The sequence below is a fragment of the Burkholderia guangdongensis genome, assembly GCF_013403875.1.
Classification (GTDB): Bacteria; Pseudomonadota; Gammaproteobacteria; order Burkholderiales; family Burkholderiaceae; genus Burkholderia; species Burkholderia guangdongensis.
Genome location: NZ_JACBNX010000009.1, coordinates 1 through 55028, shown reverse-complemented (window position 1 = coordinate 55028; position 55028 = coordinate 1). Strand labels below are relative to the sequence as shown.

Sequence of the window (55028 nt, the reverse complement as noted above, 5' to 3'; positions counted from 1 at the left end):
GAAAGGGTGCGCACTGCGCGAATCGGAACGGTTCGCATCATAAGGCACCGCGGCCGGCGTTGCGAGCGGGCGCTTACATGGCATGCACGGCGGCCGTCAACCGGCGCCGCGCGTAAGAGTGTCAAATACTGTGAGCTATTTGTCAGCAATTGAAACGGTACGTAACAGTCCGCGAGATTCGAGAACCCTGAACGCGAACGCCCGGTCTCTAGCCGTACCTGCCGCATATCGCGGCGGGAAATGCGACGGGCCGCGCCGATGCGGTCCGCGTCAACAACTTCCCTGAGGAGAATAGCCATGTCCAAGATTCGTACGATGCTGATCGGTGCCGCGATGACCGCGTTTGCAACGGCCGCCTTCGCGCAGACGAGCGCACAGGGTTCGGCCGGCGTCGGTGCGCAGGTGCAGACGCCGCTGCTCGGCGTGGGCGCGGGTGCGCAGGCCGGCGCCGGCGCGAACGCCGCCGGTTCGGGCGGCCTCGTCGGCGGCGCGGTGAGCGGTGTCGGCAATGCGGTCGGCGGTGTCGGCGCGGCAGCGGGCAACGTGGTCGGCGGCGCGACGAACGCGCTGAGTTCGACGGCCGAATCGGCGAAGGACACCGCATCGGGTGCGGTCCATTCGGTGAAGAAGCACGTGAAGCACGTCGCGGGCGCCGCGAAGAACCACGTCGCGGGCGCGAAGGAAACCGCGGGCGACGTCGTCGGCGGCGCGAAGGCGAAGGCGGGCGAAGCGCTCGACAGCGCGACCTCGCTGCAGGGCGGTGCGTCGGTCGGCTTGAAGGGCTCGGCGTCGGCGCAAGGCGCCGCGCAGTAAGTGCCGGTCCCGTCGCCGGCATGACGGTCGCCCCGGAAGGCCCGTCGTGCCGGTGGTGGTCGGGCGGCCCGGTTTCGCTTGCAGCGGGCCGGGCCGTTTTCGTTTCGTCGTGCGCCGGCGGTTCCGCCGGCCCGGCGCGGCGGTGGTGCCCCGGCGGCTTTCGCGGCCGCTCGGTGTGGCCGCTCAGTATGGCCGCTCAGCGCGGCCGCTGGTTCCGGGCCGGATCCACGCGCGCCGGCGGCGGGGCCGTGAACACGCGGCGCAGCCACGCGGCGAGGCGCGCGAAGACGTCGTCCGGCTCGTCGACGAAGATCTCCGGCTTCAGGAGCCGCAGATACTCGAGGATCTGCTGCGCCTCCTGCTTCTGGAACGAGCCGTGCGAGAGCCCGAGCCGCAACAGCCCGCGCAGCTCGCCGAGCTTGTCGCGCGCGGTGCTGCCGGTGCTCATCTCGCACGCGAGCTTCGCTTCGTAGATCCGCTGCCGCAGCGATTCCGCGAGGCGCCACGCGGGCGTCTGCATCTGCTCCTCGAGTGCCTGGATATCCTGCACCGCGCCCTTGATCTGCGCGGCGAGCGGATCGATGAGCGCGGCGTCGCCCTGCGCATCGGTGACGATCGCGCGCGCCCAGTCGCGACACGCCTTCACGCGTTCCTCCGGCGTCCATTCGGCGCGCGACGCGAAGCCGAAGCCGAATTCGCCGGCCTGCCGCATCAGGATCGCGACGACGTCCGGAAATTCCTTGTCCAGCGTGCGCTTCGCCCACGCGTAGCTGCCGCCCTTCAGCATTCGCTCGACCGCGTGCTCGGTCAGCGGCACCATGCTGTCGAGCAGCTTCGCGCGCAGGAAATCCTCGAACGACGGCGTCGCGAACTGCGGGTCGAGCTTCTGCGTGACGCGGACGAACGCATCGAATTCCTTGCGCAGCGACGCGAGGGTGTCTTCCTTCAGAGTGACGGTGATCTGGCCCATGAATCGTCTCGATGGCGGCCCGCGTTCGCCGGATGTCGGCCGGCGCGGCGACGCGCGCGCCCCGGTGGCGGCCGCGAAGTCGGCAAGACCGGTATTCGCCGCGGCCGGTGGCGGGTCTTCAGCCCGGGTCTTCAGTCTCTTCAGCCATTTATCGGCCGCGCCGCGCGAAACTTGAGGCGCCCCGGGGCGCCTCTGAAGGTCTGGCGCGTCTACGCGGGCAGCCAGCCATGCGGCAGCACGACCCCCTGCCAGAAGAAGAACACCGCGAGGCCGATCGCGATCGTCAGCAGCGGCCGGCGCGTGGCTGCCGACACGAGCACGGCCGCGAGCGCGCCGACGAGCTGCGGATTGCGCCACGTGAGCTCGGCCGTGCCGCCGTGCGGCGACACGACCATCGGCACGATGATCGCGGTCAGCACGGTGACGGGGACGAAGCCGAGCGCGGTGCGCACGAGCGGCGGGAACGCGAGGCGCTCGCCGAACAGGAACAGCGTCGTGCGGATCGCGTAGGTGATGACGGCCATGCCGAGGATCAGCAGCGCATAGGTCAGATAGGTCACGATGCGGCCTCCGTGCGCGAGCCGGTGCGTGACCGGTCGACCCGCGACAGCGCGACGCCGACCGCGACGCCCGCGGCGACCGCGCCGAGCAGCCCGAGCTTGTAAGGCCAGCCCTGCCAGAAATACGCGAGTGCGCCGGCGGTTGAGGCGGCCGCGACGTAGCGCAGCGACGTGAGCTGCGGCACGACGATCGCGATGAAGGTCGCGGCCATCGCGAAATCGAGGCCGAGCGATTGCAGCCCGGGGAACGCGGCGCCGAACCAGAGGCCGGCGATCGTCCAGATCTGCCAGTTCACGTACATCGCGAGCCCGGAGCCGAGGAAATAATGCGGGCCGATGCTGCCCGCCGGGAAATGCCGGTAGTGCGCGTACGCGACCGCGAACACCTCGTCGGTCAGCAGCGCGCCGAGCGTCGCGCGCCAGCGCAGCGGCAGGTGCGCGACGTACGGCGCGAGCGTCGCGCTGTACAGCAGATGGCGCAGGTTCACGATCAGCGTCGTCGCGAGCACGACGACGAAGCCCGCGCCGCCGGCGATCAGGCCGAGCGCGATGAACTGCGACGAGCCCGCGAAGACCGCGAGCGACATCAGCGCACCGTGCCACGGATGCAGCGGGCCGGCGGTCACGAGCGTGCCGAAGATCACGCCGAACGGGGCGGCGCCGACCATCATCGGGATCGTGTCGCGCGCGCCGTCGACGCATTCGTCGAGCGGGCGGCGCGGGGCGGGTTCGGGTGGGCGATTCAAGGCGATTCCTCCATGCCGGGAGGATAGCGGCTCGATGCGCGCGGCGCTTGTACGTTCTTGCTGCGCTTCAGGCGCGCTTGTTCCGGCGCGTGGCGCTCAGCGTGCCTGCCAGCGGCCCGGCGGCACGCCGAACATCCGCTTGAAGTGCCGCGTGAAATGGCTCTGATCGGTGAAGCCGACCGCGGCCGCGACGTCGGCGACGGACGCGCCCGCGCGCAGCGGCGCGAGCGCGCGCTGCAGCCGGAGCTGGTTGCGCCACGCGTGCGGCGGCATGCCGGCCGTGCGCGCGAACAGGCGCGCCGCGTGGAACGGCGACAGGTCGACCGCCGCGCCGAGCTCGGTCAGCGTGACGGGCGCGCTCAGGTCGGCGGCGAGCCGCTCGCGCATCGCGTCGACGCGCGCGTGGTCGGCCGTGACCGGCCGGTTCGGCGGCGGATTCTGCGCGTGCCGCACGAGCAGCGTCGAGAACGCGTCGAGCATCGCGGTTTCGGCGACGAGCGGATCAGCGCCGGCCTCGAGCAGCCGGTGCGCCGCCGCGAGGCGCCGCGCGAAATCGGGGTCGCGGATGACGCCGGGCGCTAACCAGGGGGCGTCCTGCGGTTGGCCGGCGAGCGAGTTGGCAAGTTCATGGAGGAACGGCACGGGCACATACACGACGCGATAGCGCCAGCCGTCGTCGGTCGCGCGCGAACCGGTGTGGACTTCGCCCGGATTGATGAAGGGCACGGTGCCGGCTTCGGCGACGTAGCCGCTGCCGCGATACGTATAGCGTTGCGCGCCGGCCTCGATCAGCGGGATCGTATACGCGTCGTGCCAGTGCGGCGCGAATGCGTGCTCGCGATACTCGGCGGTCACGAGTTCGGCGTCGGGCAAGAGCGGCGTGCGCCAGTAGCGGGCGGAATCGCGGAAGCGGGCGGCGGGCATGGCCGGCGGGGTGGGCGGGGCGAGCGGGAAAAAGACAGTGTAGACCGGCGTGCATCGGGCTGCGCGCCGCGCGGTCATTTGACCGGAATCGGCATCGAGGCCGGCACCGGGACCGCGGTCACGCTGTTCTTCGGGCTGCCGTTGACGATGCGGTCGCTGTAGGTCAGATAGACGAGCGTGTTGCGCGCCTTGTCGACGATGCGCACGACATGCAGCGTCTTGAAGATCAGCGACATGCGCTCGCTGAACACGTCGGTCTGCTGCTTGAGCGACCCGGTGAAGCGCAGCGGCCCGACCTGCCGGCACGCGATCGACGCCTCGGTCGGATCCTCGGCGAGACCGAGCGTGCCCTTGACACCGCCGGTGCGCGCGCGCGATACGTAGCAGGTGATGCCGGCGACGAGCGGATCGTCGTACGCTTCGACGACGACGCGGTCGGAGCCCGTCAGGCGGAAGTGGGTGTTGACGCTGCCGACTTCCTCGGCGACGGCGGGGGAGGCGGCGAGCGCCAAAGTCAGGGAAGTCAGCAGCGCGGCGGCGAGGAAGCGGGGGATCATCGGCGAGGCGAACGAGAAAGGCTTGGGGGAGAAGACTCTAGCACGCGCCTCGGCCCGCGTGCGGCCGACGGCCCGGAAAGACAAAAGGCCCGTCATCTGACGGGCCTTTCGCTGTTTGGCTCCCCGACCTGGGCTCGAACCAGGGACCTACGGATTAACAGTCCGGCGCTCTACCGACTGAGCTATCGGGGAATAAATCGGTTCTGCGTTTGCGTTCATGAAAAAGCCCGTCAGCAACGGGCCTTTGCATTCTTTGGCTCCCCGACCTGGGCTCGAACCAGGGACCTACGGATTAACAGTCCGGCGCTCTACCGACTGAGCTATCGGGGAACAAACAGCAGAGAAGCGAGATTTTATGGAGTATCCGTCAGCCTGTCAACATCTTTGTTTGCTCAGGCGACCGGATTTCCGTTTCCGGTGCTCGGTGGCCCGGCTCAGCGCTCGAGCAGATGCAGTTTGTCCTGCACGTCCTTCCATTCGTCCGCGTCGGTGGGCGCCGGCTTCGTCTTCGTGATCGACGGCCAGTTCTTCGCGAGCTCGGCGTTCAGCGCGGTGAACTGCTGCTGATCGCCCGGAACGTCTTCTTCCGCGTAGATCGCGTTCGTCGGACACTCGGCGACGCACACCGCGCAGTCGATGCACTCGTCCGGATCGATGGCGAGAAAGTTGGGACCTTCACGGAAGCAATCCACCGGGCACACATCGACGCAATCCGTGTATTTGCACTTGATGCAGCCTTCGGTCACAACGTGAGTCATCAAAACGCTCCTGCGGGGTATCGGGGGGACGGCGCGCGCGGTCGCCAAAAGCGGCATTGTAACTGATGCGCAAAACCCGCATCCAGCACCCGGCCATCCGGCTTAGATCGATTCGTGATTAGTTTATGAGCGCGGCCGGCGGCGTCCGCGCACCGTGCGCGCGGCAATCGCGGCAATCGCGGCAATCGCGGCGAAGGGGGCGAAGCGCGGCGAAGGGGGCGAAGCGCGGCGAACGGCGGTGGTCGGTCCCGCATTCGGGTAACATGGCCGACAGACCGGGCGGCGCGCGGTGCGCCGGGCCGGGTTCCGCTTTCGGCGCTCGCCATCATGATCATCACTTCGCTGCTCGACACGGACCTGTACAAGTTCACGATGATGCAGGTCGTCCTGCATCACTTTCCCGCCGCCAGCGTCGAATACCGCTTCAGGTGCCGCACGCCCGGCATCGATCTCGTCCCGTACATCGACGAGATCCGCGACGAGGTGCGCGACCTCTGCCGGCTGCGCTTCACCGACGACGAGCTCGACTACCTGCGCCGGATGCGCTTCATCAAGAGCGATTTCGTCGACTTTCTCGCGCTCTTTCACCTGAGCGAGAAGTACATCTCGATCCAGCCGTCGCCGAAGGGCAACGGCGAGATCGACATCGAGATCCAGGGGCCGTGGCTGCACACGATCCTGTTCGAGATTCCGGTGCTCGCGATCGTCAACGAGGTGTACTTCCGCAACACGCAGCGCAACCCCGACTACCGCGAAGGCCGCGAGCGGCTGCGCGAGAAGATCCAGCTGCTCGGCGCGAAGCCGGCGTTCGCCGACTGCAAGATCGCCGACTACGGCACGCGGCGCCGCTTCTCGAAGGAGTGGCACGAGGAGGTCGCGCTGACGCTGCGCGACGATCTCGGCCCGCAGTTCGCCGGCACGAGCAACGTGTTCTACGCGATGAAGCACGGGATCACGCCGCTCGGCACAATGGCGCACGAATACCTGCAGGCGTGCCAGGCGCTCGGGCCGCGGCTGCGCGACTCGCAGATCTACGGCCTCGAGATGTGGGCGAAGGAATATCGCGGCGACCTCGGGATCGCGCTGTCCGACGTCTACGGGATGGACGCGTTCCTGCGCGACTTCGACATGTATTTCTGCAAGCTGTTCGACGGCGCGCGCCATGATTCCGGCGATCCGTTCGAATGGGGCGAGCGGATGATCAGCCACTACGACGCGAACCGCTGCGACCCGCGCACGAAGGTGCTCGTGTTCTCCGATGCGCTCGACATCCCGAAGGTGATGCAGCTGTACGAACGCTTTCGCGGCCGCTGCAAGCTCGCGTTCGGCGTCGGCACGAACCTGACGAACGATCTCGGCTACGTGCCGCTGCAGATCGTGATCAAGATGGTCCGCTGCAACGGGCAGCCGGTCGCGAAGCTGTCCGATTCGCCGGGCAAGAGCATGTGCGACGACAAGGCGTATCTCGCGTACCTGCGCCAGGTGTTCGGGATCGCGCAGCCGGCCGACGAGGGCGCGCCGGCATGATGCGCGGATTGGCCGTTCGGCCGAGGGCGGCGCGGCGAGGGGCGCCGGTATAATTCGCCGGTATCGTCAACGTCAGTCGCCCAAGTCACGAGGACCGCTTCATGGACACTTCCGCCGCCCGTCGCAACATCCTCGCGCGCATCCGTGCCGCGCAGGGCCGGCCGGCCGAGCCGGCCGCGGCGGAACGCGAGGCCGCGGCGGACTACGTCGCGCGGCATCCGCAGGGGCCGCGTCCCGCGTTGCGCGACGATCTCGTCGCGTGGTTCGTCGACGAGGCCGGCAAGCTCGCGACGACGATCGACGAAGTCGCGACGCTCGCCGACGCGCCCGCGGCCGCCGCGCGCTATCTGGCCGCGCACGGGCTGCCGACGCGCGCGGTCGCGTGGCGCACGCTCGCCGAGCTCGACTGGGCGCAGGCGGGGCTCGACGTCGAATGCCGCAAGCCGGTCGACGGCGATCTGGTCGGCCTGACCGGCTGCTTCTGCGCGAGCGCGGAGACGGGCTCGCTCGTGCTGCTGTCCGGTCCCGACACGTACGCGTCGGCCGGCCTGCTGCCGGAAACGCATATCGCGATCGTGCCCGCGTCGCGAATCGTCGCGGGTCACGAGGAAGCATTCGCGCTGATCCGCGCGGAGCGCGGCGAGTTGCCGCGCGCGGTTAATTTCGTGTCCGGCCCGTCGCGCACCGGCGATATCGAGCAGACGATCGTGCTCGGCGCGCATGGCCCGTATCGCGTGCACGCGATCGTCGTGCGCGGCGCGTGACGCACGCGCATTCGCCGCTCATTTCACCGCTTATTTCACCGCTTATTTCACCCATTATTCGAGAGGAAAGCCGGCTATGAAACGACATGCCGCGTGGGCAGGCATGGCGTCGGGCGCCGCGTTCGCCGCCATGCCAGCGCCCGCGTTCGCGTCGGCCGCGACGCCCGACGGTGCCGCGTTGTCCGCGCTGTGGGGCGTGCCGTTCGCCGGGATCCTGCTGTCGATCGCGCTATTCCCGCTCGTCGCGCCGCTGCTATGGCATCGCCACTTCGGCAAGATCGCGGCCGCGTGGGCGCTCGCGTTCCTGGTCCCGTTCGCGGCCGCGTTCGGCGCAGCCGCCGCGCTCGGCACGCTCGTACACGCGCTCGTCGACGAATACGTGCCGTTCATCGTGCTGCTGACCGTGCTCTATACGGTCGCGGGCGGCATTTGCGTGAACGGCGATCTGCACGGCACGCCGCGGCTCAATACCGGCATCCTCGCGCTCGGCACGCTGCTCGCGAGCGTGATGGGCACGACCGGCGCCGCGATGCTGCTGATCCGGCCGCTGCTGCGCGCGAACGGCGACCGCAAGCACGTCGTGCACGTGGTGGTGTTCTTCATCTTCCTCGTCGCGAACGCGGGCGGCTCGCTGTCGCCGCTCGGCGATCCGCCGCTGTTCCTCGGCTTTCTGAACGGCGTGAGCTTCTTCTGGACGACCACGCATCTCGCGCTGCCGATGCTGTTCATCTGCGCGCTGCTGCTCGCGGTGTTCTTCGTACTCGACACGTACTTCTACCGCAAAGGCGGCGAGCGCTCGGCGCGCGTCGATCCGACGCCTGGCGATCTGACACCCGCCGCGCTGTCGATCGACGGCAAGATCAACTTCGTGCTGCTCGCGGCCGTCGTCGGGCTCGTGCTGATGAGCGGAATCTGGAAGCCGGGCATCGAGTTCGACGTGTTCGGCACGCCGGTCGCGCTGCAGAACGCGGTGCGTGACGTGTCGCTCGCGGTCGTCGCGCTTGCGTCGCTGGCGTTCACGCCGCGCTCCGCGCGCGAAGGCAACGCGTTCAACTGGGCGCCGATCGACGAGGTCGCGAAGCTGTTCGCGGGGATCTTCGTGACGATCGCGCCGGTGATCGTGATCCTGCGCGCGGGCGCCGACGGCGCGTTCGCGCCGATCGTCCATCTGGTGACGGGGCCCGACGGCCGGCCGGTCGATGCGATGTACTTCTGGGCGACGGGCCTGCTGTCGTCGTTCCTCGACAACGCGCCGACGTACCTCGTGTTCTTCAACCTCGCGGGCGGCGACGCGCCGACGCTGATGACGGCCGGCGCGACGACGCTCGCCGCGATTTCGGCCGGCGCGGTGTTCATGGGCGCGAACAGCTACATCGGCAACGCGCCGAACTTCATGGTGAAGGCGATCGCCGAGGCGCGCGGCGTGCGGATGCCGAGCTTCTTCGGCTATCTCGGCTGGTCGTTCGCGGTGCTCGTGCCGGTGTTCCTGCTGACGACGTGGCTGTTCTTCCCGGCGTAAGCTGACGGTTTTCAACATTCGCGCGGCACGCGGCGTGCCGTGCCACTCATGATGGAGAGGGCGATGCAGAAGGTTCTGGTCGCGCGTCCGATTTTCCCGGACGTGATCAAGCGGCTCAGGCAGTATTTCGACGTCGATGCGAACGACGGCGACGCGCTCGCGCCCGACGCGCTCGCCGCGCGCCTCGCGGACAAGGACGGCGCGATCACGATGGGCGACCCCGTCGGCGCGGCAACGCTGGCGGCCGCGCCGCGGCTGCGCGTCGTGTCGAACATGGCGGTCGGCTTCAACAACTTCGATATGGCCGCGTTCAACGCGGCGAACGTGCTCGGCACGAACACGCCCGACGTGCTGAACGAGTGCACCGCCGATTTCGGCTGGGCGCTGATGATGGCGGCCGCGCGTCGCGTTGCCGAATCCGAGCACTGGCTGCGCGCCGGCCACTGGCAAAAGTGGGAGTACGACGGCTTCCTCGGCACCGACATCTACGGCTCGACGCTCGGCGTGATCGGGATGGGCCGGATCGGCCAGGCGATCGCGCGCCGCGCGCGCGGTTTCGACATGCGCGTGATCTATCACAACCGCTCGCGCGTCGCGCCGGAGATCGAGGCGGAGCTGAACGCCGAGTACGTGTCGAAGGAGGCGCTGCTCGCGCGCGCGGATCACGTGATGCTCGTGCTGCCGTACACCAAGGAGAACCATCACGCGATCGGCGCGGCCGAGCTCGCGCTGATGAAGCCGGCCGCGACGCTGACGAACATCGCGCGCGGCGGGATCGTCGACGACGCGGCGCTCGCGGCCGCGCTGCGCGAGCGGCGGATCGCGGCGGCCGGCCTCGACGTGTTCGAGGGCGAGCCGCGCGTGCATCCCGGGCTGCTCGAGGTGCCGAACGTCGTGCTGACGCCGCACATCGGCAGCGCGACCGAGAAGACGCGCCGCGCGATGGCCGATCTCGCCGCCGACAACCTGATCGCCGCGCTGGGCGTTGGGCCGCGCGCCGGCCGGCCGCCGAATCCGATCAATCCGGACGTGATCGGGAAGGCGCGCGCATGATGACGACGTTGTTGATCGCGGCGGTCGTCGGGCTGCTCGTTCTGCTCGCGCTGGCGCTCGTGTTCGCGATGCGCGGCGGCGGCCGGCGCGACGACGCGCTGCTGCTCGGCGAGCGGATCGACGATGCCGCGCAGGCGCACGCGCGCGCGATCGAGCGGCTCGAGCGCGAGGTGCGCGGCGAAGTCGTCGAGAGCTCCCGCGGCTCGCGCACCGAGTTGGCGGGCAATTTCGCGCAGCTTCAGCAGACGCTCGCCGCGCAGCTCGCGAACACCGCGAACGTGCAGAACAATCAGATCGCCGGGTTCGGGCAGCAGCTCGCGAAGCTCGTCGAGGGCAACGTGCAGCAGTTCGACGCGATGCGCGAGAGTGCGCAGCGCCAGGCGCAGCAGGCACGCGAGGAGCAGGGCGTCGCGCTGAAGCGGTTCGGCGATACGCTGAACCAGCAGCTGACGCAGCTCACCGAAGCGAACGACCGCCGGATCGGCGAGGTGCGCGCGACGCTCGAGCAGCGTCTGAAGGAGATCGAGACGAACAACGCGGCGAAGCTCGAAGAGATGCGCCGCACGGTCGACGAAAAGCTGCACGCGACGCTCGAGCAGCGGCTCGGCGAATCGTTCAAGCTCGTGTCCGACCGGCTCGAGCAGGTGCATCGCGGGCTCGGCGAGATGCAGACGCTCGCGGCGGGCGTCGGCGATCTGAAGAAGGTGCTGACCAACGTGAAGACGCGCGGCACCTGGGGCGAAGTGCAGCTCGAGGCGTTGCTCGAGCAGATGCTGACGCCCGACCAGTACGCGAAGAACGTCGCGACGGTACCGAAGAGCAGCGAGCGCGTCGAGTTCGCGATCCGGTTGCCGGGTCGCCAGGATCATGGCGCCGATGCGCAGCCGGTCTGGCTGCCGATCGACGCGAAGTTTCCGCGCGAGGACTACGAGCGGCTGATCGACGCGCAGGAGCGGGCGGACGCGGTCGCGGTCGACGAAGCCGCGCGCGCGCTGGACGCGCGCGTGCGCGCCGAGGCGAAGACGATCGCGGAGAAGTACGTCGCGCCGCCGCACACGACCGATTTCGCGCTGCTGTTCCTGCCGACCGAGGGGCTGTATGCGGAGATTCTGCGCCGGCCGGGGCTGACCGACCTGCTGCAGCGCGACTATCGTGTAACGATCACGGGCCCGACCACGCTGACCGCGCTGCTGAACAGCCTGCAGATGGGTTTCAGGACGCTCGCGATCGAGAAGCGGTCGAGCGAAGTGTGGCAGGTGCTCGGCGCGGTGAAGACCGAGTTCGGCAAGTTCGGCGACGTGCTCGCGCGCACGAAGTCGCAGCTCGAAACGGTCACGCGCTCGATCGAGGCGGCCGAGCAGCGCACGCGCGTGATGAACCGCAAACTGAAGCAGGTCGAGGCGTTGCCGGGCGAGGCGGCCGCCGGGCTGCTCGGCAACGACGGCGCGGACAGCGACGACGCGTGACGATGAGCGGGGGCGCGGCGCACGTCGAATGAATCAGGGGCGCCTCGGCGCCCCTGATTCGTTTCGATCGTCGGCCTGTGCCGCGTCAGGTCAGCGCCCGTGCGAGCGCGTCGAGTGCGTCACCGGTCACGCGGACGATCCGCCAATCCGGCAGCACGGTCGCGCCCATTTTCTCGTAGAAGTCGATCGCGCGCTGGTTCCAGTCGAGCACCGACCATTCGAAGCGGCCGCAGCGGCGCTCGACCGCGAGCGCGGCGAGGTGGCGCAGCATCTCGGTGCCGAGCCCGGTGCCGCGCTGCGACGGCTGTACGTACAGATCCTCGAGATAGAGGCCGCGCCGGCCGAGGAACGTCGAATAGTTGTGGAAGAACAGCGCGTATGCGACCAGTGCGCCGTCGCGTTCCGCGACGCGCGCCTCGGCCGCAGGGTGTGCGCCGAACAACGCGTCAGCGAGATCGTCGTCGGTCGCGACGAAAAGATGCGTGAGCTGCTCGAATTCGGCGAGCTCGCGCATCAGCGCGACGATCGCGCCGACGTCGCGCGGCGTCGCGGCGCGGATCACCGCGGTGCCGCTCATGCTTCCTCCGGCGGATCGGACAGCACGATCTCGATGCCGCCGAAGCGCGCGGCGACCCAGTTGTACGCATGGCACGCGATCCACAGCAGCACGAACCCGAGGATCGCGTTCAGCAGCAGTGCGCTCAGCAGCGTGCTCAGCTCGACCCGGCCGTAGCGGAAGTACGCGACGACGTTGACGAGCAGCACGACCGGCACGCTGAAGGTCAGGTACACGAGGATCAGCGCTTTCGCGGTCTGTCCCGCGGCGATCGATAGAATTTGTTTTTTCATGTGCGGATGGGCCCCCGTGAAGATGGTCTAGGAATGATTCAGATCAGGCCGTCGAACGGCAGTACGTCGACTGGCGCGCCCGCGTCGACGTTGCCTGCGTCGTGGCCGAGGACGATGAAGCAGTTCGCGGCGGACAGGCCGGACAGCGACGCCGAACTCTGCGAGCCGGCCGGCGCGACGCGCCAGGTGCCGTCGACGTCGCGCGTCGCGATCCCGCGCAGGTATTCGGTGCGGCCGGCGCGCTTCTTCAGCGCGTGCGTGCTGAGCGCCGCATGGAGCGCGGGCGGCGGCGTTCGTGCGCCGGCCATCGCGCGTAAAGCCGGGCGCACGATCGCGTGGAACGTGACCGCGGTCGCGACCGGATTGCCGGGCAGCCCGAAGAACAGCGCGGGGCGCGTGTCGCCGTCGGCCGGTGCCAGCGTGCCGCACGCGAGCGGGCGGCCGGGACGCAGCGCGAGGCTCGCGAACGTGACGTCGCCGAGCCGCGCCATCACGTCGCGCGTGAAGTCGGCTTCGCCGACCGACACGCCGCCCGACGTGATCACCGCGTCCGCGCGCGCGGCGACCGCGTCGCGCAGCGCGGCTTCGAGCGCGGCGGGATCGTCGCGGACGATGCCGAGATCGAGCGGCTCGACGCCGAGGCGCTCGAGCATCGCGACGAGCATCGGACGGTTGCTGTCGTACAGCGAGCCGGCCGCGAGCGGTTCGCCCGGCTCGCGCAGCTCGTCGCCGGTCGAGAACACCGCGACGCGCAGACGGCGGCGCACCGCGACGCTCGCGACGCCGAACGACGCGAGCAGGCCGAGGTCGGCGGTGCGCAGCACGCGGCCGGCGGCGAGCGCGCACGCGCCGCGCGCGAGATCTTCGCCGGCGCGGCGGCAGTTCGCGCCGCGCGGCACGTCTCGCGCGGCGAAGCGGATCGCATCGGCCTGCGTGCTCACGCGTTCCTGCGCAATCACGGTGTCGCACCCCGCCGGCATCGGCGCGCCCGTCATGATGCGGATGCAGCCGTGCGCGGGCACCGTGCCGTCGAACGGCCGGCCGGCGAACGCCGCGCCCGCGACCGCGAGCATGACGTGACCATCGGGCGCCGCGCTCGCGAGCTCGGCGCCGTCGAACGCGTAGCCGTCCATCGCGGCGTTGTCGTAGGCCGGGATGTCGAACGGCGCGTGCACGTCGGTCGCGAGCACGCGGCCGAGCGCGCCGCGCAGCGGCACCGTTTCCGACGCATCGACGGGTATTGCGACGCGAAGGGCGAGCGCCTGCGCGTCGGCGAGCGACAGCGCGGACGCGTGCCCGGAAGCGGGCGGGGAGTTGGGCTGAGAGTCGGGCTGAGAGTCGGGCTGAAAGTCGGACTTGGAGTCGGACCGAGAAGCGGACTGAGAAGCGGACTGAGCGTCGGACGAGGATTGCGTGGTCATGAGTCGAGCGGCGCCGCGAGGCGTATCGGGTTCGGAGCCGGCATGCGGGAGGCGGCGCGTGCTGCGCGGCGTCGCAGGCGGCGAGCGGCGCGCGGGAACTGCGTCGGGGCCGTCAGCGACGGGCCAGTGCGGCGAGTTCCTGCCAAGAGTTGGCATTGTAAAACGCACGCTCGTCGTGAAACTCGACTTCGGCCGTCTTGTGGCGTGCGTACCACGCGCGCACCTTGCGCTCACCGGCCGCGAGGCGCGCGGCGAGATCGTCGGCGAGCGACGTTCGCACGAGCGCGAACGTCGGTTGCGGCGAGCGGTTGCGCCGCGCGTCGACGGTGATCGCCATCGCGACGTCGGCGTGTTGCGCGTCGAGCGCCGCATGCAGCCGCGCGACGAGATCGTCGGGCAGGAACGGCGAATCGCACGGCGCGCACGCGACGAGCGGCGCGCGCGCGACGCGCAGCCCGGCGAGCAGGCCCGCGAGCGGCCCGGGGAAGTCGGGCGTCGCGTCCGCGACGATGCGCGCGCCGAACGGCGCGCCGAGTGCCGCGTAACGGTCCGGATGGCGGTTCGCGCTGATCACGATCTCGTCGACCTGCGGCGCGAGGCGGCGCAGCACGTGCAGCGCGAGCGGCGCATCGTCCAGCATCTGCAGCCCCTTGTCGGCGCCGTCCATCCGCGTGGCGCGGCCGCCCGCGAGCACGAGGCCCGTGATCGCGGGCAGGGGGCGGGCAGCCATCGGGCGCGGCGGACGGGCGCTCAGCCGCCGATGTACGACATTTCGACGCGCTTGCCCGCGGGTTGCACGCTCGCGTCGGCCGACGCGCTGCCGCGCAGTTGCGAGTAGCGGTCGGTGCGGCGCTGCCAGATCCGCGCGATCGCGGTCGTGATCTCGGCGTCGCTCGCGCCGCCGCGCACGAGCGCGCGCAGATCGTGCCCGCCCGACGCGAACAGGCACAGATACAGCTTGCCCTCGGTCGACAGCCGCGCGCGCGTGCAGTCGCCGCAGAACGCGCGCGTGACGCTCGAGATCACGCCAATCTCGCCGGCGCCGTCCGCGTAGCCCCAGCGCTGCGCGGTTTCGGCCGCGCTGTGGGGCTCGAGCGGCACGAGCGGGAAGTGCTCGGCGACACGCGCGACGACGTCGGCGGACGGCAGCACTTCGGTCATGTTCCAGCCGTTCGACGTGCCGACGTCCATGTATTCGATGAAGCGCAGCACGACGCCGGTGCCGCGGAAACGCCGCGCCATCGGCAGGATCTCGCCGTCGTTCGTGCCGCGCTTGACGACCATGTTGACCTTGACCGGCTCGAGGCCCGCCGCCTGCGCGGCGAAGATCCCGTCGAGCACGTCGGCGCTCGCGAAGTCGGCGTCGTTCATCCGTCTGAAGAGCGTGTCGTCGAGCGCGTCGAGGCTGACCGTCACGCGCGACAGGCCGGCGTCCTTCAGCGCGCGCGCCTTGCGCGCGAGCAGCGAGCCGTTCGACGTCAGCGTCAGGTCGAGCGGGCGGCCGGCATGCGTGGTGAGCCGCGCGAGGCGCTCGATCAGGAATTCGAGATTCTTGCGCAGCAGCGGCTCGCCGCCGGTGATGCGGATCTTCTCGACGCCGTGCGCGACGAACAGCTGCGCGATTCGCTCGATTTCCTCGAACGTCAGCAGCGCGCTGTGCGGCAGGAACGGATAGTCCTTGTCGAACACCGCGCGCGGCATGCAGTACACGCAGCGGAAGTTGCAGCGATCCGTCACCGAAATGCGCAGGTCGCGCAGCGGCCGCGCGAGCGTGTCGCGCAGCGCGCCGTCGGGCACGTGCGTGTCGCCGGAGACGTCGGGAACCGCGCTGACGTCGGCGAGGGGGATGATGCGTCGGGACATGATCGAAGAAGTACGAGCCAGACCTCTATTCTAGCCATAAGCGGCCACGCGGACCGATGGGCGAAACCCGCGCTGACGTGAAAAAGCCCGCGCTTTTGACGGCGCGGGCTTTTTCGGGGGGCGACGACGACGCGATCAGTGATGCGCCGTTTCGACCTGCTGCATCGGCGTCGTGTCGGCCGGCGGCAGCGGCTTGCGCTCGCGCGGCACACGGGCCGTCCGCGGGAGGTGGGCGGCGGCGTCCTGGGCGGCGCGGAGCTTGTCGGCGTCCGTGTTCACCCAGACGAGGCCAGCCTGCTCGAGCACCGTTTCGAGATTCGCACCGGCGGGCGCGGCGACGGCCGGCTGCGCGTGCGTCTCGACGACGGCCGCTTCCGCGTGGGCCGGCTCGGCCGCGGCGACCGGTGCCGTTTCCACTGCCACAGGCGCAGGCGCGGCTTCGACGAATACCGGCGGGGCTTCGGCGGCGGGCGCGTGTGCGACGGGCGCTTCAGTGGCCTGCGTTTCAACGACCTGCGTTTCGGCAACGTGCGTTTCGGCAACGTGCGCTTGCGCGACGACCGGCGTCTCGACCGGAGCGGCCGGCGCTTCGACGGCGGCATCGGCGACGGATTCCGCCGGTGCTTCAGCCACGACTTCGGCGGGCGCGGCCGGTTCGACGTGCACCGGTGCCTGCTGCTGCACCTCTGCCTCGACCGGAGCGGGCGATGCCGCTTCGGCGGACGCGGCCGTTTCGGCATGCGCGGCTTCGACCGCGACGGCACCCGCCACAGCAACGGCTGCGGCGGCGACCGGCGCAGCGACGTGCGGCGCGACTTCGGCGTGCGCGATGTCGGTGCCGGCCTGTTCGACCGGCTCGCCGGCCGCTTCCGCTGCGTCACCTTCGCCGTGTTCCGCTGCGTGCGTGAGCATTGCGCCTTCTTCGTCACGCTCGCGGCGGCCACCGCGACGGCCGCGACGGCGACGGCGACGCTCCTCGCCTTCGCGCGCGCTGGCTTCCGCATCGGCGGTCAGTTCGGCGCCGGGCAGGGCGGTCGGCTGCTCGTCGGCGGCTTCTGCGTGTGCGGCGCTCTCGCCGCGATTGACGGTTTCGAGCGTTGCCGCATGCTGGACCGGCTTGCGGCGCTCGCCGCGCTCACGGCGCTCACCGCGCTCCGCGCGTTCGCCACGGTTGGCGGCGTCGACGCCTTCCGGCTGCTCGACACGCTCGCGCGGCTCGCGGCTCTCACGCGGTTCACGTGCTTCGCGCGGCTCGCGGGCTTCGCGGCTTTCACGCGGTTCACGTGCTTCGCGGCCCTCACGCGATTCGCGTGCTTCACGCGGCTCGCGGCCTTCGCGTGCGTCGCGGCCTTCACGCACCTCGCGCGCCTCGCGCGGTTCGCGAGTACCGCGACCCTCACGACCCTGACCCTCACGCGCTTCACGCGGCTCCTTGCCTTCGCGCTCCGGACGCTGCTGCTGCGGCTGCCCGCGGCCTGCGGCGGCCTGCTCGCGGCCACCTTGCGCCGGCTGGGCGCCACCGCCGCGACGATTGCGGTTGCGATCGCCGCCGCGCTCGGTGCGCTCGGTCTTCTCGGTGCGCTGGGCCGGGCGTGCGGCCGGTTCCTTCACCTCGGGCGCCGGCGCGACCGGCGCGGGGGCCGGCTGCATGCCGAACAGGCCCTTCAGCCAGCCGACGAAGCCGCCGCTCGCCGGCGCGGGCGCTGCCACCACCGGGGCGGGCGCGGGCGCCGGCTCGACCGGGCGCTGCGAGGCCGCGCTCGGAGCCGGGCGCTCGGGCGTGATGCCCTTGACCGCGGCTTCCTGCTTCGGCTTCACTTCGGCGGTGCGCTTGCTGTAGCCGGTTTCCGACTCCATTTCGCGAGCCGCTTCCTCGGCCATCTTCCACGACGCGCGCGGATCGTCGAGGCGCGCGTCGTCGTGACGCAGGCGCTCGAGCTTGTAATGCGGCGTTTCGAGGTGCTTGTTCGGGATCAGCACGACGCCGACCTTGAAGCGCGACTCGATCTTGTTGATTTCCTGACGCTTTTCGTTGAGCAGGAAGGCGGTCACCTCGACCGGCACCTGGCAATGGATCGCCGCGGTGTTCTCCTTCATCGCCTCTTCCTGAATGATCCGCAGCACCTGCAGCGCGGACGATTCGGTGTCGCGGATGTGGCCGGTGCCGTTGCAGCGCGGGCAGGTCACGTGGCTGCCCTCGGACAGCGCCGGGCGCAGCCGCTGGCGCGACAGCTCCATCAGCCCGAAGCGCGAGATCTTGCCCATCTGCACGCGCGCGCGGTCGTGCTTCAGCGCGTCCTTCAGGCGCTGCTCGACCTCGCGCTGGCTCTTCGCCGATTCCATGTCGATGAAATCGATCACGATCAGGCCGCCCAGGTCGCGCAGACGCAACTGGCGCGCGACTTCGTCGGCCGCCTCGAGGTTCGTGCGGGTCGCCGTTTCCTCGATGTCCGCGCCCTTCGTCGCGCGCGCCGAGTTCACGTCGATCGCGACGAGCGCCTCGGTGTGGTCGATCACGATCGCGCCGCCGGACGGCAGCGGCACCGTGCGCGAGTACGCGGTCTCGATCTGGTGCTCGATCTGGAAGCGGGAGAAGAGGGGCACGTCGTCGTGGTAGCGCTTCACCTTCGCGACGTTGTCCGGCATCACGATGTCCATGAACGCGTGCGCCTGATCGTAGATCTCGGTCGTGTCGATCAGGATTTCACCGATGTCCGGCTGGAAATAGTCCCGGATCGCGCGGATCACGAGGCTCGATTCCAGATAGATCAGCATCGGCTCGCCCGGGCGGCCGCTCGAGGCCGCCTCGATCGCGCGCCAGAGCTGCAGCAGGTAGTTCAGGTCCCACTGCAGTTCCTCGGCGCTGCGGCCGATGCCCGCGGTGCGGGCGATCATGCTCATCCCTTCGGGGATTTCGAGCTGCGCCATCGTCTCGCGCAGTTCCTGGCGCTCGTCGCCCTCGATCCGGCGCGACACGCCGCCGCCGCGCGGGTTGTTCGGCATCAGCACCAGATAGCGGCCGGCGAGCGAGATGAACGTCGTCAGCGCCGCGCCCTTGTTGCCGCGCTCCTCCTTCTCGACCTGGACGATCAGCTCCTGGCCTTCGCGCAGCGCATCCTGGATGCGCGCGGAGCGCATGTCGATGCCTTCCTTGAAGTACTGGCGGGCGACTTCCTTGAACGGGAGGAAGCCGTGGCGATCCTCGCCGTAGTTGACGAAGCAGGCTTCGAGGGAGGGTTCGATGCGGGTGACGATGCCCTTGTAGATGTTGCCTTTGCGCTGTTCGCGTCCGGCGGTCTCGATGTCGATGTCGATGAGCTTCTGCCCATCGACGATGGCGACGCGCAATTCTTCCTGCTGCGTCGCGTTGAACAGCATTCGTTTCATGAACGACTCCAGGCGGCTCTCCGGCTTCGCGCCTCGCGGTTGTGGCCGCAAGGACGCGCACGCCGGCAGGCCGCGCCTTGTTGTGTTGTCACAAGCACGCTGGAGCGGGAGCGATGGCGGGGAGAATTGCCTGAAGAGGCGCTTCGGCCCGAACGACGGGGCCGGCGCCCAGGGCACCTGCGAACACGGCTTCAAAGCACGGCGTCCACACTCCGCGCGCGATCAGACGCGCGCTAAGCCTGCGGCCGGGCACTGCCGGGGGCGCGGCGCACGACTGTCGTGCACGGCGCCGCGTGGCGGCAGATGCTGCGGCTGGGCCGCAGCGGGGAGTATCGAATCCAGCCCGACTTTCCCGCCTGGGGTGTTCTTCCTTGTTTGACGTCGCCGGATTCCGCACCTTCGCGGAACCTTTCGGGCGCACGCCGTAATTTTCGCAACCGGCAGCGCCTGCGGGTTGCGCATCGCGCGCCGCCGGGCTGCCAATTAAATTCTTTTCGACCAATCTTCCGTTACCGCGGCGCCTTGCCGACCGAATCCGCCTGCGGGCGCGATCCCTGCCGGCAGCCGACGCCGTGCGTGCAACTCGCTGCTTCTCTTTATCAGGGGACGAGCAGCGCGCCCCCGGCACAAGCAAGTAAAATGATCCATTGTGCTTGCGCCCCGTGCAGTCCGCGCGGAGCCGGCCGTTGGGCCACCCGTCCGCGCAGAGCTGGGCAAAATTATATTCAGTATGAATGAGTTAGGCAAAACATCCCGAAAAACAGTTGAAAGCGGCCAGGTCTCGATGCTCGAAATCGACGAAGGCGCCGCCGGTCAGCGGATCGACAACTTCCTGCTGCGCGTCTGCAAAGGCGTGCCGAAAAGCCATATCTACCGGATCCTGCGCAGCGGCGAAGTCCGCGTGAACAAGGGCCGGGTCGATGCGCAGTACCGGCTCGTGCTCGGCGACATCGTGCGCGTGCCGCCGGTGCGCGTCGCCGCGGCCGACCTCGCGCGCGCCGACACGCCGATCGTGCCGGCCGCGCATTTCGACGTACTTTTCGAAGACGACGCGATGCTCGTGATCGACAAGCCGGCCGGCGTCGCGGTGCACGGCGGCAGCGGCGTCGCGTTCGGCGTGATCGAGCAGATGCGGCAGGCGCGCCCGCGCGCGAAATTCCTCGAACTCGTGCACCGGCTCGACCGCGAGACATCCGGGATCCTGATGCTCGCGAAGAAGCGCACGGCGCTGGTCGGGCTGCACGAGCAGATCCGCGAGAACCGGATGGACAAGCGCTATTTCGCGTGCGTGCACGGCGACTGGCTCGCGGACTGGGGCAGCCGCCGCGTCGTGAAGGTGCCGCTGTTCAAGTACACGACCCCGGAAGGGGAGCGCCGCGTGCGCGTGCAGGACGACGGGCTGCCGTCGCATACGGTGTTCAATCTCGTCGAGCGCTGGCCGGAGTACACGCTGGTCGAAGCGGAACTTAAAACGGGTCGGACCCATCAGATTCGTGTGCACCTCGCCCATCTCGGCCTGCCGATCGCCGGCGACGCCAAGTACGGCGATTTCGCGCTGAACAAGGCGCTCGCGCGCGCGAACGCGCAGCCGTCGCTGAAACGGATGTTTCTGCACGCGTACCGGCTGCGGCTCGCGCATCCGCTCACGGGCGAGCCGCTGCAGTTCGACGCCCCGCTGCCGGACGACTGCCGGCGTTTTCTCGATCAACTGAGCGCATTGCGCGACACCGCCTGATTCGCATGGCCCGACAACAATTCGACCTCATCGTCTTCGACTGGGACGGCACGCTGATGGATTCGACCGCGCACATCGCGCACAGCATCCAGGCCGCGTGTCACGATCTCGGCTTGCCGAGGCCGTCCGACGAGGCCGCACGCTACGTGATCGGGCTCGGCCTGCGCGACGCGCTGCAGGTCACGGCGCCGACCCTCGATCCGTCCGACTATCCGCGCCTCGCGGAGCGCTACCGCTTTCACTATCTGCTCGACGACCAGCGCATCGAGCTGTTCGCCGGCGTGCGCGAGCTGCTCGCGGAGCTGCGCGACACCGGCTATCTGCTCGCGATCGCGACCGGCAAGAGCCGGGTCGGCCTGAACCGCGTGCTCGACCAGACCCGGCTCATGAGCCTGTTCGATGCGACGCGCTGCGCGGACGAGACGTTCTCGAAGCCGCATCCGGCCATGTTGCACGAGTTGTCCCGCGAACTGGGGCAGGATCTGGTGCGCACCGTGATGATCGGCGACACGACGCACGACTTGCAGATGGCCGCGAGCGCGGGCGCGGCGGGGATCGGCGTCGCGTACGGCGCGCATGCTGCCGATGCGCTCGCGGCGCTCGAGCCGCGTTTCGTCGCGAACGACGTGCCGGCGCTCGCCGCCTGGCTGCGCGAGCACGCATGAGCGCGGGCGGCAATCCGGTGGCCGGCGGCGACGCGAATGGCGCAATCGGCGCCGCCGGCGCGGTGCGCGTCTGCGCGTCGGACGCGCTCGCGGACGGCGGCATGGCCGTACGCGTCGACGCGACGTTGCGCGGCGAGGCCGTCGTCGTGTTCTTCGTGCGCTACGAAGGCCGCGTGTACGGCTACCTGAACCGCTGCGCGCACGTGCCGATGGAGCTGGACTGGGTCGAGGGGCAATTCTTCGAGTCGTCCGGCTTATACTTGATGTGCGCGACGCATGGCGCGATGTACGCGCCCGATACCGGCAAATGCGTCGGCGGCCCGTGCCGTGGCGCCCGGCTGCGGCCCGTCGAGGTCGACGAGCGGGATACGCCGGACGGCCGCGCGGTCTTCTGGCTGCCCGACCCGGACCTGCGTCCCGCGACGACCGACTGACGGAACCCCAGATGGCCGATCAACCGAATTCCCCCGTTTCCTCTTCCCGCCCGGACGGCCGCGAGCCGAACTGGGAGCGCGCGGTGCTCGAGCGGATCGCGCTCGCCGCGATCAACGAGCAGCGCGCCGCGCGGCGCTGGCGGATCTTCTTCCGCTTCGCGTTCCTCGTCGCGCTGCTGCTGCTCGCGGTCGGGCTGATCAACACGTCCGGCGACGCGAAACTGTCGACGGGCGGCCGCCATACCGCGCTCGTGTCGATCGACGGCGAGATCGCGGCCGGCACCATCGCGAACGCGGAGGACATCATGTCCGCGCTCGACGACGCGTTCGACGACAGCGGCACGGTCGGCGTCGTGCTGCGGATCAACAGCCCGGGCGGCAGCCCGGTGCAGGCGGGCATCGTCTACGACGAGATCCGGCGCCTGCGCCACAAATATCCGACGAAACCGCTGTACGTGGTCGTGACCGACATGTGCGCGTCGGGCGGCTATTACATCGCGTCGGCGGCCGACAAGATCTACGTCGACAAGGCGAGCATCGTCGGCTCGATCGGCGTGCTGATGGACGGTTTCGGCTTCACCGGGCTGATGAGCAAGCTCGGCGTCGAGCGGCGGCTGCACACGTCGGGCGAGAACAAGGGCTTTTACGATCCGTTCTCGCCGGAAACGCCGAAGATGGACGCTCATGCGCAGGAGATGCTCGACGAGATCCACGCGCAGTTCGTCAAGGCCGTGAAGGACGGCCGCGGCGCGCGGCTGCACGAGACGCCCGACATGTTCTCGGGCCTCTTCTGGACCGGCGAGAAGAGCGTCGAGCTCGGGCTCGCGGACGGTTTCGGCACGACCGATACGGTCGCGCGCGACGTGCTGAAGGCCCCCGACGTCGTCGACTACACGGTCAAGGAGAGCCTGTCCAGCCGCGTCGCGCGCCGCTTCGGCGCGGCCGTCGGCAGCGCCGCGATGAAGGCGCTCGCGTTCGGCACGCAGATGCAGTTGCGGTAGTGGCGGTAGTGGCGGTAATGCCGCGCGCCGGGCGTTCGCCCGACGCGTCACCGGCGCTCAGTTCGCGAGCATCAGGAAGATCGCCGGGCGCTTGTGCAGATTCGGCGCGGGCGCCTTTTTCCATGCCGAGACCGCGCGGCTCGCGATCGTCTCGGTCGCGAGCGTCAGGTCGGCCGCGACGCAGATCAGCGTCGACGGCGCACAGGTCGCGACGAGCGTGTCGAGCATCGCCTGATTGCGGTATGGCGTTTCGATGAAGATCTGCGTCTGGCGGGCCTTGCGCGACTGCTGCTCGAGCTCGCGCAGGCGTTTCGCGCGCTCGGCCGGATCGACCGGCAGGTAGCCGTGGAACGCGAAACTCTGGCCGTTCAGGCCCGACGCCATCAGCGCGAGCAGGATCGAGCTCGGCCCGACGAGCGGCACGACCTTCACGCCGCGCTCGTGCGCGCGCCGCACCAGCAGCGCGCCCGGATCGGCGACGGCCGGGCAGCCCGCCTCGGACACGAGCCCCGCGTCCTGGCCGGCGACGATCGGCGTGAGCAGCCGGTCGATCTCGGCGGCCGGCGTGTTCACGTTCAGCTCGCGGATCTCGATCTCCTGGATCGGCCGCGTCGTGCCGATCTTCTTCAGGAACGCGCGCGTCGATTTCGCGTTCTCGCCGACGTAATAGCCGAGCGTGCCCGCGCGCGCCTGCACCGCGGCGGGCAGCACCGCCGCGAGCATCGCGTCGTCGCCGTCGCCGAGCGTGTTCGGGACCAGATAGAGCGTGCCGGTCGTCATGCGCGGCCTCCGTGGGCGGCGAACAGCGGGAAGCCGGCGGCGCGCAGCATCCGCGTCAGCGCGATCAGCGGCAGGCCGACGAGCGCGGTCGGATCGTCGGAATCGATCGTGTCGAGCAGCGCGATGCCGAGCCCCTCGGATTTCGCGCTGCCGGCGACGTCGTACGGCGTCTCGGCGCGCAGGTACGCGTCGAGCTCGGCCTCGGGCAGCGTGCGAAAGCGCACGCGCGTGACGACGTCGTCGGTCTGCGTGTCGCCGGTGCGGTCGTCGTACAGGCAGAGCGCGCTGTGGAACTCGACCTCGCGCCCCTGCATTGCGACGAGCTGGGCGAGCGCGTTCTCGTGCGTGCCGGGCTTGCCGATCTGCAGCCCGTCGAACGTCGCGACCTGGTCGGAGCCGATCACGAGCACGCCGCGCGGCGCGTCGGCGGTTTCGGCGGATTCAGTGGTTTCGGCGACCGCGCGCGCTTTCGCGACCGCGAGGCGCAGCGCGGTCGCGGCCGGCGTTTCGCCGGGCAGCGGGGTTTCGTCGACGTCGGGCGACATGACGTCGAACGGCACGCACAGCCGCTCGAGCAGCGCGCGCCGGTAACGGGAACTGGAGGCGAGAATCAGCCGCGGCGGGCTGGAGAGGGTGTCCGGCATCATCGGTTGCGGGGGTGGATCGTCGGCGCCGCGCGGGCGCAAGGTTAAGTGCTTGACTGGAAAAGATAAAACAGCTATATTCTTCCGCTTTTCATCGGCAGGCCCGTTCCGGATGGAAAGCGCGGACGGAAAGCGGCGCCTGTCGGGTCAGGTCACAACACGCGAAACACGCAGGAGCGCACATGAATACCTCTTCTGGCAAGCCTGCGGTGTCGCTCGATCCGCACGCGGTCGACCTGTTCGAGTTCGCGCGGAGCGCGCGCCAGGCGGCCGGGGCGGTGCGGCTGTCGCAACTGCCGCGCATGTTAAACGAAGTGCCGGCGGACGCGCCAGACCGCGACACGGTGTTCACGTGGCAGGCGGAAGGGTTTTCGCAGAACGAGCTGCAGGACGACGGCGCCGACGGGCCGCAGCCGTATCTGCGCCTCGCGCTGCACGGGCATGCGTGGCTCGAGTGCCAGCGCTGCCTCACGCCGTACGAACAGGCGTTCGACGTCGATATGACGTACCGGATCGTCGCATCCGAAGAAGAAGCTGAAGAATTTCCGCTCGACGACGATGAAGCCGATGTGATCGTGGGCTCCCGCCAGTTCGATCTGATCGACTTGATCGAAGAGGAATTGCTGCTTTCGCTGCCGCTCGTGCCGAAACACGAGGTTTGCCCGGCGGTTCATGAAAGTCTCGTGTCGGGCGCGAGTGGCGCCGAGGCCGAGCCGGACGACGAGTCCGGCGAAGCCGAAGGCGAAGGCAAACAGCCGAACCCGTTCGCGGCGCTCGAAGCGCTGAAGAAGGACGAGGACGGCGGCAAGCAACACTGAGTGAGCAGGCGCGGGAAGGCGTAACGGCCGTGGGCCAGGGTAGTTAAGCGCCGGATCGGGCTGTGTTAGAATCCGGAAAATTTTTAGGAGTGAGTCATGGCAGTTCAGCAAAACAAGAAGTCGCCGTCGAAGCGCGGCAATCACCGTTCGCACGATTTCCTGTCGGCAGCACCGATCGCGGTCGAGCCGAGCACGGGTGAAGTGCACCTGCGTCACCACATCAGCCCGAACGGCTACTATCGCGGCAAGAAAGTCGTCAAGACGAAGAACGACTAAGCGTCTCGTCACGCGTGCTGCGTCTGCGTTGCCAGATGGCTCGCCGCGTGACAACCGGTTCGCTTGACACTTTCCTGGCTCAACGAAAAGGCGGCATTCAACTGCCGCTTTTTTGTGCCTGAAATTCGTCGCATTCCATGACCGTAAAGCTCACAATCGATTGCATGGGAGGCGACCACGGCCCGTCCGTGACCGTTCCCGCGGCAGTCAAGTTCGTCCGCGCGCATCCCGATGCGCAGTTGATGCTCGTCGGCATCGAAGACGCGATCCGCGCGCAGCTGAAGAAGTGCAAGGCGCTCGACGAATCGGCGCTGATCATCGTGCCCGCCACCGAGGTCGTGGCGATGGACGACCCCGTCGAAGTGGCGCTGCGCAAGAAGAAGGATTCTTCGATGCGCGTCGCCCTCAATCAGGTGAAGGACGGCCAGGCCCAGGCCTGCATCTCCGCCGGCAACACCGGCGCGCTGATGGCCGTGTCCCGCTACGTGCTGAAGACGCTGCCCGGCATCGAGCGGCCGGCGATCGCGTTCGCGCTGCCGAACCCGGTCGGCTACACGATGATGCTCGACCTCGGCGCGAACGTCGATTGCGAGCCGCAGCACCTGCTGCAGTTCGCGGAGATGGGCCACGCGCTCGTCGCGGCGCTCGAGGGCAAGGAGCGGCCGACGATCGGCCTGCTCAACATCGGCGAAGAGGTCATCAAGGGCAACGACACGATCAAGCGCGCGGGCGAGCTGCTGCGCGCGAGCACGCTCAATTTCCGCGGCAACGTCGAGGGCGACGACATCTACAAGGGCACCGTCGACGTGATCGTCTGCGACGGCTTCGTCGGCAACGTCGCGCTGAAGACGTCCGAAGGGCTCGCGCAGATGCTGTCGAACATCATCCGCGAGGAGTTCGGCCGTTCGCTGATGTCGAAGCTGATGGCGTTTCTCGCGCTGCCGGTGCTGCTGCGCTTCAAGAAGCGCGTCGACCACCGCCAGTACAATGGCGCGGCGCTGCTCGGGCTCAAGGGCCTCGTGATCAAGAGCCACGGCTCGGCCGACGCGTACGCGTTTGAGTGGGCGATCAAACGCGGGTATGATGCCGTCAAAAACGGCGTGCTGGAGCGCCTCGCCCGTGCGATGGCGGACAACGCGGCGCCGCTCGGAGACGGGCACGACGCGGGCGGAGCGGGGCAGGCGAGCCCGGCCGCCGGCCAGCCCGCCGAGCCCTCAGGTGCGCTATCCTCTAAAGCATAAATGGCCCAATCGACTCTCTATTCCCGCGTGCTCGGCACGGGCAGCTACCTGCCGCCCGACCGCGTCACGAACCAGCAACTGGCCGATCGTCTCGCGAAGGACGGTGTCGAGACGAGCGACGAGTGGATCGTCGCGCGCACCGGCATCCATGCGCGCCACTTCGCGGCGCCCGACGTCACGACGAGCGACCTCGCCCACGAAGCCGCGCAGCGCGCGATCGCCGCGGCCGACATCGATCCGCAGTCGATCGACCTGATCATCGTCGCGACGTCGACCCCCGATTTCGTGTTCCCGAGCACCGCGTGCCTGGTGCAGAGCAAGCTCGGCATCAAGAACGGCGGCGCGGCGTTCGACGTGCAGGCCGTCTGTTCCGGCTTCGCGTACGCGGTGGCGATGGCCGACAGCTTCATCCGCGGCGGCCAGCACCGCACCGCGCTCGTGATCGGCGCGGAGACGTTCTCCCGCATCCTCGACTTCAAGGACCGCACGACCTGCGTGCTGTTCGGTGACGGCGCGGGCGCGGTGATCCTGTCCGCGTCGGAAGAGCCGGGCGTGCTCGGCAGCGCGCTGCACGCGGACGGCAGCTACTCGCACATCCTCTGCACGCCGGGCAACGTGAACGCCGGCGTGGTCGCCGGCAGCGCGTTCCTGCAGATGGACGGCCAGGCCGTGTTCAAGCTCGCGGTCAACGTGCTCGAGAAAGTCGCGGTCGAAGCGCTCGCGAAGGCGGGCCTCGCGCCCGAGCAGGTCGACTGGCTGATCCCGCACCAGGCGAACATCCGCATCATGACGAGCACGTGCAAGAAGCTCGGGCTGCCGCAGGAGCGCATGGTGATGACGGTCGGCGAGCACGGCAACACGTCCGCCGCGTCGATCCCGCTCGCGCTCGACGTCGCGGTGCGCGACGGCCGCATCCAGCGCGGCCAGCACGTGCTGATCGAAGGCGTCGGCGGCGGCTTCACCTGGGGCGCATCGGTCTTCCGCTACTGATCCGCGAGCGCGACTGCCGCGCGTGCTCCCATCCGGCGCGCCGTTCGCGCGCGCCGTCCGAATCTTCAATTGGGGACGATATGAAATTTGCATTCGTGTTTCCTGGGCAGGGCTCCCAGTCGGTCGGCATGCTGAACGCGTTCGCCGATCTGGCCGTCGTGCGCGAAACCCTGCAGGAAGCGTCCGACGCGCTGAACCAGGATCTCGGCAAGCTGATCGCCGAAGGCCCGGCCGAAGAGCTGAATCTGACGACGAATACCCAGCCGGTGATGCTGACGGCCGCGTACGCGTGCTATCGCGCGTGGCAGCAGGCGGGCGGCCCGGCGCCGTCGATCGTCGCGGGCCACAGCCTCGGCGAATACACGGCGCTCGTCGCGGCTGGCGCGCTCGCGTTCCGCGACGCGGTGCCGCTCGTGCGCTTTCGCGCGCAGGCGATGCAGACCGCGGTGCCGGTCGGTCAGGGCGGGATGGCCGCGATCCTCGGGCTCGACGACGACACGGTCCGCGCGGTGTGCGTGGAGGCCGCCGCAGCCACGGAAGCGGGCGTCGTCGAGGCGGTGAATTTCAACGCGCCCGCGCAGGTCGTGATCGCGGGCAGTAAGGCGGCCGTCGAGAAGGCGTGCGAGATCGCGAAAGCGAAGGGCGCGAAGCGCGCGCTGCCGCTGCCGGTGTCGGCGCCGTTCCACTCGTCGCTGCTGAAGCCGGCGTCCGATCAACTGCGCGACTATCTCGCGAACGTCGACGTGAAGGCGCCGGCGATTCCGGTCGTGAACAACATCGACGTCGCGGTGGTGAGCGATGCGGCCGCGATCAAGGACGCGCTCGTGCGTCAGGCCGCGGGCCCGGTGCGCTGGGTCGAGTGCGTGCAGCACATCGCCGGCACGGGCGTCACGCACGTGATCGAATGCGGGCCGGGCAAGGTGCTCGCGGGCCTGACGAAGCGCATCGACGGCAGCCTCACGGGCGCGTCGGTGTTCGATCCGGCGTCGCTCGACGAAGCGCTCAAGCTCGTCGCCGCTTAATCACACACATGCGCACACATGCGCACGCGCATGAGGCGGCGCATTCCCAGACAGACGGACATTTCATGGAAAAGATTCTCGACAAACAGGTTGCGATCGTGACCGGCGCGTCGCGCGGCATCGGCCGGGCGATCGCGCTCGAGCTCGCGCGCCGGGGCGCGACGGTGATCGGCACCGCGACGAGCGAAGCGGGCGCTGCCGCGATCACCGCGGCGTTCGCGGAAGCGGGCGCGACGGGCCGCGGCGCGGTGCTGAACGTGAACGACGCGACGGCGGCCGAGGCGCTGATCGACGCGACCGTGAAGGAGTTCGGTGGCCTGAACGTGCTCGTGAACAACGCGGGCATCACGCAGGACCAGCTCGCGATGCGGATGAAGGACGAGGACTGGGACGCGGTGATCGACACGAACCTCAAGTCGGTGTTCCGCCTGTCGCGCGCGGTGCTGCGCCCGATGATGAAGGCGCGCGGCGGCCGCATCATCAACATCACGTCGGTGGTCGGCTCGGCCGGCAACCCGGGGCAGGCGAACTACGCGGCCGCGAAGGCCGGCGTCGCGGGCATGACGCGCGCGCTCGCGCGCGAGATCGGCAGCCGCGGGATCACCGTCAACTGCGTCGCGCCGGGCTTCATCGACACCGACATGACGAAGGGCCTGCCCGAAGACCAGCAGACCGCGCTGAAGACGCAGATCCCGCTCGGCCGCCTCGGCAGCCCGGAGGATATCGCGCACGCGGTCGCGTTCCTCGCGTCGCCGCAGGCCGGCTATATCACGGGCACGACGCTGCACGTGAACGGCGGCATGTACATGTCGTAACGAATTTCGTTTACCATCCGCGCCGTGCACTGCGCGAAAGGGTGCCGGCGCTTGACTGACCGTCAGGCCAACGTGCGTTTTGAGCGGCTCCAAACCCTGATAAAATGCGCGCACTTGTAAATTTGAACTCGAACTTTCCCTCGGAGGGGTAATGGACAACATCGAACAACGCGTCAAAAAGATCGTCGCCGAGCAACTGGGCGTCGCCGAAGGCGAGATCAAGAACGAAGCCTCGTTCGTGAACGACCTGGGCGCCGACTCGCTCGATACGGTCGAGCTGGTGATGGCCCTCGAAGACGAGTTCGGCATGGAAATTCCGGACGAAGAAGCGGAGAAGATCACGACGGTTCAGCAGGCGATCGACTACGCCCGCGCGAACGTCAAGGCGTAAGCGCGCTCGGCCGTTGCCGCGTAGGCTGCGCTTGGCGCGCCATCCTGTCGGCGTTCGCGCCGGACGGGTCAACAGCCGCAGGGCTCGCAGGGCTGGTTCCTGCGGCCGCTGTGGCTTTTGTTTTTGTCATCCAAAGGAAAAGAGGTTACCGTGAGCCGCCGTCGTGTTGTCGTTACTGGCATGGGGCTGATTTCGCCCGTCGGCAATAATCTTGCCGACGGCTGGGCCAATCTCGTCGCCGGCCAGTCCGGAATCGCCACCGTTACGAAGTTCGACCATTCGAACCTGGCCGTGCACTTCGCCGGCGAGGTCAAGGGCTTCAACGTCGAGGACTACATCTCGGCGAAGGACGCCCGCCAGATGGATACCTTCATCCATTACGGCATCGCCGCCGGCATGCAGGCGATGAAGGACAGCGGCCTCGAGGTGACCGACGAGAACGCCGAGCGGATCGGCGTGATGGTCGGCTCCGGCATCGGCGGGTTGCCGATGATCGAGGATACGCACCAGACCTACATCGATCGCGGCCCGCGCCGGATCTCGCCGTTCTTCGTGCCGGGCTCGATCATCAACATGATCTCCGGCCACCTGAGCATCATTTTCGGCCTGAAAGGCCCGAACCTCGCCGCGGTCACGGCCTGCACGACCGGCCTGCACAGCATCGGCCTCGCCGCGCGCCTGATCCAGGCGGGCGACGCGGACGTGATGATCGCGGGCGGCGCCGAGTCGACCGTGTCGCCGCTCGGCATCGGCGGCTTCGCGGCCGCGCGCGCGCTGTCGACGCGCAACGACGATCCGGCCACCGCGTCGCGCCCGTGGGACAAGGACCGCGACGGCTTCGTGCTCGGCGAGGGCGCCGGCGTGATGGTGCTCGAGGAATACGAGGCGGCGAAGGCGCGCGGCGCGAAGATCTACGCGGAAGTCGCGGGCTTCGGGATGAGCGGCGACGCGTACCACATGACCGCGCCGAACATGGACGGCCCGCGCCGCTGCATGGCGAACGCGCTGCGCGACGCCGGCATCAACGCGGACCAGGTGCAGTACCTGAACGCGCACGGCACGTCGACGCCGCTCGGCGACAAGAACGAAACCGACGCGATCAAGGCCGCGTTCGGCGGCCATGCGGGCAAGATCGTCGTGAACTCGACGAAGTCGATGACGGGCCACCTGCTGGGCGGCGCCGGCGGCCTCGAATCGGTGTTCACGGTGCTGGCGCTGCACAACCAGGTGTCGCCGCCGACGATCAACATCTTCAATCAGGATCCCGAGTGCGATCTCGACTACTGCGCGAATACCGCACGGGATATGAAGATCGACGTAGCCGTGAAGAACAATTTCGGCTTTGGCGGGACTAACGGCACGCTGGTCTTCAAGCGCGCCTGAAGCAGGATCGCTTGACGAGTCCTCTCGACGTCGCGGCCGCGCGCACGCAGCGATTCACGCTGCGCGCGTCGGCCGCGCTTTGCTTGGCGCTCGCCGTTTTCGTCGTCGCGGCCGCGTGCGCGGTCCACCTGTTCGTTGCGCCGCGTGCCGGCGTCGTGCCGGGCGCGGGTGGCGCGATCGCGGCGGCGCTGCTGCTGGCGGCCGCCGCGTCGCGCGCATGCGCGCGGCGGATGCCGGCCGAGTTGCGCGTCGACGCGTCCGGGCAGATTGCGGCATTCGGCCGCGCGGGCCGGATGCTCGCGCACGGCGGCGTGACGGGCTGCGTACACTGGAGCAGTCTGCTGCTCGTGCTGTCGGTCGGCGCGCGCGGGCGGCGCCCGGTGCGGCTGCTGATCCCGGCGGACGCGCTCGACGCGGCGGCGTTTCGCGCGCTGTCCGTGCTCGCGCGCGGCGCGTGACGGCAGCCGACGGCAGTCGACGGTGAAGGGGCGGTTACGGATCGTAACCCGGGACCAGGGGGGCGGGCGCTACAATAGCGTTCCGCGTTGTATCCCTAGTTAACGGATTTGTCAGGTGAGTGAAAAAGAAATCGATCAGGTTCTGGTCGAACGCGTACAGAAAGGCGACAAGGCGGCGTTCGAACTCCTGGTCTCCAAATACCACCGCAAGATCATCCGGCTGATCTCGCGCCTCGTGCGGGACCCCGCGGAGGTCGAGGACGTGGCCCAGGACGCGTTCATCAAGGCGTATCGCGCGCTGCCGCAGTTCCGCGGCGAGTCCGCGTTCTACACGTGGTTGTACCGGATTGCCGTGAATACGGCGAAGAACTACCTTGCGACGCAGGGCCGCCGCGCGCCGACCTCGACCGAAGCGGACGCGGAAGAGGCTGAAACTTTCTCCGACGCAGACCAACTAAGGGATATCAACACGCCCGAGTCGATGTTGATGAGCAAGCAGATTGCCGAAACGGTCAACGCTGCAATGGCCGTTTTACCCGAGGAACTGCGCACGGCGATCACGCTGCGCGAGATCGAGGGGCTGAGCTACGAGGAAATCGCGGAAATGATGGGCTGCCCGATCGGGACGGTCCGCTCGCGGATTTTCCGGGCGCGCGAGGCAATCGCGGCAAAGTTGCGTCCGCTACTCGACACGCCCGAAGGGCGGCGCTGGTAGTCGGAGTAAGCGCCGCGGGCGGCGCGGGCCGGATGGGGTCTAGTCAAGATAGAGTCGTGATTCACGACGGGGTACGAAGATGGGGAGCATCATGGGGTCGGTCAATCTGCAGTCTCCGCAGTCGCAGGCAAGCTCGCGTGGCGAGCGCCTTTCCGCACTGGTCGACGGCGAGGCGTTCGACGGCGATCACGGGCAATTTCTGGCTGAGCTCGGCCGCGCGGATCGCGCGGCGTGGGCCCAATACCACGTGATCGGCGACGCGCTGCGCTCGGACGAGCTCACGCTGTCGCCCGCGTTCAGCGCGTCGTTCATGACGCGCGTGTCCGTGCAGCTCGAGGCGGAGCCGCATCTGCTCGCGCCGGCGTCGCATCCGGTCGCGAGCCGGCTGAACGCGCTGCGCCGCAAGGTCGTGCCGGCGTTCGCGGTGGCCGCGGCGGCCGCGACGCTCACGTGGATCGTCGTGCCGCAGATGCAGGTCGCGTCGACGGGCTCGACGCAGATCGCGTCGGCCGGCGCGCAGCCGGGCGGCCTGCAGCGCGTCGCGGCCACGCAGTCGCCGCAGGATGTGAACATCATCCGCGACGCCAGCCTCGATCAATATCTCGAAGCGCACCAGCAGTTCGCGCAGCAGTCCGTCGTCACGGGCTCGATGCCGCTGATCCGTGCTGCCATGACCACGACGCCAGGCCAATAAACTCGATGCGGACATTGCGGTTGAATCACTCCATCTCCGGATGGAAGCGGCTGCCGGCCTTTCTGCTTTGCGCAGCCGCACTGTTGTCCGTTCACCTTCCTCAAGCCTTCGCGCAACAGTCCGCCGATCCCGTCGCGAGCCGCCGGGCCGCGGCCGACTGGCTCGACCGCATCCAGCTCGCGGCGCAGCAGCAGAGTTACGAAGGCACGTTCGTCTATCAGCGCGGCGGGTTCGTCCAGTCGTCGCGGATCGTCCATTACGCGACGCGCGGCGACGGCGAGTTCGAGCAGATCGACAGTCTCGACGGCAAGCCGCGCAAGCTGCTGCGCCATAACGACGATCTCTATACGTTCGTGCCCGAGCGCAAGCTTTGCGTCGTCGAGCGCCGGCAGGCCCGCGATTCGTTCCCGGCGCTGCTCGGCGCGTCGGGCGAGCGCGTGATGTCCGTCTACGACGCGAAACTGCTCGGCAAGGATCGCGTCGCCGGGATCGATGCGCAGGTCGTCGAGCTCGTGCCGAAGGACGCGTACCGCTTCGCGTACAAGCTCTGGGCCGACGCGCACACCGGCCTGCTGTTGCGTTCGCAGACGCTCGACGACGGCGACCACGTGCTCGAGCAGATTGCGTTCTCGCAGGTCCGCATCGGCGGCGCGGCGACGAGCGACAAGGCCGCGATCTCGGCCGGCATGCGCAACCTCGGCGGCTGGACCGTCGTGCGGCCGCCTGTCGCGCCGGTCGACATGGAGGCCGAGGGCTGGCAGATCACGCCGGCCGTCGCCGGCTTCCGGAAGATTCGCGAGGTGCAGCGCCCGATGGCGTCGCGCGAGCCCGGCGATCCGCCGGTGCCGGTCGATCAGGCGGTGTTCACCGATGGCCTGTCGACGATCTCCGTGTTCGTCGAGCCCGCCGACAAGAGCACGCGCAAGGAAGGTGCGGGCAGCACCGGCGCGACGCACGTGCTCGTGAAGCGTCGCGGCGATTTCTGGATCACGGTGCTCGGCGAAGTGCCGCCCGCGACGTTGCAGCAGTTCGCGTCTGCCATAGAATACAAGGCTTCCAAGTAACGCTTTTTTCTCCCGATGAAACAACCCCCACGCGCACTTCGTTCGCTGCCCCCCGAGGGGGCGGTCAGTACTCTTGGGGCGGCCCGGCGAGTACTGACATGATCAAACTCACGCTGCGCAAATGGCTGGTCGCGGTGACGGTGGCGGCTTGCCTGCCGCTCGTGCCGCACACGGCGGCCGCGGCGCCTGCCGCGAACCTGCCCGATTTCGCGGATCTCGTCGAAAAGGTCGGCCCGGCGGTCGTCAACATCCGGACGACGGCGAACGTGCCGTCCGGCGGCGCGCGCGACGTGCTGCCGCCCGGCTTCGACAATGGCGACATGTCGGAATTCTTCCGCCGCTTCTTCGGCATCCCGTTGCCGCAGGCGCCCGGCAATCCGAAGGGCGGCTCGCCCGCGCCCGCACCCGATTCGTCGCCCGACACCGAGCAGAATCGCGGCGTCGGCTCGGGCTTCATCCTGTCGGCCGACGGCTACGTGATGACCAACGCGCATGTCGTCGACGATGCGGACACGATCTACGTGACGCTGACCGACAAGCGCGAATTCAAGGCGAAGCTGATCGGCGTGGACGACCGCACCGACGTCGCGGTCGTCAAGATCCAGGCGTCGAACCTGCCGACCGTCGCGATCGGCGATTCGAACAAGGTGCGCGTCGGCGAATGGGTCGTCGCGATCGGCTCGCCGTTCGGCCTCGACAACACGGTCACGGCCGGCATCGTCAGCGCGAAGGGGCGCAACACCGGCGACTATCTGCCGTTCATCCAGACCGACGTCGCGGTGAACCCGGGCAATTCGGGCGGCCCGCTGATCAACATGCAGGGCGAGGTGATCGGCATCAATTCGCAGATCTACAGCCGCACCGGCGGGTTCATGGGCATTTCGTTCGCGATCCCGATCGACGAGGCGATGCGCGTCGCCGAGCAGCTGAAGACGACCGGCAAGGTCACGCGCGGCCGCATCGCGGTCGCGATCGGCGAGGTGACGAAGGACGTCGCCGACTCGATCGGCCTGCCGAAGGCCGAGGGCGCGCTCGTCAGCAGCGTCGAGCCGGGTGGCCCGGCCGACAAGGCGGGCATCCAGCCGGGCGACATCATCCTGAAGTTCAACGGCCGTCCGGTCGATACCGCGTCCGATCTGCCGCGGATGGTCGGCGACACGAAGCCGGGCGCGAAGGCGACCGTCACCGTGTGGCGCAAGGGGCAGGCGCGCGATCTGCCGATCACGGTCGTCGAGACGCAGCCCGAAGCGGTCGCGAAGGCCGACGCGCGCGCGGCCACGCCGCAGAAGCCGAAGCAGAGCAATTCGCTCGGCCTGACGGTCAGCGATCTGTCCGCCGACCAGCTGAAGGCGCTGAAACTGAAGAACGGCGTGCAGATCGACGGCGTCGACGGGCCTGCCGCGCGGGTGGGGCTGCAGCGCGGCGACGTCGTGCTGCGCGTCGGCGACACCGACATCACGAGCGCGAAGCAGTTCGCGGAAGTCACCGCGCAGCTCGATCCGCAGAAGATGGTCGCGGTGCTCGTGCGGCGCGGCGACAACACGCAGTTCATCCCGGTGCGTCCGCGCCAGAAGTGACGGTGCAAGCGATGTTCACGCTCTACGGCCGCGGCTGGTGTCACCTGTGCGACGACATGCGCGATGCGCTCGCGCCCGTCGCGGCCGAGTACGGCGTCGCGGTCGAGATCGTCGACGTCGACGACGATCCGGCGCTCGTCGCGCGCTATGACGAGGACGTACCGGTGCTGCTGCTGGACGGCGCGGAAGTCTGCCGCCACCGCTTCGACGAGCCCCGCGTGCGCGGCGCGCTCGAGGCGCGCCGCAGCGTTGCGGCGGACTCCGTCTGAGAATGCCGATTTGCGGCGGGCTCGGCCCGAGAATGCCGCCTCGCGGCGGGCACAGCCTGAAAATGCCGCCGTGCGTGAGGCTTTTCGGCTAAAATAGGCTGTTTTTTCACCGACTTACAAGGCGTGCTCCGCAGTCGTCGAGCGCGCCTTTTTCGCTTGATCGGCACTGAATGGATCATATACGCAATTTCTCGATTATCGCGCACATCGACCACGGCAAGTCGACGCTCGCGGACCGCATCATCCAGGTATGTGGCGGCCTGACCGACCGCGAGATGGAAGCACAGGTGCTCGACTCGATGGATCTCGAGCGCGAGCGCGGCATCACGATCAAGGCACAGACAGCCGCGCTGACGTATCGCGCGCGCGATGGCAAGGTCTACAACCTGAACCTGATCGATACGCCGGGGCACGTCGATTTCTCGTATGAGGTCAGCCGCTCGCTGTCCGCGTGCGAAGGCGCGCTGCTCGTCGTCGACGCGAGCCAGGGCGTCGAGGCGCAGACGGTCGCGAATTGCTACACCGCGATCGAGCTCGGCGTCGAAGTCGTGCCGGTGCTGAACAAGATCGACCTGCCGGCCGCGAACCCCGAGAGCGCGATCGAGGAGATCGAGGACGTGATCGGCATCGACGCGACCGACGCGACCCGCTGCAGCGCGAAAACGGGCCTCGGCGTCGAGGACGTGCTCGAGGCGCTGATCGCGAAGGTGCCGCCGCCGAAGGGCGATACGGACGGCCTGCTGCAGGCGCTGATCATCGATTCGTGGTTCGACAACTACGTCGGCGTCGTGATGCTCGTGCGGATCGTGAACGGCACGCTGCGTCCGAAGGACAAGATCAAGCTGATGGCGACGGGCGCGCAGTATCCGGTCGAGCACATCGGCGTGTTCACGCCGAAGTCGCGCAATCTCGAATCGCTGTCGGCGGGGCAGGTCGGCTTCATCATCGCCGGCATCAAGGAGTTGACCGCCGCGAAGGTCGGCGACACCGTCACGCTCGCGAGCAAGCCGGCACCCGAGCCGCTGCCGGGCTTCAAGGAAGTGAAGCCGCAGGTGTTCGCGGGCCTCTATCCGGTCGAGGCGAACCAGTACGACGCGCTGCGCGAGTCGCTCGAGAAGCTGAAGCTGAACGACGCGTCGCTGCAGTACGAGCCGGAAGTGTCGCAGGCGCTCGGCTTCGGCTTCCGCTGCGGCTTCCTCGGCCTGCTGCACATGGAGATCGTGCAGGAGCGTCTCGAGCGCGAGTTCGACATGGATCTCATCACGACCGCGCCGACCGTCGTGTACGAGGTCGTGCAGAGCGACGGCTCGACGATCCGGGTCGAGAACCCGGCGAAGATGCCGGAGCCGGCGCGGATCGCCGAGGTTCGCGAGCCGATCGTCACCGTGAACCTGTACATGCCGCAGGAATACGTCGGCTCGGTGATCACGCTGTCCGAACAAAAGCGCGGCTCGCAGATCAACATGCAGTATCACGGCCGCCAGGTGCAGCTCACGTACGAGATCCCGATGGCCGAGATCGTGCTCGACTTCTTCGATCGCCTGAAGTCGGTGTCGCGCGGCTATGCGTCGATGGACTACGAGTTCAAGGAATACCGCGCGTCCGACGTCGTGAAGGTCGACATGCTGATCAATGGCGACAAGGTCGATGCGCTGTCGATCATCGTGCACCGCTCGCAGTCGCAGTACCGCGGCCGCGAAGTCGCCGCGAAGATGCGCGAGATCATCCCGCGCCAGATGTACGACGTCGCGATCCAGGCGGCGATCGGCGCGCACATCATCGCGCGCGAGAACATCAAGGCGCTGCGCAAGAACGTGCTCGCGAAGTGTTACGGCGGCGACATCACGCGGAAGAAGAAACTGCTCGAGAAGCAGAAAGAAGGTAAGAAACGGATGAAGCAGGTGGGTTCGGTCGAGATTCCCCAGGAGGCGTTCCTGGCGATCTTGCGAGTCGAAGACAAATAACAGGACTGATCCTTTTATGAATTTTGCGCTGATTCTTTTTGTGCTCGTCGTCATGACGGGCGTGGCGTGGGTGGCGGACAAGCTGGTATTCCTGCCGGGGCGGCGGCGGGCGGCGGATGCGGCGGTCGAGGTGTTCGACCAGCAGCAGTCGCGGATCGACAAGCGTTTTGCCGACGAGAACGCGCCGGCCACGCGCGCGAAATTGCGCGACGACAAGCTGCGCCAGCCGTGGTGGCTCGAATACACGGCAAGCTTCTTTCCGGTGATTCTCGCGGTGTTCGTCGTGCGCTCGTTCGTCGTCGAGCCGTTCAAGATTCCGTCGGGCTCGATGGTGCCGACGCTGCTCGTCGGCGACTTCATCCTCGTGAACAAGTTCGAGTACGGCCTGCGCTTGCCGCTCACCAACACGAAGCTCACGCAGGGCCGGCCGCTCGAGCGCGGTGACGTCGTCGTGTTTCGCTATCCGAAGGACGAGTCGGTCGACTACATCAAGCGCGTGATCGGCCTGCCGGGCGACACGATCGCGTATCAGGACAAGCAACTGACGATCAACGGCCAGCCGGTGGCCGAGACGCCGATGACCGACTTCTACGACGACGAGTTGAAGACGTACGTGAAGCAGTACGAGGAGACGGTCGACGGCCGCAAGAACGCGATCCTGAACAACCCGGCGGTGCCGCCGTTCGTGATGGGCGCGTACGACTATCCGTACCGCGACAACTGCACGTACAACAGCCGCGGCGTGATCTGCAAGGTGCCGCCGGGCCACTACTTCATGATGGGCGACAACCGCGACAACAGCGCGGACAGCCGCTACTGGGGCTTCGTGCCGGACCAGAACATCGTCGGCCGCGCGTTCTTCGTCTGGATGAACTTCAGCCAGCTCTCGCGCATCGGCTCGTTCCACTGAGCGAAGCCCCGCTTCACTCGCGATAGGCGTCGCCCCGGGCCGCGACGCGTATCGTCGAACGCCGTCGAACGCTGTCGAACATTGCCGAACTACTTTAAGAACCGGCGGTAACACCGCTCCATCACGCCTTTTCGCGTCCGGCGCCGTCGTGTCGACGGAGCCGGCGCCCGCGTTATACTCCTGCACATGCCCCTATCTCAGTTGGAAAGCCGGCTGCGCTACGAATTTCGCAATGCGGAATTGTTGCGCCAGGCTTTGACCCATCGCAGTCACAGCGCCACGCACAACGAACGGCTCGAGTTTCTCGGCGACTCCGTTCTCAATTGCGCGGTGGCCGCGCTTTTGTTCCAGCGCTTCAGCAAGCTGGACGAAGGCGATCTGTCGCGGGTCCGGGCAAATCTCGTCAAGCAGCAGTCGCTGTACGAAATTGCTCAGGCCCTGAATATTTCAGACGGGCTTCGGCTCGGCGAGGGCGAGTTGCGCAGCGGCGGGTTCCGCCGGCCGTCGATTCTCGCGGACGCGTTCGAGGCGATCATCGGCGCGGTGTTCCTGGACGGCGGCTTCGACGCCGCACAGACCGTGATCAAGCGGTTGTACGTGCCGATTCTCGATCACATCGATCCGCGCACGCTCGGCAAGGACGCGAAGACGCTGCTGCAGGAGTATCTGCAGGGGAACAAGATCGCGCTGCCGACCTATACGGTCGTCGCGACGCATGGTGCGGCGCACAATCAGCAGTTCGAAGTCGAATGCACGGTGCCGAAGCTCGACGTGAAGGTGTCGGGGTCCGGCGCGAGCCGCCGCGCGGCCGAGCAGGCCGCCGCGAAGAAGGCGCTCGACGAGGTGATGGCCGCCGCGCCGATGCTGGCCGCGAAGCCGAAACGGTCGAAGGGCGCGCGCGCCGCGAAGCGCGTGGAGCCGGAGATCGTGCCGGGCGTGAAGGGCGTGCAGGAAGCGCTCGATCTGCGCACGCCGGAGCGTAAGGAGCGCACGGTGGTGGCCGCGCGCGCCGCGCCGCGCGCGCGTGACGTGTCGCCCGGGCCGGACGCGCTGCCCGCCGAGCCGGATCTGGCCGCCGCGCCCGCGCGGATCGCCGATGCCGACCACTGAATTGCCCATCATGCATCGCGCCGCGCGGCCCGCGGCCGGTCCCGAACCTGCAGCACACTCGATATGAACGATACCGCTCCCACTGGATTCCGCTGCGGCATGATCGCGATCGTCGGCCGGCCGAACGTCGGCAAGTCGACGCTGATGAACGCGCTCGTCGGCCAGAAGATCAGCATCACGTCGCGCAAGGCGCAGACGACCCGCCACCGGATCACCGGCATCAACACGACCGAGGACGCGCAGTACATCTTCGTCGACACGCCCGGCTTCCAGACGCGCCACAGCACCGCGCTGAACCGCTCGCTGAACCGCGCGGTCACGTCGACGCTGACGTCGGTCGACGCGATCCTGTTCGTGATCGAGGCCGGCCGCTTCGGGCCCGACGACCAGAAGGTGCTCGACCTGATCCCGCCCGGCGTGCCGACGCTGCTGATCGCGAACAAGCTCGACCGCGTCGCCGACAAGACGACGCTGTATCCGTTCATGCAGAAGATCAGCGCGCTGCGCGAATTCAACGAGATCGTGCCGCTATCCGCGAAGCAGCCGGACGACATCGTGCGGCTGCTCGATACGGTGAAGCCGTATCTGCCCGCGGGCGAGCCGATCTACGGCGAGGATGATCTGACCGACCGCAGCTCGCGCTTCCTCGCGGCCGAGATCCTGCGCGAGAAGGTGTTCCGCTGGACCGGTGACGAGCTGCCGTACACGAGCACCGTCGTGATCGACAAGTTCGAGGAGGAGGGGCGTCTGAAGCGGATCTTCGCGACGATCCTCGTCGAGCGCGACATGCACAAGGCGATGGTGATCGGCAAGAAGGGCGCGAAGCTCAAGCAGATCAGCACCGAGGCGCGGATGGACATGGAGAAGCTGTTCGACGGCCCCGTCTATCTCGAGACCTTCGTGAAGGTGAAGAGCGGGTGGGCCGACAACGAAGCGGGGCTTCGTGCCTATGGGTACGAATGACGCGTGGATGATCTCCGCCGAAGTCGCTGAATCCGCCGAAGCCGGCCAGGCCGAGCCCGACGCGGGCGAGCCGCCGGCCCGGTCGCCCCAATCGCCGCCGAAGAAGGCGCGCCGCGCGAGCGCGCCGGCGCTCCGCACGGCCGGCACCCGCATCGCCGAGCAGCCGGCGTACGTGCTGCACAGTTATCCCTATCGTGAAACGAGCCTCGTGATCGACGTGCTGACGCGCGATCACGGCCGGCTCGCGCTCGTCGCGAAAGGCGCGAAGCGCCCGCATTCCGCACTGCGCGGCGTGCTGCAGACGTTCCAGCCGTTGCTGCTGTCGTGGTCCGGCAAGTCCGAGGTGCGCACGCTGACCGGCGCCGAATGGGTCGGCGGGATGCTGCCGCTCGCGGGCGACGCGTTGCTGTGCGGCTTCTACGTGAACGAGCTGCTCGTGAAATTCTGCGCGCGCGAGGATCCGCAGCCACCGCTGTTCGAGCATTACGTCGTCACGCTCGCGCGTCTCGCGCACGGCGAGCCGGCGGTGCAGGTGCTGCGCTCGTTCGAGCGCGTGCTGCTGCGCGAGACCGGCTACGCGCTCGCGCTCGACCGGACCGTCGCGCGCCGCGCGGTCGAGCCCGACCGGCGCTACGTGTTCGATCCCGAGCGCGGCGTGCGCGAAGCCGACGACGACGTGCCGTCGCACTGGCCGGTCGTCGCGGGCCAGACATTGCTCGACATGGAGCGCGACGATTACCATCGGGTGCAGACCGTCGCGCAAAGCAAGACGCTGATGCGCTTTCTGCTGAACACCTACCTCGGCGGCACGCCGCTCGCGACGCGCCAGATTCTGATCGACCTGCAAAATCTATGAGCTTCTTCCTGACCTCCCCGAACGCCATCGATCTCGGCATCAACATCGACCACGTCGCGACGCTGCGCAACGCGCGCGGCACGACCTATCCGGACCCGATCCGCGCGGCGCTCGCCGCCGAGGAGGCGGGCGCCGACGCGATCACGCTGCACCTGCGCGAGGATCGCCGGCACATCGTCGACGCGGACGTGCGCAAGCTGCGCCCGCTGCTGAAGACGCGGATGAACCTCGAATGCGCGGTGACGGCCGAGATGCTGGACATCGCGTGCGACGTGCGTCCGCACGACGTGTGCCTCGTGCCCGAGAAGCGCGAGGAGCTGACGACCGAGGGCGGCCTCGACGTCGCGGGCCGCTTCGAAGCGGTGCGCGCCGCGTGCAAGCAACTGGCGGATGCCGGCGTGCGCGTGTCGCTGTTCATCGATCCGGACGACACGCAGATCCGCGCCGCGCACGAAGCGGGCGCGCCGGTGATCGAGCTGCACACGGGCCGCTACGCGGACGCGCACGACGAGGCCGAGCAGCAGCGCGAATACGAGCGGATCGTCGCGAGCGTGAGCACGGGCGCGCAACTCGGCCTGAAGGTCAATGCGGGGCATGGCCTGCATTACACGAACGTGCAGCAGATCGCGGCGATCGACGGGATCGTCGAGCTGAACATCGGCCACGCGATCGTCGCGCATGCGATCTTCGCGGGCTGGGACAACGCGGTGCGCGAGATGAAGGCGATCATGGTCGCCGCGCGCGTCGCCGCGCTGCATGGCGCACGTTGACATGATCTACGGAATCGGCACCGACATCGTCCAGGTGAGCCGCATCGCGGCGGTGCTCGAGCGCACGGGCGGCCGCTTCGCCGACAAGGTGCTCGGCGCGGACGAGCTGCGGGTCTTCCATGCGCGACGCGCGCGCTCCGAGGTGCGCGGCATCGCGTTTCTCGCGACGCGCTTCTCCGCGAAGGAGGCGTTCTCGAAGGCGATCGGCCTCGGGATGCGCTGGCCGATGACGTGGCGCGCGCTGCAGATTCTCAACGCGCCGAGCGGCGAGCCGTACGTCGTCGCGTCGGGCGAGCTTGCCGACTGGCTTGCCGCGCGCGGAATCACCGCGCGGGTGACGGTCAGCGACGAGCGCGACTACGCGGTGTCGTTCGTGGTTGCCGAGACCGGCGGCGCGCCCGCTTCCTGACACTTTCTCCGACGGAATCCAGCTTCGATGAAACAGACTCTCGGCCCGGTCATGCTCGACGTCGTCGGCACGACCCTGACGCGTGCCGATGCGCGGCGTCTCGCGCATCCGAACACCGGCGGCGTGATCCTGTTCGCCCGCCACTTCCAGAATCGCGCGCAGCTCGTCGCGCTGACCGACGCGATCCGCATGGTTCGTGATGACCTGCTGATCGCGGTCGATCACGAAGGCGGGCGCGTGCAGCGCTTCCGCACCGACGGCTTCACGGTGCTGCCCGCGATGCGCCGGCTCGGCGAGCTGTGGGACGCGGACGTGCTCGCCGCGACGACGGTCGCGACCGCGGTCGGCTACGTGCTCGCGGCCGAACTGCGCGCGTGCGGCATCGACATGAGCTTCACGCCGGTGCTCGATCTCGATTACGGGCATTCAAAGGTGATCGGCGATCGCGCGTTCCATCGCGATCCGCGCGTCGTCGCGCTGCTCGCGAAGAGCCTCAATCACGGGCTTGCGCTCGCGGGGATGGCGAACTGCGGCAAGCATTTTCCCGGTCACGGTTTCGCGGAAGCCGATTCGCACGTTGCGCTGCCGACCGATGACCGGCCACTCGACGAGATCCTCGCGCACGACGTCGCGCCGTACGACTGGCTCGGGCTGTCGCTCGCGGCGGTGATTCCGGCGCACGTGATCTATACGCAGGTCGATGACCGCCCGGCGGGTTTCTCGCCAATCTGGCTGCAGCGGATTCTGCGCGAGCGGCTCGGCTTCACCGGCGCGATCTTCAGCGACGATCTGTCGATGGAGGCCGCGCGCGAGGGCGGCACGCTGGCCGAAGCCGCCGACGCGGCGCTGTCGGCCGGCTGCGACATGGTGCTCGTCTGCAATCAGCCGGAAGCGGCGGAAGAGGTGCTGAATGCGCTGAAGACGAAGCCATCGCCGGCGTCCGCGCGGCGCCTGAAACGGATGCGCGCGCGCGGCAACGCGCCGAAGTGGGACAAGCTGATCGCGCAGCCCGACTATCTGCGCGCCAAGGCGCTGCTGAACGAAGCGCTCGGCTGAGCGCCGTCGGGCGGCCGGGCGATGTCCGCGCGCGGCGGCCCGAGCGGGCCGCGTTCGCGCGGGCCAGGTGGCGTCAGTCCACCTTCATTCGCTGCAGCTTGTTGTAGAGCGTCTTCGGGCTGATGCCGAGCAGCGTCGCCGCGCGGTGGCGCGTGCCGCCGACCGCGTCGAGCGTAGCGCGGATCAGCAGATCCTCGACGTCCGCGAGCGGCGTGCCGACCTTGATCTGCACGCTGCTGTCGTTCAGTGCGGCGCCGCCGGTCGCGAAGCCGATTTCGCCCGCGCGCAGCGTGTCGATGAAATCACCGGACGCGTCGTATGCGGCGCGCACGCGCTCCTGCAGCTCGCGCACGTTGCCCGGCCATTCGTACGTAAAGCATTCGCGCACGAAGCCGGATGCCGCGCGCTTGTCGGTCGTGCCGCGACCGAGCGCGCGTGCTTCGCGGTTCAGCTCGTCGATCAGCGCATCCGCGAGGACGAGCGCGTCGCCGTCGCGCTCGCGCAGCGGCGGCAACGTGATCGACGCGGCGTCCAGCCGCATCCACAGATCTTCACGCAGCGCGCCGTGCGCGACCGCGTCGCGCGCTGCGCGGCGCGTCGACGCGATCAGCCGGAAATCGCTCGAGATCGAGCTCGTGCCGCCGACACGCATGAAGTTCTGCGAATCGAGCGCGTGCAGCAGCGCTTCCTGCAGCGCAAGCGGTAGCGCGGTGATCTCGTCGAGGAACAGCGTGCCGCCGCTCGCCTGCTCGAACAGGCCGGCTTCGCGCCGCTCGGCGCCATCGAACGCGCCGCGCTCGTGGCCGAACAGCACGCTGTCGACGCGCCCCGCGTGCGCGAGCAATCGGCAGTCGCACGTGACGAACGGGCCCTTGCGGCGCCGGCTCAGGTCGTGCAGCGTGCGCGCGGCGAGTTTCTTGCCGGTGCCGGGTTCGCCCGAGAACAGCACGGCCGTCTCGGTGCGCGCGTTGTGCTCGATCATGTCGTACACGTGCTGCATCGCGTCGCTGCGGCCGACGAGCGCGCCGAAGCGGCCGAGACGCCGCAGCGTCGCGCGCAGCGCCTGCACCTCCTCGATCAGCTCGTACGGGCGCGGAATGCGCGCGAGCAGGCTGCGCAGGCGCGGAATGTTGATCGGCTTGAGCAGGTAATCCCAGATCCCGTGGCGCAATCCTTCGATCGCGCTTTCGACCGTCGCGTTGCCGGTCAACACGATGACGGGCAGCGAGCCGTTCGGCTGCTGCTGCGGAAGATGCTGGAGCAGATCGAAACCGCTGCCGTCCGGAAGGTTCAGGTCGACGAGCACGACGTCGGGGATCGAGCGTCCGAGCGCCGCGCGCGCTTCGGCGAGCGAGGTTGCCGTGTCGACCGAGAAACCGTCGGCGGCGAGCAGGGCGGTGAGACCCGACAGGCTATTGGGATCGTCTTCGACAATCAGGGCATGAGGCATGGTGCGCTTGGCTTGTAATCGGAGAGACGGGCCATCGGCCGAAGGCGTCGCCTCAACTGAATCGAATGATGATTTTATGCTCCGACGCACCATCGGAGCACATTATTTCTCCAGCGCTATAAAACAGTTACCGAAGATACAAATTGAATATCTTTCGCGGTGGATTTCGTCTTGCGGTTTTCTCGGGCCGGCGATCGGCCGCGCGCAGGGCCACGGCGGCCGATTTGCGCGCATAAACAAAAAGCGCCCCGCAGGGCGCTTTTTCTGTTCCGAAGGCGCGCGGCAATCAGGCGCGGCTGCGGTATTCGTTCGTGCGCGTATCGATTTCGATCTTGTCGCCGGTGTTGCAGAAGAGCGGCACCTGCAGTTCGAAACCGGTCGAGAGCTTCGCGTTCTTCAGCACCTTGCCCGACGACGTGTCGCCCTTGACGGCCGGTTCCGTGTACGTGATTTCGCGAACGAGGACCGTCGGCAGTTCGACCGAGATCGCCTTCTCGTTGTAGAACACGACTTCGCAGGCCATCCCGTCTTCGAGGTAGTTGAGCGCGTCGCCCATCATTTCCGCTTCGACTTCGAACTGGTTGTAGTCGGCGTCCATGAACACGTACATCGGGTCGGCGAAGTACGAGTACGTGACTTCCTTGCGGTCGAGCACGACGACGTCGAACTTGTCGTCGGCCTTGTAGACCGATTCCTGGCCCGAGTTCGTCAGCAGGTTCTTCAGCTTCATCTTGACGACGGCGGCGTTGCGGCCCGACTTGTTGTATTCGGTCTTCGAGATGACCCAAGCGTCGCTGCCGACCATCACGACGTTACCTACGCGGAGTTCCTGTGCGGTTTTCATAAAAACTGTCCTGTACAAATAAAAAGTGCCTGAGCGTTGCGCAACGGCGGACGTCGCAAGCGGGTTCGTTTCGGCAGGCGCCCGGGAGCGGGCCCCGCAGGGTTCCCTTGGCGCCAAAAGCGAGCGCGCTTGCGTGGTCTGCCGTCGGATAACCGCTTATTTTAACTGAGATTTTGCATAGTCCGCCAGATTTCCGGCGAGATCGCCGGCCGTCGCGAGCTTCGCGGCCCAGTCCGCCGAGTTCGCCGACAGCGCCGCGCGGTGCTGCCAGAGGTCGGCCCAGTCCGGCGTGCCGGTGCCGTTCCATGCGTGCCAGAAGCGCGCGAGCGCGTCGCGCGGCGCGCTCGCGAGGCCGGCCGTCAGGTGCGCGAGCGCGGCGTCGAGCTTCGGCAGATGCGCGTCGTCGGCCTGCGGGTAGATCTGCCAGACGAATGGCCGGCGCGCCCACTGCGCGCGGACGAACGAATCCTCGCCGCGCACGAAGTTCAGGTCGCAGGCCCACAGCAGCGCGTCGTAATCGTGCTGCGGCACGAACGCGAGCCCGTACGCGGTGAGGTTGCCGATGCGCGCGCGGGCGCCCGCGCCGAACGATTCGACCCCGAAGAAGCGCGCGACGTCGCCCGACACGCGGCCCGCCGGCACCAGCAGCACGACCGGCGCGGCCGCGTCGCGCCACTGCGTGAGCAGGGCGCCCGCGGCCGGATTTTCGTACGCGAACAGGCTGACGAGCGTCACGTCGGGCAGCGGCGGTGCGTCGCCGGTCGCATGCCGCCACCAGGCCTCGCGCGCGGCGGCGTCGGCTTCGAACGCGGCGCGGCGCGCGTCGAGGTCGCGTTCCTTCGGCACGCCGCCGGTGCCGGCCGACAGCCCGGGGAAGAAGAACGTCTTCACGAGCGCGTGGCGCGGATGCGGCGACGGCCGCAGATGGAAGTCCGCGACCCAGTCCTCCGCGCTCAGGTATTCGAGATTGATCCAGACCGGCCGCCGCGCGCGGCGCGCCATCGCCGCGAGATACGCGGGCGGCAGTTCGCACGCAAACGCCTCGATCACGACGTCCGCGATCTCGATCGCATCGCCGACCCGCGCGTGCCAGTGCTCGATCACGATGCCGTCGACGGTCTGCCGCATCGCGTCGGGCTGCACGCCGGGCGCGAGCCGCGCGAACGTGTGCAGATCGTCGACGAAGAGCCGCACCTGCCAGCCGTGCTCGCGCGCGAGCTGGCGCGCGACGCGCCAGCAGACGCCGATGTCGCCGAAGTTGTCGACGACCGCGCAGAAAATATCGCAGGCGAGCGGCTCGCCGGGCGCGAGCGGCGATTCGGTCGGGGGAGCGGCTGGGTGGTGGGCGTGCGGGTGGGCGTGCTGGCGGGCGTGCGGCATCGGAGCGGGCGGATGGAATGCTCTAAACTGGCGATTCTAATCGACCGTTCGCGCCCGTCGCCGCCTCCGTTCACGCATGACATCCGCAGATTCCCCCGACGTCCCCGCCGACGTCCCGTTCGAACCGAAGAAGATCCTCGCGCAGCTGCCGCATCTGCCCGGCGTCTACCGCTATTACGACGCGGGCGGCGCGGTGCTCTACGTCGGCAAGGCGCGCGACCTGAAGAAGCGCGTGTCGAGTTACTTCACGAAGACGCAGCTGTCGCCGCGGATCGCGATGATGGTCACGCGGATCGCGCGGCTCGAGACGACCGTCACTCGCTCCGAGGCCGAAGCGCTGCTGCTCGAGAACAATCTGATCAAGGCGCTCGCGCCGCGCTACAACATCCTGTTTCGCGACGACAAGTCGTATCCGTACCTGAAACTCACCGCGCACCGCTTTCCGCGGATGGCGTATTACCGCGGTGCGGTCGACAAGAAGAACCAGTATTTCGGGCCGTTTCCGAGCGCATGGGCGGTGCGCGAGAGCATCCAGATCCTGCAGCGCGTGTTCCAGCTTCGGACCTGCGAGGATTCGGTGTTCAACAATCGCACGCGGCCGTGCCTGCTGCATCAGATCGGACGCTGCACCGCGCCGTGCGTCGGCGCGATCTCGGACGAAGACTACGCGCGCGACGTGTCGAATGCCGCGCGCTTCCTGCTTGGTCGACAGACCGAAGTGATGAAGGAGCTCGAGCAGAAGATGCACGCGTTCGCCGCGGAGCTGAAGTTCGAGCAGGCGGCGGCGGTGCGCAACCAGATGAGCTCGCTCGCGACCGTGCTGCATCAGCAGGCGATCGACGTCGGCGGCGACAGCGACGTCGACATCCTCGCGGTCGTCGCGCAGGGTGGACGCGTGTGCGTGAATCTCGCGATGGTGCGCGGCGGCCGGCATCTCGGCGACAAGGCGTATTTTCCGACGCATGTCGAGAGTGCGCTGACGCTGGTCGATGGCGGGATCGGCGACGATGTGGAGCTTGCCGAAGACGGCGAGTCGGCCGAGCCCACCGAGCCCGCCGACCAGGCCACTGTCGACACGTCGACTCACGCGCCGCGCGAGTCGACGTCGGTCGAAGCCGAAGTCCTCGACGCGTTCATCGCGCAGCATTACCTCGGCAATCGCGTGCCTCCGGTGCTCGTCGTCAGTCACGCACCCGCGAGTCGCGACCTGCTCGCGCTGCTCGCCGAGCAGGCCGGCCACAAGGTGTCGCTCGTGCGGCAGCCGCAGGGGCAGCGCCGCGCGTGGCTCGCGATGGCCGAGCAGAATGCGCGGCTCGCGCTCGCGCGGCTGTTGTCCGAGCAGGGTTCGCAGCAGGCGCGCACGCGCGCGCTCGCGGACACGCTCAGCTTCGAGAGCGACGATCTCGCGCCGCTGCGGATCGAGTGCTTCGACATCAGTCACACGATGGGCGAGGCGACGCAGGCGTCGTGCGTCGTCTATCACCACCACAAGATGCAGTCCGGCGAATACCGTCGCTACAACATTACCGGCATCACGCCCGGCGACGATTACGCGGCGATGCGCCAGGTGCTGACGCGCCGCTACGAGAAGATGGTCGAGCAGGCGGCGCAGGCCGCGTCCGCCGACGACGCGGCCGGCATCGACGGCGAAGCGACGCGCGAAGCCGCGGCCGCGGGCCTGCTGCCGAACATCGTGCTGATCGACGGCGGCAAGGGGCAGGTCGAGATTGCGCGGCAGGTGTTCACGGAGCTCGGGCTCGACTGCTCGATGCTCGTTGGCGTCGCGAAGGGCGAGGGGCGCAAGGTCGGGCTCGAGACGCTGATCTTCGCGGACGGCCGCACGCCGCTCGAACTCGGCAAGGAGAGCGCGGCGCTGATGCTCGTCGCGCAGATCCGCGATGAGGCGCACCGCTTCGCGATCACCGGGATGCGCGCGAAACGCGCGAAGACGCGCCAGACGTCGCGGCTCGAGGAGCTCGAAGGCGTCGGCGCGAAGCGGCGGCAGCGGCTGCTTGCGCGCTTCGGCGGGTTGCGCGGGGTCGTCGCGGCGAGCGTCGACGAGCTCGCGAGCGTCGATGGCATCTCGCGCGCGCTCGCCGAGCAGATCTACAAGCAGCTGCACTGACGCGCGCCGCGCGGCCGCCGTGCCGGCCGGCCCGCTGGCTTGTGGCGGGGCGGTCGACACGGCACAATTGCGAATCCTTTCTTTGTCCCGGAAGCCATGCCGTTCAATTTCCCGATTTTTCTGACATGGGTGCGAATCGTGCTGATTCCGCTCGTCGTCGGCGTGTTCTATCTGCCGGACATGATGATGGAGGGCCCGCACCGCAATCTCGCGGCCGCGCTGATCTTCGTGCTGGCCGCGCTGACCGACTGGTTCGACGGCTTCCTCGCGCGCAAGTGGAACCAGACGTCGTCGTTCGGCGCGTTCCTCGATCCGGTCGCGGACAAGCTGATGGTCACGGCCGCGCTGCTCGTGCTCGTGCAGCTCGCGCGGCTCGACGCGGCGATCGCGCTCGTGATCGTCGGCCGCGAGATCGCGATCTCGGCGCTGCGCGAATGGATGGCGCAGATCGGCGCGTCGAAGAGTGTCGCGGTGAATTCGCTCGGCAAGTTCAAGACCGCGTGCCAGATGGTCGCGATCCCGATGCTGCTGTACTACGGCCAGCTGCCGGTGGGCGGCATGACGATCGACACGCGCGTGTGGGGCGAGTGGCTGATCTATCTCGCGGCGGTGCTGACGATCTGGTCGATGCTCTACTACATGAAGCTCGCGTGGCCGCAGATCCGCGAGCGCGGCGGCGCGTGACGCGCGCGCCGAACGGAGTTTGGAAAAAGGGCGCGAAAAACGCTTGACACCCGGATTCAGCTTCTACATAATCTCATTTCTCCGCTGCACGACAAAGTCAACGCAGCGAAGCAAGGCAGAAGCAGCAGGCAGTACCACGCGGGAGTAGCTCAGTTGGTAGAGCGCAACCTTGCCAAGGTTGAGGTCGCGAGTTCGAGACTCGTCTCCCGCTCCAGATTTTTCTGGCAGCGTGTTGTGGTTGGATGGCAGGACGCTGCGCAAGCAGGACAATGCGGGAGTAGCTCAGTTGGTAGAGCGCAACCTTGCCAAGGTTGAGGTCGCGAGTTCGAGACTCGTCTCCCGCTCCAAACAATGGGGAAGCAACGCTTCCCTTTTTGTTTGATAGGCCGTTGGCCTTCATTCAAATCTGTCGATCGTCGTCGTGCAGTTTCGCGAAGATCGCACAGTCCGCTTTTGGCGCGATAGCAAAGCGGTTATGCAGCGGCCTGCAAAGCCGTGTAGGCCGGTTCGACTCCGGCTCGCGCCTCCAAGTTGTGAAAGAAAAAGCCCTGACTCGTCAGGGCTTTTTCTTTTCCGGCGTCGAAAAACACAGAATCCGCATCTGCGCGCGCATCGCCTGTTCTTCCGCGGGAATCAGACAGTACGCGAGCCCGATCCGGCTGATCAGCGCGATGATGTCGTCCAGCGCCGGCATGGGCGCGCCGCGCGCGGCGACGTACTGGCGGTAAGGCTGCTCGAGCACGCGTCGCCACATCGGCGCAATGTTCTCGACGATGTAGCCGAATACCTCGGTGGAGACGCTGGTGGCCAGATAGTTGTGATGGAACCCGCCGTGATGGCGATCCCGGTAGCGCACCGCAAAGCACACGCATTCTTCGCAATACACCTCGAAGTCATTCTCGAATTCGGCGAGGCTGCGCTGCATCTCGTCGAAGAACGCGGCGTTCTCGACGCTGATCACGCCCTGGATCAGTTCCTTCTTCGTGCCGAAGTACCGGTACAGCGTCCGCCGCGAAATGTTCGCGCGGCACGCGACGTCGTCGATCGACAGGCCGTCGATCCCGTGTTCGATCATCGCGTCGAGGGCTGCGCGCAGGATCGCGTTTCGCCCGTCATTGACGCTGTCCATTCTGCTGGCGTCACCCCAGCGCAATTGCCGATCCATACCCTTCCTCGATGCCGTGCGGCGCGCGGCGTATGCCGATCCGTCGATCGGATCCGACCGTGCGAGATTTTCTCACACGTTGGCACATAAATTAATTTTGTGACATTATGAGTCACAATTTAATTGGTTTGTGACATAGCATCGGGCGGGGGCCAACCCACCGTCCGGTGCATTCCGGGCAGCGGCTGGCTGTAGACGCCGGATCTCGCCCGCTTTGACTGAAGGAGACGATCGATGGCCGATACCGCCGTGCTGGCAGGCAAGCACCCCATTCACCGGATTCAAACGGGCTGGCGCAAGCGCGCCGACGTGCCGGCCGATGCGGCGAGCCGCCTTTCCACGATCTGACCGGGGAGTCCTCATGCACAGCGATCGACGCGACCCGGTCGGGGACGCTACGTACGACGTGGTGGTGGTCGGCTCCGGCGCGGGCGCGATGACGGCGGCGCTGCGCGCGCACGACCACGGCCTGTCGGTGCTGGTCGTCGAGAAAAGCGCCGTTTATGGCGGCACGACCGCCGTGTCCGGCGGCGGCATCTGGATTCCCTGCAACGATCAGATCGCCGCGCTCGGCGGAAATGATTCGTATGACGAAGCAATCACGTATCTGCGCGACGTCGTCGGCGAGGACTTCGATCCGTCGCGCATCGACGCGTATCTCGAGAACGGACCGAAGATGGTCGCCTGGCTCGCCGAGCACGCGCAGACCCGCTTCCATGCGGTGCCGCGCTATCCCGACTACTACCCGGACCGCAAGGGCGGCAAGCCCGGCTACCGGACGATGGAGCCGGCGGCGTTCGACGCCGTGCGCCTCGGCGAGCACTTCGATACGCTGCGCGCGCCGTCGCCGGCCACGCTGATCGGCGGGCGCATTGCGATGACGCAGATCGAAGCGCACACGATACTTGCGAAGGAGCGCGGCTGGCTGCGGCTCGCCGCGCGTCTGATGCTGCGCTATGCGACCGATTTCCGGTGGCGCCGCCGCACGTCGCGCGACCGGCGCCTGACGCTTGGCAACGCGCTGGTCGCGAGCCTGCGGGCGGCGCTCACGCAGCGCGGCATCGAACTCTGGCTCGATACGCCGATGCGCTCGTTGCACGTTGACGACGGCCGTGTGAACGGCGTGGTCGTCGAGCGACATGGGCAGCCGTTCGGCATCCGCGCGACGCATGGCGTCGTGCTCGCCTGCGGCGGCTTCGAAGCGAATCAGGCGATGCGCGAACGGTATTTGCCGAAGCCGACGCGCGCCGAGTGGAGCGCTGCGCCGCCGATCAACACGGGCGACGGCATTCGCGCGGGGCTCGAGCTGGGCGCCGACGTCGCGCTGATGGATTTCGTGTGGGGTGTGCCGACGGTGCGCGTGCCGGGCGAGGAAAAACAGCGCGGGCTGTTCGTCGAGCGCTCGGCGCCGCGCTGCGTGATGGTCAACGCGCTTGGGCGACGCTTCGTCAACGAATCCGCGCCGTATCCGGACGTGATCCACGCGATGTATGCGGATCACGCACGAACTCAGGCCAATGTGCCCGCGTGGATGATCTTCGACGCCGAATACCGCAAGCGCTATCCGTGCGGCGTGCTGTTGCCCGGCAGCGTGCAGCCGGACAGCAAGATCCCGGCCGGCTGGCTGGACTCGGTGATCTATCGTGCCGACACGCTGTCCGAACTGGCTGCGAAGATCGGCGTGAATGCCGACGGGCTCGCGCAGACCGTCGTGCAGATGAACGGCTATGCGGCCACCGGCATCGATACCGAATTCGGCAAGGGTGGCAACCTGTTCGACCGCTACTACGGCGATTCGTCGTCGAAGCCCAATCCGTGTCTCGGACCGATCGAGCGTGCGCCGTTCTATGCGCTGCGCATCGACCCCGGCGAGATCGGCACGAAAGGCGGGCTGCGCACCGATGCGCATGCGCGCGTGCTACGGCCCGACGGCTCGGTGATCGACGGCCTCTATGCGCTCGGCAATACGTCGGCGGCCGTGATGGGCAAGACCTATCCGGGCCCCGGCTCGACGATCGGGCCGGCGATGACATTCGGCTATGTCGCGGCCAATCACATTTCGGCCGCGCGAGCGCTTCCGTTTGCGGCCGAACGATCAACGACAAGGAATTGAACTGATGAAGCGAGGCGGAGTGGGCGGGAAGATCGTGCTCGTGCCCAGAACCGCTTGCATATCTTCGAATACGTGCCTACAATCACGCCTCTTTCGCGCTACGGCGAACGCGGCGCGAAAGGGGAAGTGGAAGTGATCAGGCAGTCAGCGACGGGATGTTAAAAAAGTTGTTGACGAGATGCAGAAAACTGATCATAATCTCGCTTCTCTGCTGCTGATAACGCAGCGCTGCCGAGAAGGGCGAAACGAAGCAAGTTTCGCGGTTCTTGACAGATATGCTCTTTAACAATGAACAGCCGATAAGTGTGGGCGCTTGATGGCGTCGAGACCTGAGCCGCGGGTAACCGTGGAGCAGGTAAGCGAAAGTATCAAGAGTCTCACACAAAAGTAAGTCAGGTTTATGAAGCAATTCATATGACCTGTCAGCTTTGAGTGAGCGACCGGTTCGAGAGAACCGAAAACAGTAACAGGGTTTGAACTGAAGAGTTTGATCCTGGCTCAGATTGAACGCTGGCGGCATGCCTTACACATGCAAGTCGAACGGCAGCACGGGGGCAACCCTGGTGGCGAGTGGCGAACGGGTGAGTAATACATCGGAACATGTCCTGTAGTGGGGGATAGCCCGGCGAAAGCCGGATTAATACCGCATACGATCTACGGATGAAAGCGGGGGATCGCAAGACCTCGCGCTATAGGGTTGGCCGATGGCTGATTAGCTAGTTGGTGGGGTAAAGGCCTACCAAGGCGACGATCAGTAGCTGGTCTGAGAGGACGACCAGCCACACTGGGACTGAGACACGGCCCAGACTCCTACGGGAGGCAGCAGTGGGGAATTTTGGACAATGGGGGAAACCCTGATCCAGCAATGCCGCGTGTGTGAAGAAGGCCTTCGGGTTGTAAAGCACTTTTGTCCGGAAAGAAATCCTTTGGGCTAATACCCCGGGGGGATGACGGTACCGGAAGAATAAGCACCGGCTAACTACGTGCCAGCAGCCGCGGTAATACGTAGGGTGCGAGCGTTAATCGGAATTACTGGGCGTAAAGCGTGCGCAGGCGGTTTGTTAAGACCGATGTGAAATC

The 55028-nt window shown here is 67.8% G+C and carries 53 protein-coding genes, 5 tRNA genes, 1 rRNA gene and 1 pseudogene; 40 read left to right on the top strand and 20 right to left on the bottom strand.

The annotated features are described in order from the left end of the window. Positions 1–297: 297 nt before the first annotated feature. Positions 298–813 carry a hypothetical protein gene (locus HZI36_RS10400; RefSeq protein ID WP_179402566.1) on the top strand — a complete coding sequence of 172 codons (516 nt, stop codon included), beginning with the start codon at positions 298–300 and terminating at the stop codon, positions 811–813. Positions 814–1009: 196 nt separating this feature from the next. On the opposite strand, the gene HZI36_RS10395 is transcribed toward HZI36_RS10400, so the two are convergent. After that, positions 1010–1783: a DUF4088 family protein gene (locus HZI36_RS10395; RefSeq protein WP_179402565.1), complete on the bottom strand. Its 774-nt coding sequence runs from the start codon at positions 1781–1783 to the stop codon at positions 1010–1012. Here HZI36_RS10395 and HZI36_RS10390 point away from each other — a divergent pair. Next, on the top strand, positions 1782–1958 hold the full coding sequence (locus tag HZI36_RS10390) for a hypothetical protein (RefSeq protein ID WP_179402564.1): 177 nt from the start codon (positions 1782–1784) through the stop codon (positions 1956–1958). The two genes, HZI36_RS10395 and HZI36_RS10390, sit on opposite strands and share 2 nt — an antisense overlap. 34 nt (positions 1959–1992) lie before the next feature. Here the strand turns inward: HZI36_RS10390 and HZI36_RS10385 are convergent, their stop codons facing one another. From HZI36_RS10385 to fdxA, 7 genes are all read right to left on the bottom strand, one after another. Further along, positions 1993–2334: an AzlD domain-containing protein gene (locus tag HZI36_RS10385; RefSeq protein WP_179402715.1), complete on the bottom strand. Its 342-nt coding sequence runs from the start codon at positions 2332–2334 to the stop codon at positions 1993–1995. Between the two features lie 5 nt (positions 2335–2339). Then, complete coding sequence (locus tag HZI36_RS10380) at positions 2340–3011, bottom strand: AzlC family ABC transporter permease (protein WP_425485220.1); 672 nt, start codon at positions 3009–3011, stop codon at positions 2340–2342. A gap of 174 nt (positions 3012–3185) precedes the next feature. Then, complete coding sequence (locus HZI36_RS10375; protein ID WP_179402562.1) at positions 3186–4013, bottom strand: AraC family transcriptional regulator; 828 nt, start codon at positions 4011–4013, stop codon at positions 3186–3188. Between the two features lie 74 nt (positions 4014–4087). Further along, entirely contained in the window at positions 4088–4570 is a 483-nt protein-coding gene (locus HZI36_RS10370) for a CreA family protein (protein WP_179402561.1), read from the bottom strand. Between the two features lie 116 nt (positions 4571–4686). Beyond that, positions 4687–4762 (bottom strand) — tRNA-Asn (locus tag HZI36_RS10365). A 62-nt stretch (positions 4763–4824) separates the two neighbouring features. After that, a tRNA-Asn gene (locus HZI36_RS10360) sits at positions 4825–4900 on the bottom strand. Between the two features lie 104 nt (positions 4901–5004). After that, a complete protein-coding gene (fdxA, locus tag HZI36_RS10355) occupies positions 5005–5328 on the bottom strand; it encodes a ferredoxin FdxA (protein ID WP_179402560.1) in 324 nt (107 codons plus the stop codon). A 327-nt stretch (positions 5329–5655) separates the two neighbouring features. Here fdxA and pncB point away from each other — a divergent pair, with 327 nt between their 5' ends. From pncB to HZI36_RS10330, 5 genes are all read left to right on the top strand, one after another. Next, positions 5656–6855, top strand: a complete 1200-nt coding sequence (gene pncB, locus HZI36_RS10350) for a nicotinate phosphoribosyltransferase (protein ID WP_179402559.1) — start codon at positions 5656–5658, stop codon at positions 6853–6855. Between the two features lie 101 nt (positions 6856–6956). Continuing rightward, positions 6957–7619 carry a LutC/YkgG family protein gene (locus HZI36_RS10345; protein ID WP_179402558.1) on the top strand — a complete coding sequence of 221 codons (663 nt, stop codon included), beginning with the start codon at positions 6957–6959 and terminating at the stop codon, positions 7617–7619. 76 nt (positions 7620–7695) lie between these two features. Then, entirely contained in the window at positions 7696–9138 is a 1443-nt protein-coding gene (locus HZI36_RS10340; protein ID WP_179402557.1) for a sodium:proton antiporter, read from the top strand. Positions 9139–9201: 63 nt separating this feature from the next. Next, a complete protein-coding gene (locus HZI36_RS10335; protein ID WP_179402556.1) occupies positions 9202–10191 on the top strand; it encodes a 2-hydroxyacid dehydrogenase in 990 nt (329 codons plus the stop codon). Next, positions 10188–11657 (top strand): DNA recombination protein RmuC, encoded by a 1470-nt coding sequence (locus HZI36_RS10330; protein WP_179402555.1) that lies wholly within the window; start codon positions 10188–10190, stop codon positions 11655–11657. Before HZI36_RS10335 ends, HZI36_RS10330 begins: the two co-directional genes overlap by 4 nt. An 85-nt stretch (positions 11658–11742) precedes the next feature. Here the strand turns inward: HZI36_RS10330 and HZI36_RS10325 are convergent, their stop codons facing one another. From HZI36_RS10325 to HZI36_RS10300, 6 genes are all read right to left on the bottom strand, one after another. After that, entirely contained in the window at positions 11743–12234 is a 492-nt protein-coding gene (locus tag HZI36_RS10325; RefSeq protein ID WP_179402554.1) for a GNAT family N-acetyltransferase, read from the bottom strand. Next, positions 12231–12506, bottom strand: coding sequence for a hypothetical protein (locus HZI36_RS10320; protein ID WP_179402553.1), 276 nt, complete (start codon positions 12504–12506; stop codon positions 12231–12233). The genes HZI36_RS10325 and HZI36_RS10320 overlap by 4 nt, the downstream gene beginning before the upstream one ends. 38 nt (positions 12507–12544) lie before the next feature. Next, positions 12545–13927 (bottom strand): molybdopterin molybdotransferase MoeA, encoded by a 1383-nt coding sequence (gene moeA, locus HZI36_RS10315; protein ID WP_179402552.1) that lies wholly within the window; start codon positions 13925–13927, stop codon positions 12545–12547. Positions 13928–14039: 112 nt separating this feature from the next. Beyond that, entirely contained in the window at positions 14040–14657 is a 618-nt protein-coding gene (mobA, locus tag HZI36_RS10310) for a molybdenum cofactor guanylyltransferase MobA (RefSeq protein ID WP_179402551.1), read from the bottom strand. Positions 14658–14677: 20 nt separating this feature from the next. Further along, entirely contained in the window at positions 14678–15790 is a 1113-nt protein-coding gene (moaA, locus tag HZI36_RS10305; RefSeq protein ID WP_179402550.1) for a GTP 3',8-cyclase MoaA, read from the bottom strand. A 135-nt stretch (positions 15791–15925) separates the two neighbouring features. Then, complete coding sequence (locus HZI36_RS10300) at positions 15926–19177, bottom strand: Rne/Rng family ribonuclease (protein WP_179402549.1); 3252 nt, start codon at positions 19175–19177, stop codon at positions 15926–15928. A 730-nt stretch (positions 19178–19907) separates the two neighbouring features. On the opposite strand from HZI36_RS10300, the gene HZI36_RS10295 reads away from it, so the two are divergent. From HZI36_RS10295 to HZI36_RS10280, 4 genes are read left to right on the top strand one after another with little or no spacing between them, the layout of a single operon-like run. Further along, positions 19908–20912 carry an RluA family pseudouridine synthase gene (locus HZI36_RS10295; protein WP_179402548.1) on the top strand — a complete coding sequence of 335 codons (1005 nt, stop codon included), beginning with the start codon at positions 19908–19910 and terminating at the stop codon, positions 20910–20912. A 5-nt stretch (positions 20913–20917) separates the two neighbouring features. After that, positions 20918–21577 carry an HAD-IA family hydrolase gene (locus HZI36_RS10290; RefSeq protein WP_179402547.1) on the top strand — a complete coding sequence of 220 codons (660 nt, stop codon included), beginning with the start codon at positions 20918–20920 and terminating at the stop codon, positions 21575–21577. After that, the gene (locus HZI36_RS10285) at positions 21574–22011 is read left to right on the top strand and encodes a Rieske (2Fe-2S) protein (protein ID WP_281376266.1); all 438 of its coding nucleotides are present in this window, start codon (positions 21574–21576) and stop codon (positions 22009–22011) included. The genes HZI36_RS10290 and HZI36_RS10285 overlap by 4 nt, the downstream gene beginning before the upstream one ends. Before the next feature lie 11 nt (positions 22012–22022). Next, complete coding sequence (locus tag HZI36_RS10280; protein ID WP_179402546.1) at positions 22023–23012, top strand: S49 family peptidase; 990 nt, start codon at positions 22023–22025, stop codon at positions 23010–23012. 57 nt (positions 23013–23069) lie between these two features. On the opposite strand, the gene HZI36_RS10275 is transcribed toward HZI36_RS10280, so the two are convergent. Then, the gene (locus HZI36_RS10275; protein WP_179402545.1) at positions 23070–23792 is read right to left on the bottom strand and encodes an SAM-dependent methyltransferase; all 723 of its coding nucleotides are present in this window, start codon (positions 23790–23792) and stop codon (positions 23070–23072) included. Next, the gene (locus HZI36_RS10270) at positions 23789–24436 is read right to left on the bottom strand and encodes a Maf-like protein (protein WP_179402713.1); all 648 of its coding nucleotides are present in this window, start codon (positions 24434–24436) and stop codon (positions 23789–23791) included. The genes HZI36_RS10275 and HZI36_RS10270 overlap by 4 nt, the downstream gene beginning before the upstream one ends. A gap of 182 nt (positions 24437–24618) precedes the next feature. Between HZI36_RS10270 and HZI36_RS10265 the strand changes: the two genes are divergently transcribed. From HZI36_RS10265 to nagZ, 22 genes and pseudogenes are all read left to right on the top strand, one after another. Continuing rightward, the gene (locus HZI36_RS10265) at positions 24619–25254 is read left to right on the top strand and encodes a YceD family protein (RefSeq protein ID WP_179402544.1); all 636 of its coding nucleotides are present in this window, start codon (positions 24619–24621) and stop codon (positions 25252–25254) included. Positions 25255–25350: 96 nt separating this feature from the next. Beyond that, the gene (gene rpmF / locus HZI36_RS10260) at positions 25351–25530 is read left to right on the top strand and encodes a 50S ribosomal protein L32 (RefSeq protein WP_179402543.1); all 180 of its coding nucleotides are present in this window, start codon (positions 25351–25353) and stop codon (positions 25528–25530) included. Positions 25531–25667: 137 nt separating this feature from the next. Further along, positions 25668–26771, top strand: coding sequence for a phosphate acyltransferase PlsX (gene plsX / locus HZI36_RS10255; RefSeq protein WP_179402542.1), 1104 nt, complete (start codon positions 25668–25670; stop codon positions 26769–26771). After that, a complete protein-coding gene (locus tag HZI36_RS10250) occupies positions 26772–27761 on the top strand; it encodes a beta-ketoacyl-ACP synthase III (protein ID WP_179402541.1) in 990 nt (329 codons plus the stop codon). Positions 27762–27841: 80 nt separating this feature from the next. Further along, on the top strand, positions 27842–28783 hold the full coding sequence (gene fabD / locus HZI36_RS10245; protein WP_179402540.1) for an ACP S-malonyltransferase: 942 nt from the start codon (positions 27842–27844) through the stop codon (positions 28781–28783). Positions 28784–28848: 65 nt separating this feature from the next. Then, entirely contained in the window at positions 28849–29598 is a 750-nt protein-coding gene (gene fabG / locus HZI36_RS10240; RefSeq protein ID WP_179402539.1) for a 3-oxoacyl-ACP reductase FabG, read from the top strand. A gap of 151 nt (positions 29599–29749) precedes the next feature. Continuing rightward, complete coding sequence (gene acpP, locus HZI36_RS10235) at positions 29750–29989, top strand: acyl carrier protein (protein ID WP_012735022.1); 240 nt, start codon at positions 29750–29752, stop codon at positions 29987–29989. A gap of 150 nt (positions 29990–30139) precedes the next feature. Then, positions 30140–31372: a beta-ketoacyl-ACP synthase II gene (gene fabF / locus HZI36_RS10230; protein WP_179402538.1), complete on the top strand. Its 1233-nt coding sequence runs from the start codon at positions 30140–30142 to the stop codon at positions 31370–31372. Positions 31373–31383: 11 nt separating this feature from the next. Next, complete coding sequence (locus tag HZI36_RS10225; RefSeq protein ID WP_179402537.1) at positions 31384–31830, top strand: protein YgfX; 447 nt, start codon at positions 31384–31386, stop codon at positions 31828–31830. 115 nt (positions 31831–31945) lie between these two features. Beyond that, on the top strand, positions 31946–32545 hold the full coding sequence (gene rpoE / locus HZI36_RS10220; RefSeq protein ID WP_179402536.1) for an RNA polymerase sigma factor RpoE: 600 nt from the start codon (positions 31946–31948) through the stop codon (positions 32543–32545). A 91-nt stretch (positions 32546–32636) separates the two neighbouring features. Beyond that, complete coding sequence (locus HZI36_RS10215; protein ID WP_179402535.1) at positions 32637–33239, top strand: sigma-E factor negative regulatory protein; 603 nt, start codon at positions 32637–32639, stop codon at positions 33237–33239. A 5-nt stretch (positions 33240–33244) separates the two neighbouring features. Next, complete coding sequence (locus HZI36_RS10210; protein ID WP_179402534.1) at positions 33245–34303, top strand: MucB/RseB C-terminal domain-containing protein; 1059 nt, start codon at positions 33245–33247, stop codon at positions 34301–34303. A 98-nt stretch (positions 34304–34401) separates the two neighbouring features. After that, positions 34402–35880, top strand: coding sequence for a DegQ family serine endoprotease (locus tag HZI36_RS10205; RefSeq protein ID WP_179402533.1), 1479 nt, complete (start codon positions 34402–34404; stop codon positions 35878–35880). 11 nt (positions 35881–35891) lie between these two features. Beyond that, positions 35892–36149, top strand: coding sequence for a glutaredoxin family protein (locus HZI36_RS10200; RefSeq protein ID WP_179402532.1), 258 nt, complete (start codon positions 35892–35894; stop codon positions 36147–36149). A 170-nt stretch (positions 36150–36319) separates the two neighbouring features. Beyond that, on the top strand, positions 36320–38113 hold the full coding sequence (gene lepA / locus HZI36_RS10195) for a translation elongation factor 4 (RefSeq protein WP_179402531.1): 1794 nt from the start codon (positions 36320–36322) through the stop codon (positions 38111–38113). 16 nt (positions 38114–38129) lie between these two features. Then, entirely contained in the window at positions 38130–39023 is an 894-nt protein-coding gene (lepB, locus tag HZI36_RS10190) for a signal peptidase I (protein WP_179402530.1), read from the top strand. A 186-nt stretch (positions 39024–39209) separates the two neighbouring features. Next, positions 39210–40109, top strand: a pseudogene (gene rnc / locus HZI36_RS10185) (ribonuclease III); the annotation flags it as partial. An 87-nt stretch (positions 40110–40196) separates the two neighbouring features. Further along, positions 40197–41096: a GTPase Era gene (era, locus tag HZI36_RS10180; protein ID WP_179402529.1), complete on the top strand. Its 900-nt coding sequence runs from the start codon at positions 40197–40199 to the stop codon at positions 41094–41096. Further along, a complete protein-coding gene (gene recO, locus HZI36_RS10175; protein ID WP_179402528.1) occupies positions 41083–41952 on the top strand; it encodes a DNA repair protein RecO in 870 nt (289 codons plus the stop codon). Before era ends, recO begins: the two co-directional genes overlap by 14 nt. Then, the gene (gene pdxJ, locus HZI36_RS10170) at positions 41949–42722 is read left to right on the top strand and encodes a pyridoxine 5'-phosphate synthase (protein ID WP_179402527.1); all 774 of its coding nucleotides are present in this window, start codon (positions 41949–41951) and stop codon (positions 42720–42722) included. Before recO ends, pdxJ begins: the two co-directional genes overlap by 4 nt. 1 nt (position 42723) lies before the next feature. Next, entirely contained in the window at positions 42724–43131 is a 408-nt protein-coding gene (gene acpS, locus HZI36_RS10165; RefSeq protein ID WP_179402526.1) for a holo-ACP synthase, read from the top strand. Between the two features lie 27 nt (positions 43132–43158). Then, positions 43159–44187: a beta-N-acetylhexosaminidase gene (gene nagZ, locus HZI36_RS10160; protein WP_179402525.1), complete on the top strand. Its 1029-nt coding sequence runs from the start codon at positions 43159–43161 to the stop codon at positions 44185–44187. A 73-nt stretch (positions 44188–44260) separates the two neighbouring features. Here the strand turns inward: nagZ and HZI36_RS10155 are convergent, their stop codons facing one another. From HZI36_RS10155 to earP, 3 genes are all read right to left on the bottom strand, one after another. Beyond that, a complete protein-coding gene (locus tag HZI36_RS10155; protein ID WP_179402524.1) occupies positions 44261–45637 on the bottom strand; it encodes a sigma-54-dependent transcriptional regulator in 1377 nt (458 codons plus the stop codon). 286 nt (positions 45638–45923) lie between these two features. Further along, the gene (efp, locus tag HZI36_RS10150; protein WP_179402523.1) at positions 45924–46481 is read right to left on the bottom strand and encodes an elongation factor P; all 558 of its coding nucleotides are present in this window, start codon (positions 46479–46481) and stop codon (positions 45924–45926) included. 156 nt (positions 46482–46637) lie between these two features. Then, positions 46638–47861: an elongation factor P maturation arginine rhamnosyltransferase EarP gene (earP, locus tag HZI36_RS10145; protein ID WP_179402522.1), complete on the bottom strand. Its 1224-nt coding sequence runs from the start codon at positions 47859–47861 to the stop codon at positions 46638–46640. A gap of 76 nt (positions 47862–47937) precedes the next feature. On the opposite strand from earP, the gene uvrC reads away from it, so the two are divergent. The 5 genes from uvrC to HZI36_RS10120 all read left to right on the top strand — a co-directional run bounded on the left by uvrC (position 47938) and on the right by HZI36_RS10120 (position 51199). Continuing rightward, positions 47938–49986 (top strand): excinuclease ABC subunit UvrC, encoded by a 2049-nt coding sequence (gene uvrC, locus HZI36_RS10140; RefSeq protein WP_179402521.1) that lies wholly within the window; start codon positions 47938–47940, stop codon positions 49984–49986. A gap of 96 nt (positions 49987–50082) precedes the next feature. Beyond that, positions 50083–50670: a CDP-diacylglycerol--glycerol-3-phosphate 3-phosphatidyltransferase gene (pgsA, locus tag HZI36_RS10135; protein ID WP_179402520.1), complete on the top strand. Its 588-nt coding sequence runs from the start codon at positions 50083–50085 to the stop codon at positions 50668–50670. A gap of 138 nt (positions 50671–50808) precedes the next feature. Beyond that, a tRNA-Gly gene (locus HZI36_RS10130) sits at positions 50809–50884 on the top strand. A 57-nt stretch (positions 50885–50941) separates the two neighbouring features. Then, a tRNA-Gly gene (locus HZI36_RS10125) sits at positions 50942–51017 on the top strand. 108 nt (positions 51018–51125) lie between these two features. Further along, positions 51126–51199 (top strand) — tRNA-Cys (locus HZI36_RS10120). A 27-nt stretch (positions 51200–51226) separates the two neighbouring features. On the opposite strand, the gene HZI36_RS10115 is transcribed toward HZI36_RS10120, so the two are convergent. Next, a complete protein-coding gene (locus tag HZI36_RS10115; RefSeq protein WP_179402519.1) occupies positions 51227–51799 on the bottom strand; it encodes a TetR/AcrR family transcriptional regulator in 573 nt (190 codons plus the stop codon). Positions 51800–52196: 397 nt separating this feature from the next. Here HZI36_RS10115 and HZI36_RS10110 point away from each other — a divergent pair, with 397 nt between their 5' ends. Together HZI36_RS10110 and HZI36_RS10105 are read left to right on the top strand one after the other, a co-directional pair. Next, positions 52197–53948 (top strand): FAD-dependent oxidoreductase, encoded by a 1752-nt coding sequence (locus tag HZI36_RS10110; RefSeq protein WP_179402518.1) that lies wholly within the window; start codon positions 52197–52199, stop codon positions 53946–53948. Between the two features lie 475 nt (positions 53949–54423). Next, positions 54424–55028: ribosomal RNA gene (locus HZI36_RS10105) — 16S ribosomal RNA — on the top strand; the annotation flags it as partial.

What these genes read in the sequence shown, in the direction of transcription:
- HZI36_RS10400 (WP_179402566.1), top strand. Translation starts at nt 298, where the DNA reads ATGTCCAAGATTCGTACGATGCTGATCGGTGCCGCGATGACCGCGTTT.
- HZI36_RS10390 (WP_179402564.1), top strand. Translation starts at nt 1,782, where the DNA reads ATGAATCGTCTCGATGGCGGCCCGCGTTCGCCGGATGTCGGCCGGCGC.
- HZI36_RS10395 (WP_179402565.1), bottom strand. Translation starts at nt 1,783, where the DNA reads ATGGGCCAGATCACCGTCACTCTGAAGGAAGACACCCTCGCGTCGCTG.
- HZI36_RS10380 (WP_425485220.1), bottom strand. Translation starts at nt 3,011, where the DNA reads ATGGTCGGCGCCGCCCCGTTCGGCGTGATCTTCGGCACGCTCGTGACC.
- HZI36_RS10375 (WP_179402562.1), bottom strand. Translation starts at nt 4,013, where the DNA reads ATGCCCGCCGCCCGCTTCCGCGATTCCGCCCGCTACTGGCGCACGCCG.
- HZI36_RS10370 (WP_179402561.1), bottom strand. Translation starts at nt 4,570, where the DNA reads ATGATCCCCCGCTTCCTCGCCGCCGCGCTGCTGACTTCCCTGACTTTG.
- fdxA (WP_179402560.1), bottom strand. Translation starts at nt 5,328, where the DNA reads ATGACTCACGTTGTGACCGAAGGCTGCATCAAGTGCAAATACACGGAT.
- pncB (WP_179402559.1), top strand. Translation starts at nt 5,656, where the DNA reads ATGATCATCACTTCGCTGCTCGACACGGACCTGTACAAGTTCACGATG.
- HZI36_RS10345 (WP_179402558.1), top strand. Translation starts at nt 6,957, where the DNA reads ATGGACACTTCCGCCGCCCGTCGCAACATCCTCGCGCGCATCCGTGCC.
- HZI36_RS10340 (WP_179402557.1), top strand. Translation starts at nt 7,696, where the DNA reads ATGAAACGACATGCCGCGTGGGCAGGCATGGCGTCGGGCGCCGCGTTC.
- HZI36_RS10335 (WP_179402556.1), top strand. Translation starts at nt 9,202, where the DNA reads ATGCAGAAGGTTCTGGTCGCGCGTCCGATTTTCCCGGACGTGATCAAG.
- HZI36_RS10330 (WP_179402555.1), top strand. Translation starts at nt 10,188, where the DNA reads ATGATGACGACGTTGTTGATCGCGGCGGTCGTCGGGCTGCTCGTTCTG.
- HZI36_RS10325 (WP_179402554.1), bottom strand. Translation starts at nt 12,234, where the DNA reads ATGAGCGGCACCGCGGTGATCCGCGCCGCGACGCCGCGCGACGTCGGC.
- HZI36_RS10320 (WP_179402553.1), bottom strand. Translation starts at nt 12,506, where the DNA reads ATGAAAAAACAAATTCTATCGATCGCCGCGGGACAGACCGCGAAAGCG.
- moeA (WP_179402552.1), bottom strand. Translation starts at nt 13,927, where the DNA reads ATGACCACGCAATCCTCGTCCGACGCTCAGTCCGCTTCTCAGTCCGCT.
- mobA (WP_179402551.1), bottom strand. Translation starts at nt 14,657, where the DNA reads ATGGCTGCCCGCCCCCTGCCCGCGATCACGGGCCTCGTGCTCGCGGGC.
- moaA (WP_179402550.1), bottom strand. Translation starts at nt 15,790, where the DNA reads ATGTCCCGACGCATCATCCCCCTCGCCGACGTCAGCGCGGTTCCCGAC.
- HZI36_RS10300 (WP_179402549.1), bottom strand. Translation starts at nt 19,177, where the DNA reads ATGAAACGAATGCTGTTCAACGCGACGCAGCAGGAAGAATTGCGCGTC.
- HZI36_RS10295 (WP_179402548.1), top strand. Translation starts at nt 19,908, where the DNA reads ATGAATGAGTTAGGCAAAACATCCCGAAAAACAGTTGAAAGCGGCCAG.
- HZI36_RS10290 (WP_179402547.1), top strand. Translation starts at nt 20,918, where the DNA reads ATGGCCCGACAACAATTCGACCTCATCGTCTTCGACTGGGACGGCACG.
- HZI36_RS10285 (WP_281376266.1), top strand. Translation starts at nt 21,574, where the DNA reads ATGAGCGCGGGCGGCAATCCGGTGGCCGGCGGCGACGCGAATGGCGCA.
- HZI36_RS10280 (WP_179402546.1), top strand. Translation starts at nt 22,023, where the DNA reads ATGGCCGATCAACCGAATTCCCCCGTTTCCTCTTCCCGCCCGGACGGC.
- HZI36_RS10275 (WP_179402545.1), bottom strand. Translation starts at nt 23,792, where the DNA reads ATGACGACCGGCACGCTCTATCTGGTCCCGAACACGCTCGGCGACGGC.
- HZI36_RS10270 (WP_179402713.1), bottom strand. Translation starts at nt 24,436, where the DNA reads ATGCCGGACACCCTCTCCAGCCCGCCGCGGCTGATTCTCGCCTCCAGT.
- HZI36_RS10265 (WP_179402544.1), top strand. Translation starts at nt 24,619, where the DNA reads ATGAATACCTCTTCTGGCAAGCCTGCGGTGTCGCTCGATCCGCACGCG.
- rpmF (WP_179402543.1), top strand. Translation starts at nt 25,351, where the DNA reads ATGGCAGTTCAGCAAAACAAGAAGTCGCCGTCGAAGCGCGGCAATCAC.
- plsX (WP_179402542.1), top strand. Translation starts at nt 25,668, where the DNA reads ATGACCGTAAAGCTCACAATCGATTGCATGGGAGGCGACCACGGCCCG.
- HZI36_RS10250 (WP_179402541.1), top strand. Translation starts at nt 26,772, where the DNA reads ATGGCCCAATCGACTCTCTATTCCCGCGTGCTCGGCACGGGCAGCTAC.
- fabD (WP_179402540.1), top strand. Translation starts at nt 27,842, where the DNA reads ATGAAATTTGCATTCGTGTTTCCTGGGCAGGGCTCCCAGTCGGTCGGC.
- fabG (WP_179402539.1), top strand. Translation starts at nt 28,849, where the DNA reads ATGGAAAAGATTCTCGACAAACAGGTTGCGATCGTGACCGGCGCGTCG.
- acpP (WP_012735022.1), top strand. Translation starts at nt 29,750, where the DNA reads ATGGACAACATCGAACAACGCGTCAAAAAGATCGTCGCCGAGCAACTG.
- HZI36_RS10215 (WP_179402535.1), top strand. Translation starts at nt 32,637, where the DNA reads ATGGGGTCGGTCAATCTGCAGTCTCCGCAGTCGCAGGCAAGCTCGCGT.
- HZI36_RS10210 (WP_179402534.1), top strand. Translation starts at nt 33,245, where the DNA reads ATGCGGACATTGCGGTTGAATCACTCCATCTCCGGATGGAAGCGGCTG.
- HZI36_RS10205 (WP_179402533.1), top strand. Translation starts at nt 34,402, where the DNA reads ATGATCAAACTCACGCTGCGCAAATGGCTGGTCGCGGTGACGGTGGCG.
- HZI36_RS10200 (WP_179402532.1), top strand. Translation starts at nt 35,892, where the DNA reads ATGTTCACGCTCTACGGCCGCGGCTGGTGTCACCTGTGCGACGACATG.
- lepA (WP_179402531.1), top strand. Translation starts at nt 36,320, where the DNA reads ATGGATCATATACGCAATTTCTCGATTATCGCGCACATCGACCACGGC.
- lepB (WP_179402530.1), top strand. Translation starts at nt 38,130, where the DNA reads ATGAATTTTGCGCTGATTCTTTTTGTGCTCGTCGTCATGACGGGCGTG.
- era (WP_179402529.1), top strand. Translation starts at nt 40,197, where the DNA reads ATGAACGATACCGCTCCCACTGGATTCCGCTGCGGCATGATCGCGATC.
- recO (WP_179402528.1), top strand. Translation starts at nt 41,083, where the DNA reads ATGGGTACGAATGACGCGTGGATGATCTCCGCCGAAGTCGCTGAATCC.
- pdxJ (WP_179402527.1), top strand. Translation starts at nt 41,949, where the DNA reads ATGAGCTTCTTCCTGACCTCCCCGAACGCCATCGATCTCGGCATCAAC.
- acpS (WP_179402526.1), top strand. Translation starts at nt 42,724, where the DNA reads ATGATCTACGGAATCGGCACCGACATCGTCCAGGTGAGCCGCATCGCG.
- nagZ (WP_179402525.1), top strand. Translation starts at nt 43,159, where the DNA reads ATGAAACAGACTCTCGGCCCGGTCATGCTCGACGTCGTCGGCACGACC.
- HZI36_RS10155 (WP_179402524.1), bottom strand. Translation starts at nt 45,637, where the DNA reads ATGCCTCATGCCCTGATTGTCGAAGACGATCCCAATAGCCTGTCGGGT.
- efp (WP_179402523.1), bottom strand. Translation starts at nt 46,481, where the DNA reads ATGAAAACCGCACAGGAACTCCGCGTAGGTAACGTCGTGATGGTCGGC.
- earP (WP_179402522.1), bottom strand. Translation starts at nt 47,861, where the DNA reads ATGCCGCACGCCCGCCAGCACGCCCACCCGCACGCCCACCACCCAGCC.
- uvrC (WP_179402521.1), top strand. Translation starts at nt 47,938, where the DNA reads ATGACATCCGCAGATTCCCCCGACGTCCCCGCCGACGTCCCGTTCGAA.
- pgsA (WP_179402520.1), top strand. Translation starts at nt 50,083, where the DNA reads ATGCCGTTCAATTTCCCGATTTTTCTGACATGGGTGCGAATCGTGCTG.
- HZI36_RS10115 (WP_179402519.1), bottom strand. Translation starts at nt 51,799, where the DNA reads ATGGACAGCGTCAATGACGGGCGAAACGCGATCCTGCGCGCAGCCCTC.
- HZI36_RS10110 (WP_179402518.1), top strand. Translation starts at nt 52,197, where the DNA reads ATGCACAGCGATCGACGCGACCCGGTCGGGGACGCTACGTACGACGTG.